Below are 55,635 nucleotides of genomic sequence, written 5' to 3' on the forward strand. Positions count from 1 at the left end.
AACTGAGCTATCGAGGCAACGGAGCGCTATTAAACGGGTTTTCGGCCTCGCCGTCAACTACTTTTTTAAGAAAAATGTCACAGCAATGACCACTTGCTCGCTTTTTGAACGTTGTGGCCATATGCGGCTATTCCTTTGTCATTACTTTAGATTTTCCCCTGGTTGAACTCTTTCTGGAACTTGGTCACCTTTTGCAGATAGCGTCTGGCTTCCGCTTTCGGGTGCTTGTTCGTCAGTGCCCAGTAAACCTGATTTGGCTGCAGGCGATTGATGTCATTCATTGCCCGTTTGCGATTACTGTCGAATGTCTTCAATACGCCGCCAGTGCCGCCGTTATAGGCCGAAATCATGCTGTAGTGAAGCGACTGCGGATTGCGGACTTCTTTCAGGTAACGGTTTCGTAATATGTAGAAGTAGGCGGTGCCGGTATCAATGTTTTTGGCTGGATCAAACAGGTATTGCGGTGACGGTTTACCGGATTTCTTCTTAACCAGCTTAAACACATCTGCGCCTGCGGTGTTCGGTACTACCTGCATCAGACCGTAGGCATTGGCGTGACTGACCGCATAAGGGTTAAAACTACTCTCGGTTTTGATTATCGCGTAGATCAGATCTTCCGGGATCCCGTAACGGCGGGAAGCATCACGAACAATGCTTGCGTATTTGTAACTACGCTTGTTGACGTGGTCTGCCACCATAGGGATTTCAACGTAATAGGCCTGTTGGTAACGGATCTTACGTTTTTTCAGCTTGTGGCTGATCAGGTAGTCGGCAAATTTATTGGCGCGCCATGACCATTCGACGGCTTTACCTTCCTGATCCAATACCTGACCGTACAGGAACGGTTTACCGTTCAGCTCAATTTCGGAATCCGAATACAAGTCGACCCCGGCCGGGTTATCCGGTGTTAGTAGGGTGGTGGCAATGGCTTTTTTGAGGTGGGTTTCCGGCTCTGTTGTAGCCACGGTTTCCACAATTACCAGACCGCGGACAAAGTCGACATGGGCCCGGCTCAGGTAGCCATCGGTGTATTTAACGTACTGGCGTTTACCTGCAATCAGGGAATCATGATCACCCCAGTGGCGTTTTACCTGCCCGCTGAAGCTGTTGATCAAACGGTCAAGGGCGGCGGCATCTTTAGTGAACTGCCCCGGTAATGGTGCAAGGTTTTTGGCAAAGCGGTTGGTCGTGGCATAGTCGACATCATAGAGTTTTTCGACAAACTCACGGCTGCATCCGCTGAGCAGAAGCAGTGACAGTAAAAGCGCGCGTTTTTTCATAATTCCCAGTAAAAAAAAGACATCACTTGTTGGTGGCAAATGATGTCAGTTTCTCTTTATCCGGGTAAAGATTATTACACCGGAAGATGAATAAATCGTGAAGTCAGGACGTTTACTCGCTCGGGGGAGTATAGCCGTCGATAACGACATCCTGACCTTCAAACAAGAATCTCACCATTTCTGTTTCCAGTAGCTTACGGTGCTCCGGATCCATCATGTTAAGTTTTTTCTCATTGATCAGCATGGTTTGCTTACCCTGCCACTCTGTCCAGGCTTCTTTGGAGATATTGTCAAAAATTCGTTTGCCTAGTTCACCCGGGTAAAGCTGGAAATCCAAACCTTCCGCTTCTTTTTTCAGACGAGCACAAAATACTGTACGGCTCATTGAGTGGCTCCTTCAATTTCAATCGTCATGAATACGTTGCTAGTTATACCAGAGTGCAGCGGCCGCTTCTAGATTTCACCGATGATGGTTAAAAGCGGCTTATCACTACCTGTTTTGCTTTAGCTCATAGTGCAGGCTGTCGAGGATCTGTTGCACCGGTGCGGCAAGACCTATTTTCGCCGGATTATTGAGGTTATACCATTGGCCTTTACCTGATTCCCTGATCATGTCCGGCATGTTATCCAGCCTGAATAACATTGGAACTATGTCGAGATGGTAATGGCTGAATGTATGGCGAAAGGCACCAAGTTGCTCTGGCTGATTGACTTCCACTTTTGTGCCAAGGCGCTGTTCGACAATACCGGACAGGTCGTGATGGTCATGTTGCGGGAAACACCAGAGGCCGCCCCAAATTCCGGCCGGTGGGCGCTGCTCCAGCCAGATTTCTTCGCCGCACTGGAAAATTGCGAACCAGGCCTGTTTCTCTGGCATGGTTTTCTTAGGCTTCTTGCCAGGAAAGTCGAGCTGGCGTTGCTGGGCTTTGGCCTGGCAGATGTCGGTAACCGGGCATAGGTCGCATTTGGGTTTACTTCGGGTGCAGATCATCGCCCCCATATCCATCATGGCCTGATTATAGCGTTCAACACCTTTTGCTGGAGTGTTGGTTTCAGCAATTTGCCACAGGGCATTTTCTACCGCCTTTTTCCCTGGCCAGCCTTCAATAGCATAACAGCGAGACAGGGTCCGTTTGACGTTACCGTCTAGGATCGGGTGGTGCTGCTTGAGCGACAGGGAAAGCACAGCTCCGGCAGTTGAACGGCCGATACCCGGCAGGGCCATCACCTGTTCGATATCGGTCGGAAATTCCCCACCATGTTCAGAGACAATCATCTGCGCGGCTTTGTGCAGGTTACGGGCGCGGGCGTAATAGCCTAGCCCTGTCCACAGGTGCAGGACTTCATCCTGCTCGGCTGCGGCGAGATCCCTGACGGTAGGGAAGCGTTCCATAAAACGCTCGAAATACGGGATCACGGTTGCAACCTGAGTTTGCTGCAACATGATTTCGGAAAGCCATACTTTGTACGGCGTTTTGTTAAGCTGCCATGGCAGCGTTTTACGACCAAATTTGTCGTACCACGCTAAAATGGCTTCAGAGAAGGTATTGGTCACAGAAATTAGCTCACTTTACTGACAAGCTTTAAAAGCGTGCCGTTATGATAATTTTTGTGCTGATTGCACCACAAACTGACGGCTGTCGCAAACGACAGACTTGCACTTGAGCCATAACTTTGGATAATGCCGATGCTCAGGTTCTGCTCATCTTTTGATGCTTCAAAGTTGAAAGATAAACAGACCCCAGTTTTTTTGATTTTCTAGTTTAGGTAATACGATGAGCGAAGTTTCAAAGACCTCAGGCGAAGTTACAATGTCTGAATTTACCGAAGACGGCAAACTGATACGTAAAGTTCGTAGCTTTGTTCGTCGTGAGGGCCGTTTAACTAAAGGCCAACAGGCGGCTTTAGATAATAACTGGTCGGCGATGGGTGTCGATTTTGCTCAGCAGATGCTGGACTGGAAAGAAGTCTTCAACCGTGAAGCGCCGGTAGTGCTGGAGATCGGCTTCGGTATGGGTGCCTCTCTGGTTGAGATGGCGAAGAACGCACCGGAGAAAAACTTCATCGGTATTGAAGTACACAGCCCGGGTGTTGGTGCTTGCCTGATGGGTGCTGAAGAAGCCGGCCTGACTAACTTGCGTGTAATGTGTCACGATGCGGTTGAAGTATTTGATTACATGATCCCGGACGGCAGCCTGGATACAGTTCAGCTGTTCTTCCCAGACCCATGGCACAAAGCCCGTCACCACAAGCGCCGTATCGTACAGCCAGAATTTGCTGAGATGGTACGTAAGAAGCTGAAAGTTGGCGGTATTTTCCACATGGCAACAGACTGGGAAAATTACGCGGAGCACATGGTGGAAGTTATGAATGCTGCACCGGGTTACCGAAATACAGCGACTGAAGGTGATTACATTCCTCGTCCTGAAGAGCGTCCGCTGACTAAATTTGAAGCGCGTGGTCACCGTCTGGGTCACGGCGTATGGGATATGAAGTTCGCACGAACTGAATAATTTTCCCTATGACACAGGCTTAGAACTGATTATTAAGCCCTGTAGCGTCACAATAATAAAAGAAGCCAACCTTGTGTTGGCTTTTTTAGCCTTGGAGAAAACAGAATGAAGCCAACAGAAGCGTTGCTAAATGAGATCCTGGATGAAGTCAGGCCTTTGATTGGTAAAGGTAAAGTTGCTGATTACATTCCTGCATTGGCAACAGTTCCGGCCAATAAGCTTGGTATTGCCGTGTGTTACAACGATGGTGAAATTATTCAGGCCGGCGATAGTGAAGAGCGTTTCTCTATCCAGTCTATTTCCAAGGTATTGAGCCTGACGTTGGCGATGACGTTGTATAAACCGGAAGAGATCTGGAAGCGTGTGGGTAAGGAGCCGTCGGGCCATGCTTTCAACTCGCTCATTCAGCTTGAGTTGGAAAACGGCATTCCGCGTAATCCGTTTATTAATGCCGGGGCGCTGATTGTGTCTGATCTGCTTCACAGCCGTCTGTCGGCACCTCAGTACCGGATGCTGGAGCTGGTGCGTGATTTGTCCGGTGATCAGCATATTGTTTACGATAAGGTTGTGGCGACATCTGAAATGCAGCACAGTGATCGTAATGCTTCCATTGCCTATCTGATGCGCTCGTTTGGCAATTTTGAGAACGAGGTAATGCCGGTTTTGACCAATTACTTCAGTTACTGCGCACTGAAAATGAGCTGTGTCGATTTGGCCAGGACATTCAGTTATCTGGCCAATAAAGGCCAGCCTCTAGGGGCAAAAGAGCCGATTATCAGCCAGACTCAGAGTAAGCAGATGAATGCCTTGTTGGCGACCTGTGGCTTGTATGACGGCGCCGGTGAGTTTGCTTACCGGGTCGGTATGCCGGGCAAATCCGGTGTTGGTGGCGGTATTATTGCCGTTGTTCCGGGCGAGATGACGATTGCGGTATGGTCGCCTGAGCTGGATCCGAGCGGTAACTCCCTGGCGGGGACGGCGGCTCTGGAATTACTGGCAGACAGGATTGGTCGTTCTATCTTCTGATTTTGCAGTTTGACGTTACTTTGACGCTGGCTCTCAATTTAATGAAAGGGGCGATGGTTATTGATAACCATCGCCCCTGATTTTATCTGTCTCTAGGCTTTTATTCTTCTTCAACAAAAGCGGCCAGCAGATCGTTGAGGAACAGCTTTCCGTGCTCGGTTATCTGCCACTCGTCCCCTGAATCTTCCAGGTAATTCTGACTTAATGCCCACTCGATAGGGGCTTGAATCGTACTCAGCGGAAGTCCGGTACGCTCGACAAAGTCCTGTTTCGGGCAGGACTCCAGCAGGCGGAAGCGGTTCATGAAGAACTCGAACGGGCGCTCATCACTGTCGACCTGAGTTTCCTGAACCAGATACGGTTTTTCAGGATTGAGATAACCGCGCGGGTGTTTTACCTTCACTGTGCGGGTGATGGTACCGTCAGCAAAACTGATTTTGCCGTGGGAGCCGCAGCCGATGCCCAGATAGTCACCAAAACGCCAGTAGTTCAGGTTATGTTGGCATTGTTTCCCGGGCTTGCTATAGCCGGAAATTTCATACTGCACATAACCGGCTTCTGTCAGCAACTGGTGGCCCTGTTCGAATATATCCCACAGGTCGTCATCATCCGGTAATGTTGGCGGTTTTGAGTAGAACAGGGTGTTCGGCTCAATCGTCAGCTGGTACCACGATAGGTGAGGCGGGTTCAGTGCAATCGCCTGTTTCAGGTCGGATAGGGCATCTTCGATCGATTGATCCGGCAGGCCGTGCATCAAATCAACATTGAAGCTGTTGAGTCCGGCTTCTTCTGCCAGCTGTGCCGCGCGGATAGCCTCGTTGCGGCCATGGATCCGTCCCAGGCGTTTGAGTTTCTCATCCTGGAAGCTCTGGATACCGATTGAGATCCGGTTGACGCCAACCTCACGGTAGGCGGTGAAGCGTCCGGCCTCGACCGTACCCGGGTTGGCTTCCATGGTGATCTCGATATCCGGGCTGAACGGAATCCGAGCTTCGATGGCCTGCAACAGGCGGCCGATCTCTTCCGGTGAAATCAGGCTTGGTGTACCACCACCAATAAAGATCGAATGCAGCGAACGGTGGCCGTCTTCCAATTGGTAAGCCTTCAGATCTGTTTCCAGATCGTCAATCAGCGCATCAATATAATCCAGCTCGGGAATATCTGTTTTAAGCGCATGAGAGTTGAAGTCACAGTACGGGCATTTCTGAACACACCACGGGATGTGGACATACAGGCTTAATGGTGGTGGAACTAGCATCAGGCGTCCTTCAGGGCAGCAAACAGTTTTTTCAGTGCTTTGCCTCGGTGAGACAGCTGCTTTTTGCGCGCGGGCTCTAGTTCGGCAGAGGCGCACTGATCTTCCGGTACCCAGAAAATCGGGTCGTAACCGAAGCCGTTCTCGCCGTGCGCTTCAGTCGAGATGCTGCCTTCCCAGGTGCCGTGACATACCAGCGGCGTTGGGTCATTTTCATGGCGCATCATCACCAGTACACAGTGGAAACGGGCGGTACGTTGTTCAGCCGGTACGTCTTCCATCTCTTTCAGCAGTTTTTCCAGATTTTGCTGATCTGAAGCATATTCACCGGCAAAGCGGGCCGAGTAGATACCCGGAGCACCTTTCAGGTAGTCCACTTCCAGGCCAGAGTCATCGGCAATTGCAGGCAGGCCGGTTTCTTTTGCTGCATGACGAGCTTTGATAATGGCGTTTTCAATGAAGGTGGTGCCGGTTTCAGCAACAGAAGAAACGTTGTAATCACTTTGTGCCACAACATCGAAACCAAAGTCTGCAAGCAGGCTTGCCATCTCTTTTACTTTGCCCTGGTTGCCAGTGGCCAGTACTAGTTTGCTCATCGTTGTTCCTCGGTGGGTCCGCAAAAGGACAGGTAATCAAAAGGACTGGTAATAACGGGCGCTATGATAATACCAATCTCAGGCTGTCACCAGTTTTGGGACACAGGAAGGGAATGTAAGGGCGGAGCCGTTTGACTCCACCGTAAAGAGAATGGCTAGTCGACGAAGAACGTCTGCTGGAAAGCGATTTGACCGTTGGTGCCGTTGCGATTGATATCAATGGTAAAACTGAAGCTTTCTTCGTTGGCATGGCCTAGTTCGGCAAGGTAGTAAATAGCATTACCTTCTCGGACTTCGCGGAATGTCAGGTTCTTGATGGTACCGAGCAGGTTTTTTGCTTTACCGGTCAGTACGGCAGTGACGGCCGGTTTTCCTTCCTGACTTTTATCCAGTACGGTGACATTGACGATCGCTGAGTAGCGGCTGCGCTGAATGCGGTAGGTACTGGCAATTTCAGGCGTCAGGAATGTTGATGGGAAGCTGGAGTAGTGAACTTCAAGGTTGCCGATGTCTTTCAGTTGCTCTGCATTTACAGGGAGTGCGGTAAAGAGTAGTGCCGATAATAAACATAAGATACGAGTCATGATTTTATCCTTCTTGGACACACACCGGTACCAATATGACCCTGATAATCCGGCGATTATTACATCCTTATAGTATAGCCAGTGGCTGTTGTTAATTGTTGCCTGTGATTTTGTGGTTGCTGACCATTAATAGTATCAGCCCGGCTATATGGCCGGGCTGTATCGTATGTTGCGGGTGTTAGGTTTACAGCAGTTCGGAAATGACCTGTGGGATTTCACGCGGGCTTTCAACCCTTACCTGCTTGTGGCGGCCAAGCTCGCCTTTTTCAATAACCACTTGTCCTTTGGCTACGCGAAACTGCTTGGCCAAGTATTTGCTCAGATGGGCATTGGCTTTGCCATCAACCGGTGGTGCGGTGATGGCAACTTTCAGTTCATCGCCATGCAGGCCGACAATTTTGTCACGGCTCGCTTTAGGCTGGATATACAGATGTATTACCAGATCGTCGCCGTTTTGGGTTACAGCTTGTTGGCTCATAACTGGAACCAGATAGGACCAATCAGATCACCCATCAGGATATTGGCAAACTGCAGGCCGATGAAAAGGACAATCACGCTCAGATCCAAGCCGCCCATAGCGGGTATAAAACGGCGGATTGGTGCTGTCATTGGTTCAGTCAGCTGGTGCATCACGTATTCAACCGGGCTGCGGCCCTGGCTTACCCAGCTCAGGATTGCACGAAGCAGCAGTACCCAGAAGATCAGGCTACCGGCTGCTTTAAGCAGAGACAGGCCACCGACCCAAAGGAAATCAGCGCTGAATGCCATATTGCCGCCGGTCAGTACCAGCTGGAGCAGGACAAACTTGGAAATGCTTAGCACGTAAGCGAAGATCAGGGTTGCTAAGTCCAGCGAACCGACTGACGGGATGATACGACGTAGCGGACCAACAATAGGCTGGGTTGCTCTTACAATGAACTGGGAGAACGGGTTATAGAAGTCTGCCCGGGCCCACTGGAGCCAGATGCGCAGCAGGACGACCATAATGTAGAGGTCGAACAGGGTACTGACTAAAAAACCAATTGAATTCATATCTAAACCTTAAAATAACTTTTCCATTTCTTCAGCGCGGGTAACTGCAGCACGCATTGCTTTAGCTACGGTATCACTAAGTTGGTGTTCGTTAAATGTTCTTATTGCTTCTGCGGTGGTTCCGCCTTTAGAGGTGACCTGTTCACGCAGGGTGGCCAGATTGGTCTCCGGGTTGGCAATCACCATTTCGGCTGCACCGGCGGCGGACTGTTGCACCAATTTGCGGGCGGTTGCCGGGTCAAAGCCCTGTTTAACCGCCTCTGCTTCCATTGCTTCCATAAACAGGAAGAAGTAAGCCGGCGCACTGCCAGCAGCGGCAATAATACCGTTAATTCCAGCTTCTTGCTCTACCCAGCAGACTTCACCGACAGCTGTCATTAAGTGTTCGGCAAAGGCTTTATCTTCAGTGCCCACTGAAGCCGGAGCGAACATGCCACTCATCCCTTTACCGATCAGAGATGGGGTATTTGGCATGACGCGGACCAGGTTTAGCTCAGTGTTGAGCATTTCGTTCAGGCGCTGGGCTGAGATGCCTGCGGCGATAGAAATAACCAGCTTGCCGCTGAAATCGAGTACCTGAAGTGGACGACAGACTTCTTCCATCAGTTGAGGCTTTACGGCCAGTACGATGACATCTGCCAGCTCAGCTGCATGCAGGTTATCGTCGCTGGTGTGAATGCCGTAATCTCGTGCCAGGGGCTCACGGCGGGCAGAGCTTGGTGCCGTTGCTGTGATCTTATCTGGTGTGTAACCACTGGAAACCAGGCCGGCGATGATTGAGCGGGCCATGTTACCGGCACCGATAAAAGCGATTGAACGTTGTTCCATGCTAAATCCTTGTGTAGAAAGCGCAAAGTTGGTCGGCATATTCCCTAAGTGAAGTCAGGAATAAATGCGCTGAGCATCCTTTATTGTTTGTTGCTGTAATCTCTGGCTCCGAAAATAGCGGTACCGATACGGACAATTGTGCTGCCAGCAGCGATAGCCGCCTCCATATCACCACTCATCCCCATGGACAGGGTATCTAGCTGCGGGTGTTTTGCCTGCAGTTTCTCTTTGGCATCGGCCAGTGATTTGAATGCTGCGTACTGGCTGTCATAGTCGTCCGCTCTTTCCGGTATCGACATCAGGCCACGCAGTACCAGATTTGGCATCGCGGCAATTTCGTCAGCCAGAGCTTCCAGGTCTTCAAAAGCAATGCCGGATTTACTGGCTTCGCTGCTGGTGTTGATTTGCAATAATACATTTAACGGCGGCATATCTGCCGGGCGCTGTTCGCTCAGGCGGCGGGCAATTTTGGCCCGGTCAATAGAATGAACCCAGTCGAAGTGCTCGGCAATAAGCCGGGTTTTATTCGACTGAATAGGCCCGATAAAGTGCCAGCTTAGTGAGTCAGCCTGTTGGTGGGATGAGAAATGCTGAACCTTTTCGACCCCTTCCTGGACATAGTTTTCACCGAATGCAAACTGTCCGGCAGCAATTGCTTCTTCGATCGCTGTAATCGGTTTTGTTTTGCTTACCGCCAGTAGTTGCACGGAATCGGCCTTCCGGCCGCATTTTTTACTTGCTGAGGTTATCTGAGAGATGACCTGTTCAATATTTTGTTTGATACTACTCATAATTGATTCTGTGGGGAAAATTTATGGATATCACCGAACTACTGGACTTTAGTGTAAAGCATAATGCCTCTGATCTGCACCTTTCTGCAGGTGTTCCGCCGATGATCAGGGTTGATGGTGATGTTAGGAAACTGAGCTTGCCTGCGTTGGAGCATGGCGAGGTACATCGGCTGGTGTTTGACATCATGAATGATGCCCAGCGTCGTGAGTATGAAGAAAAGCTGGAAGTGGACTTCTCCTTTGAACTGCCTCAGGTTGGCCGTTTCCGTGTTAATGCTTTCCATCAGTCACGCGGTGCAGCGGCGGTGTTCCGGACGATTCCGCTAAATATCCCGACCCTTGAGTCTCTGAATGTACCAGAGGTGTTTTATCAAATTGCTCAGAGCCAGCGTGGGTTGGTGCTGGTAACCGGAGCAACCGGTTCAGGTAAGTCGACCACTATTGCTGCATTGGTTGATTATATTAATGAGAATTTTAACCGTCACATCCTGACCATTGAGGATCCGGTGGAGTTTGTTCACGAAGGCAAACGCAGTTTGATCAATCAGCGAGAAGTACATCGTGATACTCATAGTTTCAATAATGCATTGCGCTCATCATTGCGTGAAGATCCGGATGTTATTGTGGTGGGGGAGCTGCGTGACAGGGAAACTATCAGCTTGGCGTTGACTGCGGCGGAAACAGGGCATTTGGTGCTTGGAACCTTGCATACCAGCTCGGCAGCCAAGACGGTTGACCGGATCATTGATGTGTTCCCGGGTAACGATAAGGCTATGGTACGCTCCATGTTGTCGGAGTCATTGCGGGCGGTGATCTCCCAGAGTTTGCTCAAGAGTATCAGTGGTGGGCGGATGGCTGCTCATGAAGTGATGATGGCCACCCCGGCGATCCGTAATTTGATCCGTGAGGATAAAGTGGCGCAGATGTACTCTATGATCCAGACCGGCTCGGCAATGGGGATGCAAACCATGGAGCAGAGTGTAAAAATGCTGGTGGCACAGGGGCAGGTTGAGGCTGAGGAAGGCCGTCGAATTGTGGACAGTGCCTTCACTCAGCTATAAGTGCACGGCAAACAAAGTAATTAAGGAACCGAGATGAATTTACAGCAGATCCTCGAAGAGATGGTGCGATGCAAGGCATCGGATCTGTACATTACCGTGGATGCCCCCTGTCTGCTTAGAGTTGACGGGAACCTGCATCAGCTGGGAGAGGCGCTGGATCGTCAGACGGTCGATCTTATGGTCGATGAGGCGATGGACAGTAAACTCCAGCAGGAATTTGTCTCAACCCGGGAAGCCAATTTTGCCCTGGTGCGCGGCGAATTGCGTTTCCGGGTCAGTGCCTTCTGGCAGCGAGAATTGCCGGGAATGGTGATCCGGCGGATTGAAACTGAGATCCCGGATATTTTTGATTTGAATCTGCCGATGGACATGCAGCGAATGGCATTGGCTAAGCGTGGTCTGGTCTTGGTGGTAGGGGCTACTGGTTCGGGTAAGTCAACCTCACTGGCTGCGATGACCGGATTTCGTAATGCTAACCGTAGCGGTCATATCCTGACGGTTGAAGATCCGATCGAGTTCGTCCATAAGCATGACCGCTGTATTGTCACCCAGCGCGAAGTGGGACTGGATACTGAGAGCTATGAAGTCGCACTGAAGAACTCACTGCGACAGGCACCGGATATGATCCTGATTGGTGAGGTCCGGACACGGGAAACCATGGAATATGCGATGAACTTCGCCGAAACCGGTCACCTCTGTATGGCGACATTGCACGCTAATAACGCCAACCAGGCGCTTGAACGTATTTTGCACTTGGTGCCGAAAGAGCGCCGCGATCAGTTCCTGTTTGATTTGTCTCTTAACCTGAAGTGTATTTTGGCCCAGCAATTAATTCCTGATGCTCATGGTGCCGGACGTCACGCATCATTTGAACTTCTGCTTAATACTCCTCGGGTTGCGGATTTGATTCGTCGCGGTGAACTGCATGAGATCAAAGAGGTGATGGCTAAATCCGGAGAGTCGGGAATGATGACTTTTGACCAGTCACTGTATGAGTTGTTCAGCGCAGGCAAGATCACTGAGCAGGATGCGCTGCACCATGCAGATTCTGCCAATGATTTACGTTTGATGATCAAGGTTGGTGATAAAAATCAGATCGGTAACAATACCCTGGACGGGGTAACGATCGATATGAATTAAGTTCTTTCTCTGGCTGTTGATTCAGTAATGAAGCTTTAGGGTTGTGATGATCCTAAAGCTTTTTTTATTGTTCATTATCTTTAACCGAATGAACTATAAGAATTATTTTTTCGGTATGAAAAAGGCGATCAACTTATGGAGCTTTTGGGTTCAAGGTGTCCAAAAGCTGTACAAGCTGATCATCCCTTATGCGAGGCGGGATCGCGCTGGTTGTTTGAGAACTACAATAAGTGGTGACAGCTTCAGGCTGAAAAATGGAAGAAAAGCTGTACAGCTTTACTTGGCGAGGTCGTGCTGCGTTTTGAAAGGTGGGTAAAACGCGAAAAAAAGCGAGAGTATTAGGACTCTCGCTTAAGTGTTTTTTGTGTTGTTGAACCTGAATTTATCCGTACTGCTGTTCGAACCAGCTTTCCAGGATCACAACGGCTGATTGGGAGTCGATATTGCCTTTGCTCAGGTTACGATAACCGCCGCGTTCAAACAGTTCGGCTCGGGCTTCAGCTGTGCTCAGGCGCTCGTCATGTAGTTCAACTTGATAGCCGAAACGACCGTGCAGGCGGTTGGCAAACTTTTTGGCGCGAGGCGTAATTGCTTCGAGTTCGCAGCCGTCCATATCCAGAGGAAGGCCAACGACAATCAGATCCGGTTGCCATTCTTTCAGTATTTTTTCGATTGCTTCCCAGCTTGGGATCCCGTCTTTAGCTTTCAAGGCAGCCAGTGGGTTGGCGGTGCCAGTCATTTCCTGGCCAATCGCGACACCAATACTTTTGGTGCCGTAGTCAAATGCTAATACGCTGCGTGAGTTACTCATGCATGTCCTTTATCAATTGATAGGTGGGCTGAACTGATGCCAAGCCGGGCAATAGCTTTATCCCAGCGCTCGCTGATCGGGGTGTTGAAGACAACATCCGGATCGGCTTCCATGGTCAGCCAGGTATTTTCAGCCATTTCCTGTTCCAGTTGGCCTGCGCCCCAGCCTGCGTACCCCAGGGCAACAAGAAATTTTTCCGGTGCTTCACTGGTTCCTAGCAGGGCCAGAATGTCTTTTGATGTGGTGATCGATAATTTTTCGGTGATATCGATACTGGAGCTGAAATCGTTGTGCTCCGGCTTCAGGTTCATATGAAGAACGAAGCCACGGTCTTCGGAGACTGGTCCGCCATTAAAAACCGGTTGCTCAAGGCTTGCCGGATCTTCCAGTGGCAGGTCGCGTTCGATGTCAATTTGCTCAAGCATGTTCCCAACGGAAATATCGATAGGCAGGTTGATAACTAAGCCCATAGCACCGTCTTCATTATGTTCGCAGATATAGACAACACTACCTTTAAAGTGCGGATCCTGCATGGAGGGCATGGCAACCAGAAAATGATTGGTTAAATTCATTTTGTCTACCTACAACATATCCTGTTACTTACAGTATGCCGATTATTCTTCAGAAATGGTATTAACGCATGGTTAAGAGGAACTTCTGTTACGGCCTCTGCTATAAAAAACGCAGCCCGGAGTAACCGGGCTGCGTCGATATCAGTGCCTGGAGAATTAAGCCTTAACGCGGCGCTCGATTGCATCCATCAGCTTACCAGTGATAGAAACATCAAAGGCAGCTTCAATTTCACGGATACAGGTCGGGCTGGTAACGTTAATTTCAGTCAGCTTGTCGCCGATTACATCCAGGCCAACAAAGATCAGACCTTTTTCTTTCAGTACCGGTGCGACGGTTTCTGCAATTTTACGGTCTGTTTCGCTGATTGGACGGGCTTCGCCACGACCACCTGCCGCTAGGTTACCGCGGGTTTCACCTTTAGCCGGGATACGTGCCAGGCAGTATGGGATCGGCTCGCCGTCAACAACCAGGATACGCTTGTCGCCGTTGCTGATATCAGGAACGAAAGTCTGAGTCATGCAGTAGTTATTACCGTGGTTGGTCAGTGTTTCGATGATCACTGATACATTCGGATCGCCGTCCATCACGCGGAAGATCGATGAGCCGCCCATGCCGTCAAGCGGCTTGAGGATCACGTCACCGTGCTCTTTATGGAAAGCCCGGATCTTGTCAGCGCTGCGGGTAACCAGGGTTGTCGGAGTCAGATCCGGGAACCAGGCGGTGAACAGTTTTTCGTTACAGTCACGCAGGCTGCGAGGTTCGTTGACGATCAGAGCACCTTCGTTTTCGGCGCGCTCCAGGATGTAAGTGGCATAGATATACTCGGTATCGAACGGTGGATCCTTACGCATCAGTACCGCATCAAGATCAGACAGGGCGATTTCCTGCTCACCGTGGAATTCGAACCAGCCGTTCGGATCTTCTTTCAGGCTGACAATACGGGTACGGGCAACAGCCTTACCCTGTTCCAGTGACAGGTCGTTCATTTCCATGTAGTGGATTTCCCAGCCACGGCGCTGAGCTTCCATCATCATGGCAAAGCTGGAATCTTTCTTGATGTTGATAGACTCAATCGGGTCCATCACGATACCCAGTTTGATCATTACTTTCTCCTAGGGTTATTAGCCTAAATCGCCGAAGCGAACTTGCAGAGCAGTGATTGCCGTCATCGCTGCCGTTTCAGTGCGCAGTACGCGTGGGCCAAGTAGGATTTCATCGAATTTATATTGTTCGGTCATGCCGATCTCTTCAGCTGACAGGCCACCTTCAGGGCCGATCAGCAGGCGAACCTTGTTCACCGGCTCTGGCAGGGTGTTGATCGAATAGCTGGCTCGCGGGTGCAGGTTTAGTTTCAGGCCGTCAAACTCTTCTTCACACCAGTCTTCCAGTTTCATGATCGGGCGGATAGTCGGTACGGTATTGCGGCCGCACTGCTCGCAGGCACTGATGGCGATCTTCTGCCATTGTGCAAGTTTCTTTTCGAAACGTTCTGCGTTGAGCTTTACACCGCAGCGTTCAGAGATCAGAGGGGTGATAGTATTTACGCCCAGCTCAACAGATTTCTGGATGGTAAATTCCATCTTTTCACCACGAGAAACCACCTGGCCGAGGTGGATATCCAGCGGGGATTCAACGCTGTTTTCCTCGCGTGACTGGATTTCTACTTCAACACTTTTTTTGCTGGCGTTGGTTATGACTGCCGGAAATTCGGCGTCGCTGCCATCAAACAGCATCAGCTCCTGGCCCGGCTGCATACGCATAACACGACCAACATGATTCGCGGCATCATCGCTGAGCATAACTTTTCCCTGAGCAGGCAGAGTTTCAGGGTGGTAAATTCGTGGGATTCTCATGGCTATCTCAATAACCTGGTTAGTTTTATCTCGCGGTAGTATATCAATTAATACTGTGCTGTTTGCTAATACATGGATGCGGGCGAGTAAAAAACCAAGTCCGGAAGGTGGATTTTACTGTGGCTAGATGGCCGTTACTGTGACTCCTGGCAGCAACGGCCGGATTGTAGCTGTTGTTTTTACTAGTTTTTACGCTGAGAACAGGCCTTCTCAACATATGGGTTATGGTTGCCCTGAATTTCTGCAATTTTCTCATTGCGGCGGCATTCCCAGTCGCTGACCGGGTATTGTCTGTCCCAGGCCTCCATGAGTTGGCGTTGCTGTCGGGAGAGGCGGAATGGGTATCTGTCGCTCATATACAGATAGGTTCTGGCGATAGCGCCACGAGCTGCCGGAGGCGGATCGGCACGGCGTTGCTTAAAGTCGACTTTCATTTCACATTGGCCGTAAAAGGCACCCTTGTCGTCGTTCCACGGACGGAAATTGAAGTTGGAGCGATCACCGTTCACCTCACCGATAGCTGGAGTCAGGTTGTGAAGATCCGCTTCCATATGGCGGAACCTGGCATCTTTACCGCAGTTCTTTCGACCGCCGTCCTGCCAGCACTGAAGCTGATGGCCAAACTGCCAGGCCGGCACCACGTGTTCCCACTCAATTCGGCTGGCACGACGCTTCTGTTTGCGAACTTCATAGCCGCAACTTTCCAGATCCGGGATGCCTTTTTTACCCTGCCACTTGATGTCACAGCCGCAATAGAAGCTGACCGGATGCTCTTGGTAGATATTGACGGCGATTTTCTTCGCTTTGCTGAATGAAGAGGGGTGGGCGGCCATCACGGTTGCCGGGAACAGTAAACCGATGGTGAGCCATTTTAAAGTGCGCTGCATGTGCGGCCTTATCATTGGAATCAGTTATGACAAGGTTATCACTGAATGTGGTTTTTAGAAGCAGTTCACTCTTTTTTATTTTGTAAATTACATAGTGTTACGTTTTGGGGACGGAGTTGTGGCGGTGGGCTGTCAGACGGCTTCAAGCGGTTGGTGGCACTTACGGCAGTGATAGACCGCTTGCTTTCGTATAACCTTGTTATGGCGTCGGATGGTCAGGTGGTGCTCACTACAGTGACAGCGGTAGAGGAAGGTGGTCCCCTGAACTGATGTGATATCAAAGCTGTGAGTGGTTCTGGCTGGTACGCCAAACACTTCAGTCATGATGATTTGCCATTCCCGGCCGTGAGGACGCACTTTGCCAAACAGTTTGAACGCAACCAGGTGAGCGACTTCGTGGGGAACTACTTCATCCAGGAAAGCTTGCGGATTTTCCTCCAGAAGAACCGGGTTGAAGCGTACTTCCCAGCCTTGCAGGCGGGCACTTCCTGCAATTTTACCCCGTTGGCGGAAGCTGACTGCTGGCATGGCAAAGTGTTTGTTGAGGCGGTGGTTGGCCTGGTCAATACAATGCCTGACTTTCTCATTAACCTGGTTTTGAAGGGATGTCATAGTCGGATCTGATTTTATAGCTGGAGCAGGGCAGTATAGGGAATTCGAATGAGAGTTCCCAGAAAACAAAAAAGGAAGCCGAAGCTTCCTTTTTCAATTTGTTTGCAGCAATGCTTACTTAAGCTTTGCGAAGTCGCGCAGCAGTTCAGCTTTGTCAGTTTTTTCCCAAGGGAATTCATCACGGCCAAAGTGACCGTAAGCTGCCGTCTTCTGGTAAATAGGCTGAAGAAGATCAAGCATTTCAAGCATACCGTAAGGGCGCAGGTCGAAGTGCTGTCGTACCGCTTCAACAATGATGTCGTGGGCTACTTTTTCGGTACCGAAAGTTTCAACCATGATTGATGTTGGATCAGCAACACCGATTGCGTAAGACAGCTGGATTTCACAGCGGTCCGCCATGCCAGCGGCAACAATGTTCTTAGCAACGTAACGTGCTGCGTAAGCTGCTGAACGGTCAACTTTTGATGGATCTTTACCAGAGAACGCACCACCACCGTGACGTGCAGCGCCACCGTAGGTATCAACGATGATCTTACGGCCTGTTAGACCACAGTCACCCATTGGACCACCGATTACGAAACGGCCTGTCGGGTTGATGAAGAACTTAGTGTCTTTGTTCAGCCACTCAGAAGGAAGAGTCGGTTTGATGATTTCTTCCATAACCGCTTCCTGTAGTACAGGTAGTTCAATGCTTTCACAGTGCTGAGTAGACAGAACGACAGCATCAATACCAACGATTTTACCCTGATCGTATGCAAAAGTTACCTGGCTTTTCGCATCAGGACGTAACCATGGCAGAGTGCCGTTCTTACGAACTTTAGCCTGACGTTCAACCAGACGGTGTGCGTAAGTGATTGGTGCTGGCATCAGTACGTCAGTTTCATTAGTCGCGTAACCGAACATGATACCCTGGTCACCGGCACCCATTTCACGAGGGTCTTCACGGTCAACACCTTGGTTGATATCCGGAGACTGCTTACCGATTGCACTCAGAACCGCACAAGAGTTCGCATCAAAACCCATGTCTGAGTTTACGTAGCCGATTTCGCGAACAGTGTTACGAGTCAGCTCTTCGATATCAACCCATGCTGAAGTCGTGATCTCACCACCCACCATTACCATACCGGTTTTTACATAGGTCTCACACGCAACACGTGCCTTAGGGTCTTGTTCCAGGATCGCATCCAATACAGCATCAGAAATCTGGTCTGCAATTTTATCCGGATGACCTTCTGATACCGACTCAGAAGTGAACAGGTGTTTTGACATGCGTGGTCTCACTTTTATGTTGATACGGATTGATATTGAGGAGCCCTGAAATCTGCAAAATTATTGATAAAACATATACGGATATACGTTTGAAAGTATAGAGCTACCTCCGTCTAGACGTCTATAATACTCTGGATCGGCAGAAAATCAACATTACGAATTGTAGGGTTATGCTGAAAACTTGAAGCAAACGTTTACGTCTGTGAGGCTGAGATTGGTATTTTTTTGTCAATTTCCGGTTAGCTTATTGATATCGGAATTATTTTATTGAGGGAAACGTTTGCAGTTTAGGGGGAGACTTTGCGACAATACACGCCCGCCGATTCCTGGTTTATTTGCCTTAGCTGTAATAAAGGCAAAAAATCGCAATAAAAAAGTCTACGAATTTTTGGAGCAGACATGTCTTCTCGTAACCATCTTTCAAACAAAGAGCTGGCTAATGCAATCCGTGCCCTGAGCATGGACGGTGTACAGCAGGCAAATTCTGGTCACCCGGGTGCCCCTATGGGTATGGCTGATATCGCTGAAGTACTATGGCGCAGCCACATGAACCACAACCCACAAAACCCACAGTGGGCTGATCGCGACCGTTTTATTTTGTCAAACGGCCACGGTTCTATGCTGATTTACTCTCTGCTGCACCTGACAGGTTATGAACTGTCTATCGATGACCTGAAGAATTTCCGTCAGCTTCACTCTAAAACGCCAGGCCACCCTGAATACGGTTACGCACCTGGCGTTGAAACGACTACTGGTCCTCTGGGTCAGGGTATCACTAACGCTGTTGGTATGGCGATTGCTGAAAAAGCAATGGCAGATCAGTTCAACCGCGACGGTCACGACATCGTTGACCACTTCACATACGCGTTTATGGGCGACGGTTGTATGATGGAAGGTATCTCGCACGAGGCATGTTCTCTGGCAGGTACTCTGGGTCTTGGCAAATTGATTGCTTTCTGGGATGACAATGGCATCTCTATCGACGGTGAAGTTGAAGGCTGGTTCACTGATGACACTGCTAAGCGTTTCGAAGCTTACGGTTGGCACGTAATCCCTGCTGTTGACGGTCACGACGCTGACGCTATCAACGCAGCTATTGAAGCGGCGAAAGCAGAAACTGGTAAACCAACTCTGATCTGCTGTAAGACGATCATCGGCTTCGGTTCTCCAAACAAAGCCGGTTCTCACGACTGTCACGGTGCTCCTCTGGGCGCTGAAGAAATCGCAGCGGCTCGTGAATTCCTTGGCTGGAGCCACGGTCCTTTCGAAGTTCCTGCAGACGTTTACGCTGAGTGGGATGCGAAAAAAGCGGGTGCGGCTAAAGAAGCAGCATGGGACGAGAAGTTTGCAGCATACGCAGCCGCTCACCCTGAACTGGCTGCTGAATTCAAGCGTCGTGTAAACAACGAGCTGCCAGAAAACTGGGAAGAAGCATCTAACGCTATCATTGCAGATCTTCAAGCAAACCCTGCGAACATCGCGTCTCGTAAAGCCTCTCAGAACTCACTGGAAGCATTCGGTAAGCTGCTGCCAGAATTCATGGGCGGCTCAGCTGACCTGGCACCATCGAACCTGACTATGTGGTCTGGCTCTAAGTCACTGACTGCTGATGATGCATCCGGTAACTACATCCACTACGGTGTACGTGAGTTCGGTATGACTGCAATCATCAACGGTATCGCACTACACGGCGGTTTCGTACCATATGGTGCAACCTTCCTGATGTTCATGGAATACGCACGTAACGCAATGCGTATGGCTGCGCTGATGAAAGTGCAGAACATCCAAGTTTACACTCACGACTCAATCGGTCTGGGTGAAGATGGCCCGACTCACCAGCCTGTCGAGCAGATCGCATCTCTGCGCCTGACGCCAAACATGAGCACATGGCGTCCATGTGACCAGGTTGAATCTGCTATAGCATGGAAATTTGCTATCGAGCGTAAAGACGGCCCTACTTCTCTTATCTTCTCTCGCCAGAACCTAGCGCAGCAGGAGCGTAGCGAAGCTCAGGTTGCTGACATCGCTAAAGGTGGTTACATCCTGAAAGACTGCGAAGGCAAGCCAGAGCTGATCCTTATCGCAACCGGTTCTGAAGTTGAGCTGGCAACAGAAGCATACGCACAGCTGACTGCTGAAGGCCGCAAGGTTCGCGTAGTTTCTATGCCTGCGACTGACGTATTCGACAAGCAGGATGCCGCATACCGTGAAGCGGTTCTGCCATCTGACGTGACTGCACGTGTTGCTGTTGAAGCGGGTATCGCTGACTTCTGGTACAAGTACGTTGGTTTCGACGGCCGTATCATCGGTATGACTACTTTCGGTGAATCTGCACCGGCAGGCGAGCTGTTCAAGATGTTCGGTTTCACAACTGAAAACGTAGTGAACACTGCAAAAGAGCTGCTGGCTTAATCGGGAATCAGACCCGTTATAACTATTACGATTTATTTCGATGTATGAAAAAAAGGCCTCAGCAAGAGGCCTTTTTTTGCTGAAAATGCGATGTACATCACCTTTTCTCCTCTAACCCTCCGCTGAAGTGAGTACCGGTTTTTGTATTTATCATATTGATTTGTAATTATTTTTAACAATCGGGTGATAGGGGTCACAATTAAGGTGATTCTCTGCTTGGCTTGGTATACACTAACGCGGCTTAGTAAATATGTAGCACGGATATGACACTAAAAGTCGCAATTAATGGATTCGGCCGTATCGGACGCAGTGTGCTTCGCGCGCTGTATGAAAGCGGCAAAAATCATCAAATCAACGTCGTGGCAGTCAACGAACTGGCTGAGCCTGAAGCAATGGCTCACCTGTTGCAGTACGATACCAGCCACGGGCGTTTCCAGAAGCCTGTCAGCCATGACCAGGAGCACCTTTTTATCGCTCATGGAAATGGTGACAAAGACTCTATCCGGATTCTGCATCAACCAGACCTTAGCCTTCTGCCGTGGAAAGACCTGGATGTCGACATTGTTCTCGACTGTACCGGTATTTACGGTTCAAGGGCCGACGGCGAAGCGCATATCAGCGCTGGTGCCGGAAAGGTTTTGTTTTCCCATCCGGGTGCCAATGATATCGACAACACCATTATCTATGGTGTGAACCATGAGTCGCTCAAGTCTGAGCACCGCATTGTCTCGAATGGTTCGTGTACTACCAACTGTATTGTTCCTGTTATTAAGGTTTTGGATGAGACCTTCGGTATCGAATCCGGCACTATCACTACAATTCACTCAGCAATGAATGACCAGCAGGTCATTGACGCCTACCACACTGATTTACGTCGCACCCGCGCAGCTAGCCAGTCAATTATTCCCGTTGATACTAAACTTCATCTTGGTATCGGTCGTATTTTTCCGAAATTTTCTGACAAATTTGAAGCTATTTCTGTGCGTGTTCCGACAATAAATGTCACAGCAATGGATTTAAGTGTCACAGTTAAAACAAATGTGAAAGTTAATGACATAAATCAATCACTGGCAGAGGCGTCTCGTTGTACATTAGCTGGCATAGTTGATTACACCGATGCACCACTTGTTTCAATCGACTTCAATCACGATCCCCATAGCGCGATTGTTGACGGCACCCAGACTCGGGTTAGTAATCAGCACCTGATCAAGATGTTGGTGTGGTGTGATAATGAATGGGGATTTGCCAACCGAATGTTAGATACGGCGTTGGCAATGCACAAAACCAGTGCAGAAGAACAGCTGTAAGAATTATGGGGCCGGGCAGTGAAGCCGGGCCGACAAAAGAACTTTGACTTTAAATTAATCAATGTTGAGAGGACAAACCATGTCTGTAATCAAGATGACTGATCTGGACCTTGCAGGTAAACGCGTATTTATCCGTGCTGACCTAAACGTGCCAGTAAAAGACGGTAAAGTAACTTCTGATGCACGTATCCTTGCATCTCTTCCAACTATCAAGCACTGCCTGGAAGCTGGTGCAAAAGTAATGGTTACTTCTCACCTGGGTCGTCCGACTGAAGGCGAGTACGCAGAAGAGTTCTCTCTACAGCCTGTTGTTAACTACCTGAACGATGCACTAGATTGCGAAGTTAAACTAGCTAAAGACTACCTTGACGGTATCGAACTGAACGCTGGTGAGCTGGTTGTTCTTGAAAACGTTCGCTTCAACAAAGGCGAGAAGAAGAACGAAGAAGAGCTGTCTAAGAAGTACGCTGCACTGTGTGACATCTTCGTAATGGATGCATTCGGTACGGCTCACCGTGCTCAGGCATCTACTCACGGTGTTGGTATGAACGCACCTGTAGCTTGTGCTGGTCCTCTGCTGGCTAACGAGCTGGACGCACTAGGTAAAGCAATGGACAAGCCTGCTCGTCCAATGGTTGCAATCGTTGGTGGTTCTAAAGTTTCTACTAAGCTGACTGTTCTTGAGTCTCTGTCTAAAGTTGCTGACCAGCTAGTAGTTGGCGGTGGTATTGCAAACACATTCATCGCAGCTGCAGGCCACAATGTTGGTAAATCTCTGTACGAAGCTGATCTGGTAGATACTGCTAAGAAGCTGATGGACGAGTGTGCAATCCCTGTTGCAACTGACGTAGCGTGTGCAAAAGCATTCGACGAAAACGCAGAAGCAGAAATCAAGCACGTTTCTGAAGTTCAGGACGACGACATGATCTTCGACCTGGGTCCTGAGTCAACTGAAGCTCTGGCTAAAATCCTGAAAGATGCGAAAACTATCCTTTGGAATGGTCCTGTAGGCGTATTCGAATTCAAGAACTTCGAAGCGGGTACAGCAGGTATCTCTAAAGCTATCGCAGAATCTGAAGGTTTCTCTGTTGCTGGTGGTGGTGACACTCTGGCTGCAATCGACAAGTTCGGTATCAAGGCTGACGTTTCTTACATCTCTACAGGTGGCGGTGCGTTCCTTGAGTTCGTTGAAGGCAAGGTTCTTCCTGCCGTTGCTATGCTTGAAGAGCGTGCAAAAGCTTAATTGATTGACAGTGCGGGAGCTTAGGCTCCCGTGCATTAATTGTTTGTTAAACAGATCAAGTTTTTATAGAATGCTTGGCCGAAAGCAAACGATTGCAAAAGATTTCATTTTACATACAGACTACAAGGCAAATAGGACTATTGTTATGTCTAAGATCTTCGATTTCGTAAAACCAGGCGTTATCTCTGGTGACGACGTACAGAAAGTATTTGAAGTTGCAAAAGAAAACAACTTCGCACTTCCTGCAGTTAACTGTGTAGGTACTGACTCTGTAAACGGTGTACTAGAAGCTGCTGCTAAAGTTAAAGCGCCAGTTATCGTTCAGTTCTCTAACGGTGGTGCTGCTTTCTTCGCTGGTAAAGGTCTAAAACTTGAAGGTCAGGAAGCTCAAATCCTAGGTGCTGTTGCAGGCGCTAAATACGTTCACGCTGTAGCTGAATCTTACGGTGTACCTGTTATCCTTCACACTGACCACGCTGCGAAGAAACTACTTCCATGGATCGACGGTCTGTTGGACGCTGGCGAGAAGTACTTCGCTGAAACTGGTAAGCCTCTGTTCTCTTCTCACATGATCGATCTGTCTGAAGAGTCTCTGGAAGAAAACATCGAAATCTCAGCTAAGTACCTTGAGCGTATGGCTAAGATGGGCATGACTCTGGAAATCGAACTGGGTTGTACTGGTGGTGAAGAAGATGGCGTAGACAACTCTGATATGGATCAGTCTGAGCTGTACACTTCTCCAGAAGACGTTGCTTACGCATACGAGAAACTAAACGCTGTTAGCCCACGTTTCACTATCGCTGCTTCTTTCGGTAACGTACACGGTGTATACAAGCCAGGTAACGTTGTACTGACTCCAACAATCCTACGTGACTCTCAGGCATACTGTGCAGAGAAGTTCGGTATTGCACCAAACGCTCTGAACTTCGTATTCCACGGTGGTTCTGGTTCAACTGAAGCAGAAATCCAAGAGTCTATTGGTTACGGTGTTATCAAAATGAACATCGATACTGATACTCAGTGGGCTACTTGGGACGGTATCCGTCAGTTCGAAGCTGACAACCACGATTACCTACAGGGTCAAATCGGTAACCCAACTGGTGAAGACGCGCCTAACAAGAAGTACTACGATCCACGCGTATGGCTACGTGCTGGTCAGGCTTCTATGGTTGCTCGTCTTGAGAAAGCATTCGCTGACCTTAACGCAATCGACGTACTGTAATTAGTTCGTTAACCGCGTAAGCGAAAACAGTTTGAAAAAGCCCGCTTTTGCGGGCTTTTTTTTTGCCTGTAGTTCACGGATGAAAGCATCAGCTTGCTAATTAATTGGTATCTGTATTAGCCAGAGGTATTATTTTACAGGTATAAATTGCGGCTGAAGGCGAGCATCGCTTGGCCAAACATAACAACAATGGAAAGAGAGAAAATAAAGTATGACTGAGAGTGTTGCGGAGACCGTGGTTGAAACCATTAAGGATAATGAGTTGACCACTGGCGTTCTGAATGCCGGAGAATGGGTTGCTGACAATCAGGAGTTGTTGATCCAGTATGGGGTGAATATCATTTCAGCCTTGCTGATCCTGTTTATCGGTAACTTAGTGGTTAAAGCCATTGCCAATGGCGTCGCGAAAGTGCTGCGTAAAAAGCAAATGGATGATGCCGTTGTCGAATTCCTGCATTCGCTGGTGCGTTACCTGCTGTTTGTTATCGTATTGATTGCAGCATTAGGGCGTGTCGGTGTGCAGACGGCTTCTGTGGTTGCCGTGATCGGTGCCGCCGGTTTGGCTGTCGGCCTGGCTTTACAGGGCTCACTGTCAAACTTTGCAGCCGGTGTTTTGATTGTGGGCTTTCGTCCGTTTAAATCCGGTGATTATGTCGAAATTGGCGGGGTGTCCGGTTCGGTGGAGTCAATTCAGGTATTCTCAACAATCCTGAATACCCCGGATAACAAAATGGTCGTGGTGCCTAATGCTGCTGTGATTGGCGGGCCTATTACTAACTACTCTCGTCATAAAACCCGTCGTATCGATTTGGTGATCGGGGTTTCTTATGATGCCGACCTGAAGCATACTAAGGAAGTGTTGACTCGAGTGATTGAAGCGGATGACCGTATTCTGAAAGATCCGGCCCCGACAGTTGGCGTGCTGGCTCTGGCTGATTCTTCTGTGAACTTTGCTGTGCGTCCTTGGGTAAAAACGTCTGACTACTGGGGTGTTTATTTTGATTTGATGCAGGCGATTAAAGAAGAGCTGGATAAAGAAAACATTGGCATTCCTTATCCGCAGATGGATGTGCATCTCAACAAAATCGACGGCTAACCAAGCTGATTGAACATAAAAGAAATGGAGCTATGCGGCTCCATTTTTTATCTGGTTTATCAGGAATGCTGAGGTTTATACCTGTTCGGCTTCTTTTTCCGGCAGCATGATAACGGTGTTTGGCATGGCTTCCAGTAGCGTCATCAGGGATGAAGATGCGAAAGCAAAAGTGAAATCTGGTTTACCCGGTGTGAACATCAGTTCCGGATAGCTGAAAACAATAGGATCAACCAAGACTTTAACTTCTTCCGGCAGGGCGAATGGACATACCGCACCAGGTTTGCAGCCAATTGCCTCGATCATTTCTTCATTACTGCACACTGAAACTCGTTTGCCTAGCAGCTGTTTGACCAGCTTGCTGTCAAGGCGGCTGTCACGATGGGTCAGCAGAAGGCAGTGTCCGCCTCCTTTGATTTTCATAAACAGGCTTTTGGTCGGCGCTGCTGTCCAGCCCAGCTCTTTAGCGATGCGGGCATCGGTCTCGAAGTCGAGAATAGGTTCATGTTGCCAGGACTGGTAGTCAACGCCGGTTTGGCTGAACAGCGTTAAATTTTGCTGATAGATAGCTTCTAAGGAAGCGGTGGATGCTTTAACCAAGGTGAGTCTCCCATAAACCGTGCGCCAAGTGGGCTGCAATAAAGAACATCATAGCGGCAACAAGACAATCAATCGTCCTTTTTACCCGAGGTTTTGATAGTGTTGGCCCCAGCTTGGCAGCACCAATCGATAGGCTGTAAAACCAGACAAATGATGCCATGATAGTGCCGACGGCAAATGCGATACGCTCGTGCCCCTCGAACTGGCCGCCGATAGAACCCAGTATAACCACAGTATCTAAGTACAAATGTGGGTTAAGTACTGTTACGGCAAGTGCGCCTAAAATGACCGCTCGTCGGCCCCGGGCCATGACTTCTTTCTGTTCTTCCTGGTGGCTTGCTGAGGCCAGGGCGCTTTTCAGTGACATGAACCCATAAATGCTGAGGAAGGCAATGCCACCAAGGGTGACGCATAGCAATAAGGTTTCGTTGCTGGACAGCAGAGCACCACCGCCAAAGATACCAAGGCTGATAAAGATAACATCGCAGATACTGCAGACGGTGGCTGTCGTTAGGTGATGGTGACGTTTAATCCCTTGATTCAGTACATAGGCATTTTGTGCACCGATCGGAATGATCATGCTGGCTCCAAGACCAAACCCTTGTAATAGCGGCCAAAGACTCATTGTTGCTGTGTTCCTTATTCTTGTTTTTACTTTAAAAAGTGTCTGATGGCATAAGCTTAGTTTTGACGGTAGGATTAAGTAAAACTAATAATTTTTATCTATCATAAGTTTGTCTAATAAAGCAGGGAGGCGGAATGCGAGGGCTGGATTATCGTTGGGTTGAGGCGTTAGATGCTGTGATCAGCCAGCGGGGGTTTGAACGGGCGGCTGAGTATTTGTGTATTACCCAATCAGCGGTTTCCCAGCGGATTAAACAGCTGGAAAAGCTGATGGCGCAACCTATGCTGGTTAGGGATCAGCCGCCAAGGCCAACACCTGCCGGCCAGAAAGTCTTGGGGCTATATCGCCGGGTCCGTTTGCTGGAGCAGGAATTGTTGCCGGAAGTGATCCCGGATGACTGTAGTCAGCCACTGTCTGTATCCCTGGCGATCAACGCTGACAGCCTTGCGACCTGGTTATTGCCAGCGATCAGTCCGCTGCTTAAATCACGACGTATAGAACTCAATTTGTTGGTTGAAGATGAGATTCGAACGCTGGATAAGCTGCGTAGCGGGGAAGCTGTTGGTGCGATCAGTATGGAGTCGGAACCGTTGCCGGGATGTGTCGCTGACTATCTGGGCCGGGTTGATTATTTGTGTGTTGCCAGCCCTGAATTTGCCCGGAAGTATTTTGCTGATGGGGTCAAGCGCGAGAGCCTGCTTGCTGCGCCGGGGGTTGCGTTCGATCAGCATGATGATATGCATGAACGTTTTGTTCATCAGCACTTTAATTTGCCGCCCGGCAGTGTAATGAAACATACGGTGAGATCATCAGAAGCTTTTGTCAGGGTGGCGGTGGAGGGGATTGCCTATTGTCTGATCCCAAGGGTACAGATCCAGGAGGAGCTTGCCAGCGGACAATTAGTTAACCTGATCCCTGAAGTTTTCCTGACCCGACGGATGTACTGGCACCACTGGGCGCTGGAAAGCGGGGTGCTAAGTGAATTGTCACAACTGTTGATCAGTCATGCCCAGGATGTATTGCCACAGTAAACTTTGTCTTTAGTAGATCCAGCTTTTATCTCAAGGGAGGAGAGGGCTGTTGATAGAAGATGAAATAAAACAATGTGCGATATATTTTTTCTCAACCGGGATATTTTGACGTTTGTTGTTGTCGAATGGGACATCAGGCTTTTTCGCCACTATAACCAAACAGGATAATCTTATGAAAAAACAGCTGTTAGCCGTGTTATTAGGATTTAGTACATTGGGATTTGCCGGAGCAGCATCGGCGCAGATGACAGTACCTCATTTGGAAACTGTCGGTAGTGGTGAGGTTTCGGCTCAGCCGGATATGGCTGAATTTTCGGTTGCCGTTGAAGAGAATCGGCCAACGGCCAAAGAGGCCAAGCAAGCTGTCGATAAGGCCGTAACGGCATTTGTTGAGCGCTTGCTGGCACAGGGTGTAGAACGTTCTGATATTCAGAGCGCCAATATCAGCCTGCAACCACAGTATCACTACCCTAAAGATAAGAAGCCGGAATTGGTTGGTTACCGTGCTAACCGTTATGTGACTGTTACCGTGAGGGATTTGGACAAGCTAAATACTTACCTGGATAACGCTTTGGGTGACGGGATCAACCGCATTAACAATATCAATCTGAAAGTCAGCAATGAAGATGAGTATATTGAGAAAGCCCGTCAGGCGGCGATTAAAGATGCGATAGCCAAGGCGGAATCACTGGCGAAAGGTTTTGGTGAAAAGCTTGATGGGGTATGGCGCATTACTTACCAGGTTGCCAGCCCACGTCCGGTGATGATGCGGATGGCAATGGATGCGGCTCCTGAGGTGTCTGCAACTTATCAGGATACTGAAATTACCATTCGAGACCGGGTAGAAGTGGTATTTAAATTACAGGACTAAAGGTTCCGTAATACTCTGTATCCAGTAAAAAGGAGAGCGAATGCTCTCCTTTTTTACATTATATGGTCTGCAGGAAGATCAGTGCAGCAGGCGGGCACGAATAGTGCCGTCAATGGCTTTGAGTTTGGTCAGTGCCTCTTCGGCACGCTCAGTTTCAACGTCAATGACCACATAACCGATCTCTGGTCCGGTTTGCAGGAACTGGGCGGCGATGTTGATGCCTTCCTCTGCAAAAATCGATGTTACCTGGTTTAGGATACCCGGGCGATTTTCGTGGATATGAAGCAGACGAGAACATTCACGCAGTTCAGGCAGTGATACTTCCGGGAAGCCGACGGCGGACAGGGTTGAACCATTGTCAGAGTATTTCACCAGCTTGCCGGCAACTTCGACACCGATGTTTTCCTGTGCTTCCTGAGTAGAGCCACCGATGTGCGGTGTCAGCAGGACATTATCAAATTTAGCCAGCGGTGATTCGAATGGGTCTTTGTTGGTTTTTGGTTCAACCGGGAATACGTCAATTGCCGCTCCGGCGATATGTTTGCTTTCCAGCGCGCTGCACAGTGAATCAATATCGACAACGGTACCACGCGCGGCGTTAATGAAGATGGCGCCGGGCTTCATACGGGCGAACTCTTCGGCCCCGATCATATTCTGGGTTTCCGGGGTTTCCGGTACGTGCAGGCTGATCACATCACACTTATTCAACAGCTCTGTCATCGAACGGACTTGAGTGGCATTACCCAGCGACAGTTTGTTCTCGATATCGTAGAAGTAGACTTTCATACCGAGGTTTTCAGCCAGGATACCCAGCTGGGTGCCGATGTGGCCGTAGCCGATAATACCGAGGCGTTTGCCACGGGCTTCGAAAGAGTGTTCAGCCGACTTCTGCCATTCACCGCGATGAGCTTTGGCGTTCTTTTCTGGAATGCCGCGCAACAGCAACAGGATTTCACCCAGAACCAGTTCGGCAACACTTCGGGTATTAGAGAACGGAGCGTTGAATACCGGGATACCGCGTTTGGCGGCTGCAGAGAGATCAACTTGGTTGGTGCCGATACAGAAACAACCAACAGCAATTAGTTTCTTGGCGGACTCAAAGACCTCTTCTGTTAGCTGGGTACGGGATCGGATACCGATGAAATGTGCATCTTTAGCGGCTTCAAGCAGTTCGTCGCCTGACAGAGAGCCTTTGTGGTATTCGATATTGGTGTAACCGGCTTGTTGAAGAACCTCAATTGAAGAAGGGTGGAGGCCTTCTAATAAGAGAATTTTGATCTTTTCTTTATCCAGTGAAACTTTAGCCATTGGTTCTCATCCTTAAAAACTTGAGACGGCGAACCATCGGAACAGCTGGTGTGGCAGGCAGGAATGGAGGTGCATGAAAGGATTCCTGGATGCCGCCCGACGGCGCTGACTCAAATGATTGCTACATGCTGAATATTAAAGTAACAAAAAAAAATGAGGTTGGGTAAGAAAATTACGAAACGGACAAGAAAAAACGGCATAAAATATGCCGTTTTGTAATCAAATAACAGAATTAAGTAAGCTTATAGAGCTAAGCTACTTATTTTTCGAACTTTTTAACGCCTTCAGAAGAGCCGACAAGCAGAACGTCAGCACCACGGTGAGCGAACAGACCCACGGTTACCACACCCGGAAGGGCATTGATTTTGTCTTCCATCGCTTTCGGGTCAGTGATTTCCATGCTGTGAACGTCCAGGATCACATTGCCGTTATCGGTTACCACACCTTCACGGTAAACAGGGTCACCACCCAGTTTTACCAGCTCGCGGCCGATGTATGAGCGAGCCATTGGGATTACTTCAACTGGCAGCGGGAACTGGCCCAGTACATCTACCTGTTTGGTGTCATCAACGATACAGATAAATTGCTTGGCAATGGCGGCAACAATCTTTTCACGAGTCAGGGCTGCACCGCCGCCTTTGATCATGTCATATTCAGCGTTGATTTCGTCAGCACCATCAACGTAAATGTCCAGGCTGGAAACTTCGTTGGCATCAAATACTGGGATACCGATTTTTTCCAGACGTTCAGTCGAGGCAATTGAGCTTGATACCGCTCCTTTGATTTCTGATTTACGAGTTTCCAGAGCGTCGATGAAGTGATTAACGGTTGAGCCAGTGCCCACACCCACGATGCTGCCTTTCTTCACGTATTCCAATGCAGCCCAGCCGGCAGCTTTCTTCATTTCATCTTGTGTCATGCCTTTCTCCTAGTGATGACAAACGTTGCGCGGAGCGCTGATTATAGCTAACTGGCTCCTTGCCCGTCAGGTCAATTATTTGATCGAGATCTCTGTTTTCAGTTTGGTAGTGGTTGTCGGGTAAGTAAATGTTGAAAACCGGGCAGAGGCGGCTGAGGTCGGGGGAGTTTGGCAAGTGTTGAACCTGGCCTTATACCGGCCAGGTGAAGTGGTATGACGGGGTAATGATTTCCGGCAGGGGAACATCCCAGGCTTCAAAGGGCAGGCTATCAACCTGCTGACAGTCATGGGCCAGCCCGAGAGGTTGCGGGCCAAGGCGCTCATTGTGCCAGCGGTTCAGGGTCCGGTCATAGTAGCCGCCGCCCATTCCCAATCGTTGGCCAGTATTGTCAAAAGCGACCAGCGGGGTGCAGACCAGATCGAGTTCATTCACCGGTTTAACCAGCCTGATATCCAGTATCGGCTCTCGAATCTGGTATTTGTTCAGCTTCATTCGGGTATTTGGGGTGTAGTGCAAAAACAGCAGATGGCCCTTGCTGAACGGGTGAAGTACCGGCTGGTAGACAGATTTACCTTGTTGCCACAACCAGTCAATCAGTGGTTGGGTATCAATTTCCCCGTCATTAGACAGGTAAAGGGCAATGTGATTGGCGTTAATCACGCAGGGTAGTTGCTGAAAGCGGATCAGGAGCTCTTCTGCATCATGCTTTTGTTGCTTCTGGCTCAGGGCACGACGGCGCTGGCGGATTTCCTGACGAATATGTTGGCGTGAAGCTAACGGGTGAACAGCTGATCTCATAAGTCATCCAGTGACAGAGGTTGTTCGGGAATATAAAAGATATATAAAGAAGCGAGTTTTTGACAGATAAGTTGCTGAATCCGGGGAACTCGATTCTTGTTACCAATCTAGCTTATCAGAGATAGGAGGTATGCCCCAAGGTGCCGTTGCGAATTGTGGCCCTTGAACCAGACGTTCAAGGTGGATCGGCAACATTAACCGTAGGCTTCTCAGTACGAGCTGAGCATGCTCAATAGCTAATAAAAGCCAACCCTTTGTATTTGCTTATCGGCTCGGGGACGTTAATTCACTGACGTACACCCCAGGGTCAATTCATTATCAACGCTTTGGTTGATTTTGCAATGCCTTATCCAAACTTTCTGCTAGTGCGTTGATTCGATTGGATAAATTTGAATCATTGCCTTGTTGTTCATGGCGTTGCTGATGCAACTCGTTACAAATATTCAGACCGGTGAACATCAGCAGTTGTTCAGCGTTGTTGATCTTTGTGCGTTCAGACAAGTCTTGAAGACGCTGGTCGAAATCTTTTGCTGCTTCACGCAGTGCGTCTTCCTGACCCGTTGGGCAATTTACCTTTAGGATGCGGCCCAATACTTGAATTTCAACAGCCTGAGTACTCATAAACTTATAATCTTGTTCCGTGCCAGATTGTTAGTTTGGCATTCCGCTTGCTATTCGCGACAGGTGGCTAAATATAGAAAAAGCCTTTTCAACATGCAAGCTCGCTAATCACGGTTTGCGGTGAATGCCTGCTGACTAATCAGATATTGACCGTTTTGCACCAAACATCGGCCCTGGATTTCAGCGAAGTTGCCATAGCTGTCGCACTCTTTGAGTAACAGATATTTCTGTTACGGATTCTCAGGCTATTAGCCTGTTTTCAACCTAAGTGATAGCATAACATAGTTAATCTGAGCACCAACGAAATTAAGGTTAAAAGCCCATGAGCGAAGTAAAATTACCTGCGTATGACGCTGTTGATGCAGCACTGAAAGAGCACGGTCTAGCGGTTTCTCCGTCAGAGCTTCACGGCCTGTTGAACGGCATGGTTTGTGGTGGACTGGCTGTTGATGGTGATAACTGGGTCGGCCCTGTATGTGATTACGCCAATGAAGGTGAGCCTTTAACGGATGGTGCCAAAGCCATGGTGCGTTCTGTTTTTGATGCTGTTGCCGGTGAGCTGGGCCTGCTGACGAATACCCTGTTCAATTCAACGGCTGCAGAATTGGCGGATGCTGAATTCAACGTTTCCCTGCTGCTGCCAACAGAAGGCGCAGATCTGATGTTGCGGGCTGAAGCACTGAGTGAGTGGACGACAAACTTTATCTCCGGCCTGGGCCTGATGGGACTAGAAAAGAACAAGATGTCGCCGGATTTGAGCGAAGCTGTCGCTGCACTGGAGGAGATCTCGCAGCTGGGTATCGATGAAGATGACGATATGGATGAACAGGCTGAACTGTTTGAAAACGTGCTGGCTTATGTACCTGAGTGTGTGCTGAGCTGTCTGGTAGAACTGAGCCAGCGTCCGGGCGCAGTGGAAGAGCCGGTTGTACCGGGGCTTGATTCGGTTAAGAAGCCGACTTTGCACTAATAACTACGTGCACTAATAACAATGGTAAGGGAGTGAATGTGAAGCAGTATGATGTTGTCATTGCCGGTGGTGCAATGGCGGGTGCGACACTGGCTATTGCCCTCAATAATCTCAGCGGCGGCCGATTAAAGATCGCCGTGGTAGAGGCGGTAGCACCGAAGCTGGATCAACACCCGGGGTATGATGCCCGGAGTATTGCCTTGTCTTTGGGATCTGCCAACTTGCTGCAACAAATAGGCATCTGGTCGAGTATGGACGATATTGCCACCCCAATTTCCCATATTCATGTTTCGGATCAGGGGCATGCAGGCATTGTTCACATTGATGCCTGCGAGCAGGGTGTCGATGCCTTGGGGTATGTGGTAGAGCTGGCTGATGTCGGTGCCTTGCTTCACAAACAGCTTAATGAACTAGAGGCTGTCGAGCTGCTTTGCCCGGCAGTGATCACGGATATTCAGCGTAGCCAGGAAGCGGTGACACTGGCCCTTGAGCAGGGTGAGACGATCAGTGCCAGATTGCTGGTGACGGCTGACGGTGCCTTGTCGTCTTGCTGTGACATGCTGGGAATCGGTCGCAGTGAATATGACTTTGACCAGGTGGCGGTAATAGCTAATGTGACAACAGCCGAAGCCCATCAGGGGCGGGCGTTTGAGCGCTTTACGCCTTACGGGCCGGTTGCCTTGTTGCCGATGTCAGAAGGACGAAGTTCACTGGTGTGGTGTATTAAACCGGAAGATCAGCAAAAAGTGCTGAACTGGAGTGATGAGCAGTTTCTGACCGAGTTGCAGCAGGCATTTGGCTGGCGCCTGGGGCAACTGGTGAAAGCCGGTTCCCGCTGCGCTTATCCGCTGCTTCTGCGTCAAGCTCAGCGCATCATTTCCCACCGGGTTGCCGTGGTCGGCAATGCCGCGCAGACACTTCATCCGATTGCCGGTCAGGGCTTTAACCTTGGTCTGCGTGATGTCATGTCACTGGCTGAAGAAGTGGTTCGTGGTTTTGATGAAGCTGGTGATCCGGGATCAGCACAGATCCTGAGCCGTTATCGTCAGCGTCGGACGCCGGATCGTGAGGCTACTGTAGGGATGACCTCTGGTTTGGTCGGAGTGTTTGCCAATAACAGCCTGCCACTGGTGGCTGGCCGCAATACCGGACTGTTGGCGATGAGCCTATTTGATACGATAAAAGCACCGCTGGTACGGCGGGCAATGGGACAGGTAGAAAGATAATAATGATGCAAAGTGTTGATGTTGCCATTATCGGCGGCGGTATGGTGGGGCTGACCCTGGCTGCTGCGCTTGCCGATACCGAGCTGCGTGTTGCTGTAATTGAAGGCAAACTGCCTGAGCAAGAACTGGCTCCGTTACCGGATTTGCGAGTGTCGGCACTCAGCCGCGCCAGTGAGCGAATTCTACGTCGGGTTGGTGCCTGGTCGGGTATTGAATCGCGACGTCTTAGCCCGTACGGAAAAATGCAGGTTTGGGAGCAGGACAGTTTTGCTAGTATTGAATTTGATGCAGCCCGACTGGCGCAGCCGAATCTCGGTCATATTGTCGAGAACCGGGTGATTCAACTGGCGTTACTGGAGCGGATAAAGCAATTGCCTAATGTGACTTTGCTGGCACCGGAACACTGCCAGAATATCGCTTTCGGCGAGAGTGAAGCCTGGCTGAATCTGGCTTCCGGCAAGAGCCTGACAGCCAAGTTGGTTGTCGGTGCTGACGGGGCAAATTCCTGGGTACGTAACCAGTTGGATATCCCGCTGACCCACTGGGATTACGGTCATAGTGCCATTGTTGCCAATATCCGCTGCAGTGAGGCTCATCAGCAGACTGCTCGTCAGGTTTTCCGCCCACAGGGGCCGCTGGCATTCCTGCCATTGGCGGATAAGGATTTGTGCTCAATTGTCTGGTCGGTACCGCCACTGAAGGCTGAGCTCCTGTGCGATATGAGTGACGAGGAATTCAACAAAGAACTGACAGCGGCTTTTGATAACCGTCTGGGTCTTTGTCAGGTTGAAGGTGAGCGTCAGGCTTTTCCGTTGAGAATGCGTTATGCCCGCGACTTTGTCCGGGATCGAGTGGTTCTGGTTGGGGACGCGGCCCATACCATTCATCCGCTGGCCGGGCAGGGCGTAAACCTTGGTTTGCTGGACGCTGCCAGCCTGGCTCAGGAGCTGAAGAGTCTGTGGCAGCAAGAGCAGGATATCGGCAAGAAGGCTAACCTGCGTCAGTATGAACGCTGGCGTAAGGCCGAGGCGGCGAAGATGATCACCGCGATGCAGGCTTTCCGTGATCTGTTTGACGGTAGCAATCCCGCGAAGAAACTGGTGCGTGATATTGGTTTGTTTATTGCGGACAAAGCGCCGGGCGTGAAAGATGAATTTATGCGCCGAGCTCTGGGCCTGACCGGTGACTTGCCTGATCTGGCTAAGCCATAAGCTCTTAGGAAAGTTACAACTTTTGCGGTAGAAACCGTCTCTTCGGAGGCGGTTTTTTTGTGCGCATGATTTTTATAGGGATTATTTGATCACACTTTGAATTTTTTCTCCTACAGTAAATAACAGGAAATTTAGTCCGTTGGACTAAAGCTTGATCGCAGCCATGTGAGTTTGAGGAGCTGTCACTGTGTTTTTTCTCTGCTTTCATCGCACTGTGTTGAGGCGATAGGCAGGCTTTCATAAGGAAGTTTCACCATGAGCTATATTCCCACTGAATTGAAATATACCAATACCCATGAGTGGGTACGTCCGGAAGGTGATGGGGTTTTTACCGTTGGTATTACCGATCATGCCCAGTCGTTACTGGGAGATATGGTTTTTGTTGAGTTGCCTGAGTTGGATGCGGCAACGGAGGCCGGCGAAGATTGCGCGGTTGCTGAGTCAGTAAAAGCCGCATCGGATGTTTATGCGCCTCTGACCGGTTTTGTAGTTGCTGTTAATGAAGATTTGGAAAATTCACCGGAGCTGGTAAACAGTGATCCCTATGGTGACGGTTGGCTGTTTCAGATCAAAGTAGAAGATGAAAGCGAGTTTGCCGATTTGCTGGACTCTGATAATTATCTCGACTTGGTTGATGAATCAGAAGAGTAGCTGAGAAGGCTCGGTCTATTGTCCTGCAAACCCTAATCGGTTTGTTGTGTTTAAATACAGCAAAGCCCACTATGTGGGCTTTTGCATAAACGGATTATTTTGACCGCTATTTTTAAAATTCTCTGAGGCGTTTTATTTCCCTGTTGATTTCGTTCACGGTCTGAAAATGCCGTTGCTGGGCTTTGACTGGCACAAGCAACATTCCTTTGTCGAATTCATAGCCTCCTCGGCCATCGATGTAGATCCTTCCACTGAATAAACGGCTTACATGCTTTGCAATTAACGTGGGCACGTAGCGTTTGAACATGCGCATATTTTGTCAGCCTCGTCTGATTTTCGAACAGGGGGGATTATAAGCCAGCCACTATGAAAGTTTTGTGACTGTAACAGCACAATCTCAACGCCAAATTTAACTGGGTGGTTTATTTATTTGTGAGCGTTATTTGGCGGAGTATAAAATTCTTTTATTTCATAATTAGAAATAAAAAATAAGAATTAGAAATTATTCGCATCAATGTCTTTGCCTCGAATTATTATTGGATAATTATGACGTTATCTGCATCTTTCCTGTAATGGCGCGGTTTGTTGTTGGGACGAAGTTCTCTTTTTTGTCGCCCTGTTATGAATTGAATTTTTTTGCTTTGTAGTCATTTCAGAATTTTGTGCTGAATTTCCTTTCTGGTCTGAGCTCTGAGACTTTTTCTCTTTTTTATCGGCCTATTTCAATTTTTCTGCGTTGGATCAAAAAAATGTTTCTGGCATATGCCAATAATAAGCCTGTTATTGGCATATGCCAGAAAAGAGGATGTAATGCCCAGACCTAAGAAAGAGCGCCGGATCGGTTGTCGTCCGGCCCATAGCTGCTTTAAGCCGAACGGTATCCCAATGTCACAGCTTGACAGTATTGCGCTGGCTCCTGATGAGCTTGAAGCAATCCGGCTGGTGGACTTGAACGGCCTGAACCAACAGGCTGCGGCCCAGGAGTTGGGCGTTTCCCGACAGACACTCGGCAATATTGTTGCCAGTGCAAGACATAAGGTTGCTCAGGCGTTAGTTAAGGGAATGGCCCTTGAGTTAAAGCCTGTATCGCAACAATCAATGACGGCCGGTGCCGGAACTGAATGTACACCGGCCTGTGAACAGGACAATTAATGATGTCTCTAGCAATTGCAATTACACCTCGTAACGAGGTTGCCGGTCACTTTGGTAAAGCGGCGGGCTTTTTGGTGTTTAATCAGGATGGACAGTTGATCCATCAGTTCGAAAACAGTGGTCGCCGTGAAATTGGCTGCAAGCACAAAAAAGTGCTTCAACGCCAGCTAACAGAACTGGGGGTGACAGAGATCATTCTGGGTAATGTCGGCCAGCGTTCATTGGCGAGACTGTTGAACAGTGGTTTTACGGTTAGCCGTGTGCCGTCTCGCAGCCCGGTTGCCATGGTCATGAGTGGTGAAATTCCCCGTGAAGCCCTGACTTCACCTGAGCAGGGCCGTCCTTGTAAACGAGAAAAGGGCGATTGTGGCTGCGGGTGTGGCAGTAAGAAAAAAGAGCGCCCGGCAAAAATCGGGATGAGAATGAATGGAAAAATGTCGATGTCAGGTCTTTCTAAGCTAGGAGGGGTCAAACTATGACATTGTTGCTCACGCTAATGATTTTCCTGCTGGTGATTACCGCAATGGCTATTGGTTGGATTATCAAGAAGAAAACTATTTCGGGCAGTTGTGGCGGCCTGGCGAACGTTGGCATTGAGAAAGAGTGCGATTGTGAGGAGGTCTGTGATACCCACAGACTTTACCAAATCCAGGAGCCACAGCAAAAAAACTGATAGCTGAAAGGCAAAAAAGATAAAAGCAGGGATTTTCCCTGCTTTTGCTTTTTATTCTGTAGTGATTAGAACTTGTTTACCTGAATCGGTTGATAGTCCGGCACTTATTGGTATCAACTATCGGGAGCTTGGCGAAGGGCGACGACTCGTTGAGTGATTGTGTCGCAGACAATTTGCTTCAACCACTCTATTCGTGGGTGAGAGGCATTTCGTTTCAGCCACAGCATATTGATATCAAAGTCGGGGATCTCCACCGGAGGCGGGCACCGGGTCAGGTTGTCCTGAAAGATATCGACTTTTGCCATTAGGGTTGAAACCACGCACAGCAGATTCCGCCCGGTCAACAGGTGGCGCACGGTCAGGAAGTTACCTGAGCCGACAGCTACATGGCGGGAAAATCCTTGTTGTTTTAGTTGGTCATCGATTTGTGAGGCCAGTTTGCCGTCCGGGGTGACCAGTGCCTGCGGTGTGGCAACATAACTGGCCATATCGACAGGGATACTTAGCCCGGTGGCTTTTTGATCAAACAGGCAGACATGATCTTCGGTATAAAGATGCTGGCTTTCGATTTCTTTTGGCAGTCCTTTCATCGAGCCGATCACCAGATCGATATTCTGGTTTTCGAATGCTGCCTGATAGTTGTTGCGATCCACATTGCAGAAGCTGAGCTGACAGTGCGGTGCCTGTTCTGATATTGCATCAAACAAGGCTGGAGCAAACAGCAGTTCGGCGTAGTCGGTCAGCCCTATCTTGAAATTTCCCCGGTAATCCGCCGGAATAAAGTCGCCGGGGCGCAGGATCTCGCTGGTCACCAGTCCGAGTATATGTTCGATAACCGGTGTCAGTTCAATAGCCCGATCTGTTGCTATCATCTGGTGGCCCTGGCGCTCGAATAACGGATCATTGAGCAGGGTACGCAGCCGCGACAGGTTGTGGCTCATGGCTGACTGGCCAATTGAGAGTTTAGCTGCCGCTTTAGTCACACTGCGGGTTTCCATCAGGGCGGAGAAGGCGATCAGCAGGTTAAGATCGACGCCTCGCCAGTTGATATCTTTCATTATCGGGCTTCGTCCTAGCGGCAAATGTCAGCGAACATCGGATCACAAAGCAATAGCAGATCGTCGGTATCCAGTTCGATACCGGCCATACGATCACCACTGCTGATATTGACCCGGGTATGCCGGGTAATGCTGTGATCGAAAATGACCGGCAGCGGGTGTTTCAGACCAATCGGAGCGACTGTTCCAATCACCAGCCCGGTAACTTTCTCCACGTCACGGGCATCAGCACAGGTCATCCGGCGACAGCCGAACATGGCCCGGACTTTTTTCGGATCAACCTGAGATGGGCCCGGAACACAAGCCAGAACATGGAAGCCGCCCATGTCACGCAACAGGATAGATTTCACCATTTGCTGCGGATCGACACCACGTTCCTGCGCCGCTTCTTCTATCGTTTTGGCCGGTTTGGTGTGGGGAAGGAGCCGGAAGTCGACGCCTTCTTTTTCCAGATGAATAATTACTGATGTTTGCATGGCTTAAGCATTGTCTTCCAGAGAGTAAGGCAGAGGTTGCTTTTGCCACAGGGCTTCCTGGTCTGCCAGGCGGAACTGAGTGTTATCTTCCAGATCATTCGGCAGGCAGACCAGAGCTGTTGCCTGACCATCTGCAAACTGATAACCCGCAATGACTGTGCCGCCTTTACGCCAGTTTTCACCGACACTGCGCTCAAGGGCATCACCCGCCTGAGGGCATGCTGTGGCCATCCCGCTGACAATGTACATAGCTCGCTTGTTGATACCGCGGTACTTGGCACGGGCAACGGTTTCCTGGCCTGTATAACAACCTTTGGTAAAGCTGATGCCGTCTACCGCCTGTAGGTTCAGAGCCTGAGGAATGAATTCCAGCTCGGTGGCTGCATCAACACGTGGGATTGCATTACGGATATCGTACAGATCCCAAAGTGTGCTGTCGGAGATTTCTGCGCCTTCTGCCAGACGGTTGGCCAGGACTTCAGCTTGTGACGGGTTAACGGCGATTAGCCAACGCTGTTCGTCAATTTTTACCGCTGTGCCACCATCGAACGGACGGACATGACCTTCACCGCCTAGTTCACGGTTGATAACGTCATTTGCTTGAGCACCAGTCAGGCCAAGCAGGATGTCATTACCTTGTTCAATATCCACTTTGGAGAATACGGCGTACTTTTTCAGTTCAGGTAGCTGAGTTGCCATTACGCTCTGGCGTTGCAGTAGGCCATAGCCGTCATTGTGGTGGAACAGACGGAAAACAGTGCGCATTTTACCTTTAGCGTCACAATGGCTACCCAAGGTGGAGGCATCTGTGCTCAGGCTGACCACATCACAGGTTACCTGTCCGTGCAGGTAGGATTTTTTGTCTTCACCGACCAGGGTAACCAGAGCCCAGTCAGCAAGATCAACCAGTGCCAGCGCCGGCAGGTCATCTTGCGTGTTCAGGGCAATTTTTTTGAAGTTCAGGGCGTTTGACCAGGTGCTCATAGGGATTCCATGATTTGCTGGTAACTTGCCGGAGTATCCTGAATCAGGAACTGAAGAACGGGGCGCGGCAAGCTACGGATTAGGGTTAAAGTTATTGTGCTTGCTATGTTAAAACGCTGGCTGGCATTTGTCAGCCCAAATACCTGATAAGTGAGACTGGTTATTTTTGATCTTAGGTCTCATCTTAGCGCTTTGCTTGTTCTTGCGCATGGTCGGTCAGATATCTGACTGCTAGTATTGGACAAATTGGATAAACGACCATGTTGAACGTTGAGGTTGTATATGTTGAGTGCCGACGAAAAAGCACGAGTAAAGTGGGCATGCCGCCGCGGTATGCTGGAATTGGATGTCATCATCATGCCGTTCTTTGAAGAGTGCTTTGATGAGCTGTCTGAGCAGGAGCAGCAGGATTTTATCGCTATGCTGGGCTGTGATGATCCGGACCTGTTTACCTGGGTAATGCAGCATGGTCGCAGTGAAGATCCGGCTATTGCCGCGATGGTGGATAAGATCGTTGCCCACAACAATAGCAAGCTTCGTTGATTCTGAGCTGATACCTTCCCGACTTTCTGTTGCCGCGCTGGTGGTTCTTTATTCCGGTGCGGCACTGTTACTCTTCTTTCTTTGGCTTCGTGCCGACATTCCTTTTGTCATTGTACTGTTCTGCTTCGACCTGTTGCTGCATGAGAATTTGGCTTTGCTGACTTATTGTTATGCTCAGCAGGGCCGGTTGGTGATTAGTCGTGGCGGTGAAATTCGCTGGCAGATGCAAAAGTGGCATATTAAGCAGGTTAAAATCCGGAACCGTTTTTTCCTTTTATTGCGAATATCCAACCTGGCTGACAGTCGTTGGCTGCTGATAGGTAGAGACAGTTGTGATGAGGCAACGTATCGGGCTTTATCACTGTTATGTTTCAATTCTGTGACTTTTCTTCCGCCGAAAGAATAAAAATATAAAATTTTATCGTGAGTCAAAAGTGACTCAAATATATGTATTCTCAATACATTATTCTGATATTATCGCGCGCCCTTTAGTTAAACCTCGCTGGTCGGACTTAAAGCAATAGCCTTGCAGGTCGATATAAGAGATCAGCGATACACGGTACCACTGTGGTACAGCTTTTTGACCCTCGCTTTGGGTTGTTGTTGGGCAGGATAATAGTAGTAATGAAAATTAAACATAAACTTATGGGACTGACCGCCTTGGCGGTGTCAGCCCTGTTGGTTGTTCTCGGTATGAGCTGGTTTGCTAATGAGCGGGCCATCAGAATTGAAAATGCTTCTGCCGCAGTCAGTCATCTGGAAGTGACTTTACTTAACTTGCGTCGTAATGAGAAAGATTTCTTGATGCGGATGGATTTGAAGTATCAGGGGAAATTCCAGAAAAACTACGATAGTTTCCAGTCACAGTTAAGTACGCTGAAATCAGAGCTGGATTCGTTGTCGATTGCGATTCCAAGCCTGGATGCCCTGCCGGGAGCAATGCACAACTACCACAAAGGAATGATGGCGTTAATTCAAGGCTACCAGACTTTAGGCCTGACGCCAGAGCAGGGGCTGAAGCGTGAATTCATTACCCGAGCTGAAGCGTTGGCGGAATCTGCCAGTGAACAGCGTTTGGATATCCTGGCTGCATCAAGCCTGATCCAGGCGGCTAAGCTGTTTATGGTGACCGGTAACGAAGACTTCCTGAAAGGGTTCCGTAATACAGCTGAATATTATGGACCGACGTTGCAACAGGACTTTGGCTCGATTTATACCAATTTCAGCAGCACTGCCGAGCAGATTATCCGCCAGTACCAAACAGTAGGCCTGAACCATAAACAGGGGCTTCGCGGTGATATCCGTAGTCAGTCGCACTCAGTGGAAAAAGTGTTCTCTGAAGTGGTTGAACAGCTTGAAGCAAAAGTTGAAGCTGAGCGTAGCATGACAGCCAAAGCGATTTCATTTGCTGTTGTGGTTGTAATGGCGATGCTTATTGGGTTGTCATGGCTGATCAGTCAGTCTATTCAGCGTCGTGTGGCTGGCCTGAGTAACCTGATGGCGACGATTGCTCGCAATAATGACCTGACTCAGCGGGCAGATGAGCAGGGCAGTGATGAACTGGCGGATATGGCTCGTAATTTTAATGGTTTGCTTTCAAGCCTGCGCGGTCTGGTTGGCAATGTCCAGGAAGCGGTGACTGAGCTTGGCGCGGCATCTGAGCAATTGCAGCGACGTAGTCATGAGTCAGAAGAGGCCATGGGCAAGCAGCAGGCAGAAACTGATTCTGTCGCAACCGCAATCACCGAGATGGGGGTGACTATCCGTGAGATCGCATCTAATACCGAAAATGCCGCCGCTAACGCTGACCGCAGCCACAACGGTGCGCAGGAAGGACTGGGTGAAGTGACGGCAACGAAAGAGCGTATCCGTTCGTTGTCTGATGAACTGTCGGAAACCAGCGAAGAGGTGGCTAGCCTGTCGACACTGTCCGGTAATATAGGTTCTGTACTGGATGTTATTAAGGATATTGCTGAGCAGACCAACCTGTTGGCACTGAATGCTGCGATTGAAGCTGCACGCGCTGGTGAGCAGGGACGAGGCTTTGCAGTGGTTGCTGATGAAGTGCGTTCTTTGGCGATGCGTACCCGCCAGTCAACGGAAGAGATTACAACTATTATCGCTTCACTACAGGAGCAGACAGATCAGGTTGTTGTTCATATCAGTCGTTGCCGTGAGCAGGGGGAGATGAGTGTTTCTCAAGCTGACAGTGCGGAAGATAAAATCAACCAGATCATGGCAGATATGCAGACAATTATGGATACCAGTACTCAGATCGCGGCTGCTGTTGAGCAGCAGAGCCTGGTGTCTGAAGAGATTGGCCAGAATGTTACGTCTATTCGTGACATTACTAATCTGAACTCAACGGTTGCCCATGAAAATGCCCAGGCTGCCAATGCTGTTGCCAATCAGGCAAGCTCGTTGGATCAGGCGATCGCTGAATATCGGGTATAAGCCAGAGCACCGGGTATAGGGTAACTGTGCTAAGTATCGCGTAACGTGGGTGCCAGAACCTGATAAAAAGTGACCATAGTAAAAAGCGAGAGGTTTACACCTCTCGCTTTTTTGTCTTATCTGTTTGTATTAGAGCTGAAATGCTGATGCTTTAAATCAGCATGGCTGATCCGGTGTCAGAATTGTTGGCTGGGAACCATCCTGTTGTTCCGGGTAATCCAGGGTGTAATGGAGGCCGCGGCTTTCCTTACGCTCCATGGCACAACGAACCATCAGCTCAGCAACTTCCAGTAGGTTACGAAGCTCAAGCAGGTTGTTTGATACCCTAAAGTTGCTGTAGTACTCGTTGATTTCATCTTTGAGTAGTCGGATCCGGCGCATCGCACGCTCAAGACGTTTGGTGGTGCGGACAATGCCTACATAGTCCCACATAAACAGGCGCAACTCGTGCCAGTTGTGTTGGATCACGACTTCTTCGTCAGAGCAGGTTACCTGGCTTTCATCCCATGCCGGTAGGCTGGCCGGGATATCGACCTGATTTAGATTGCCGATGATGTCTTCAGCGGCCGACCAGGCATAAACCACACATTCCAGCAGCGAGTTAGAAGCCATACGGTTCGCTCCGTGCAGGCCGGTATAGCTGACTTCACCAATAGCATATAAGCCATCCAGATCGGTACGTCCCTGTTGATCAACCAGTACACCGCCGCAGGTATAGTGGGCGGCCGGTACAATAGGGATCGGTTCTTTGGTGATGTCGATGCCATAACCCATCAGCTTTTCATAAATCGTCGGGAAATGCTTCTGAACGAAATCTGCCGGTTTGTGGCTGATATCCAGATACATGCAGTCGGCACCCAGACGCTTCATTTCAAAGTCGATTGCACGGGCAACGACATCACGCGGAGCCAGCTCTGCACGTTCATCAAAGTCCGGCATAAAGCGGCTGCCATCAGGACGACGCAGGTAAGCTCCTTCACCCCGCAGGGCTTCAGTCAGCAGGAAGTTGCGAGCCTCCGGATGGAACAGGCAGGTCGGGTGGAACTGGTTGAACTCTAGGTTCGCGACTCGACAACCAGCGCGCCAGGCCATGGCGATACCGTCGCCGGATGATACGTCCGGGTTCGAAGTGTACTGGTAAACTTTAGAAGCGCCGCCGGTAGCCAGTACCACGAATTTAGCGCGGACGGTTTCGACGTGTTCTTCGTCACGGTTCCAGATGTAGGCACCTAAAACACGGTTTGGCTGGTCGGTCTGACCTAGTTTCTGGTTGGTGATCAAATCCAGCGCGTTATGGCGCTCAAGTACTTCAATATTCGGATGGTTGTGAACATTATCCTGGAGCGATGTCTGAACGGCCATGCCGGTTGCATCGGCTGCATGAAGAATGCGGCGATGGCTGTGACCGCCTTCGCGGGTCAGATGATAGCGGGGCTTGTCACTGTTATCTTGGTCGCCTTCTTCGCGGTCAAACGGTACGCCGCCGTCAATCAGCCACTGGACGCAATGCTTAGCGTTTTCAGCAATAAAGCGTACCACGTCCTGATCACATAAATGGGCACCTGCGATCAGGGTGTCCTGGACATGGGAGTCAACACTGTCCGACTCATCAAATACGGCTGCGATACCGCCCTGGGCATAGTAGGTAGCCCCTTCGCTGCGCGGCCCTTTGCTCAGTACCATCACTTTTCCCAATGGAGCGAGCTGTAAGGCAAGAGACAAACCGGCAGCGCCACTACCGATAACTAATACATCGCATGTATGTTCACGATTCTCGTTCATATCGATTTCATATCCCTGTGGTAATCGAACTATGTTATCAAATTACGTCTCAATTGTTCATTTTTGACTGTTGATTAACAACTTACCGCAATGACACGGTATAATGTCCAATGAATCGAGATGATATACTGCGATATTGCGGGGAAAAAAGCGCGCACTATTAATGAGAAATTATTTCTTTAATGAACGGGAACTTTGCATTTTAGCCCGAGTCTTAGATAGTGCTCATGCTCATAATTTTCGTACCTCTCTGTTTTGGGTGAGCTTTACATGACAGAGCTGTCTGAGCACTGCGGACTGATAATGTCCGTTCAAGCAGAAGGGAGTGCCGGTAAGGCGGGTATGAAATCACGAGTGCAAGACAGACATAGGAGTACACGCTCGAATGAGCGAGCAGCAAACTGATCAGGTATTAATAGAGCGGGTACAGCGGGGAGATAAGCAGGCATTTAACTTGCTGGTGGTTAAGTACCAGAACAAGGTATGTAACCTGGTGGCGCGTTATGTCGGTAATTCCGGTGATGTACCGGATGTCGCTCAGGAAGCGTTTATTAAAGCATACCGTGCTTTACCTACCTTTCGAGGGGAGAGTGCTTTCTATACATGGCTGTACCGAATTGCCGTTAATACAGCAAAAAATTATCTGGTAGCTCAGGGGCGACGTCCGCCAGCTAAGGATGTTGATGCTGAAGAGGCGGAATACTACGAAAGTGGCAATGCCTTGAAAGAAATATCGAACCCTGAGAACCAAATGTTGTCTGATGAATTGAAGCGGGTTGTCTTCAGTACCATCGAAGCATTACCGGATGATCTCAAGACCGCAATTACCCTACGAGAGCTGGATGGTTTGAGCTACGAGGAGATTGCTGAAGTTATGGGGTGCCCGGTAGGTACGGTAAGATCACGAATTTTCCGAGCTCGGGAGGCGGTTGAAAAACGTATCCGTCCTCTTATGCAGCGTTAAGTGTTTAGCCAAACGGTGAACAAAAATGGCTGATAAAGAAAAAATTTCGGCGTTATTAGATGGCGAAGAGCTGGATCAGAGCATTATTAATGCGCTGGCTGTTGATGATGATAGTCAGCAATCATGGCAGAACTTCAATCTGATCGGTGATGTGATGCGAGGTGAAGCCCCGCAAAACAAAGATTGGGATATTGCAGCAAGTGTTGCTATGGCGCTGGAAAATGAACCTGCGCATACAGGTATTGTTGAGACAGAGCCTGCGCCTGTCGTTCAGTTGCAAACGGTACGTGAAACGATTGAATCACAGCCGACACCGCAACTGGCCAAACGCACAATGCCAACCTGGCTGACCCAGTTTGGGCAGGTAGCGATGGCCGCCTGTGTGTCGCTGGCGGTGATTGTTGGTGTGCAGCAATATAATGGTGGCGATGACAGCGTGGTAAATTCCCCGGCTGATTCTCAACTTCCGGTTCTTCAGACCATTCCTTTTTCCGGCTCTGCCGAACCTGTTAGTCTGACCCGGGATTCTGTTCGTACCAATAATCATAATGGACCTAGTGAGGCTCAGGTGATGGAGCAGCGCCGCCGTATTAACGCGATGCTTCAGGATTATGAATTGCAGCTGCGTTTGAATGCTGAAGATGGCAGTATTGATAAATCGTTGCTTGAAACAAACTGAACTGGCGGATAAATGAGAAAAATTCTGGTCGGTGTGATGACACTGGTCAGCCTGATGGTGCCATTGCAAGCCTCTGCTGAAGAAGCGGTTTCTTCGGCCGAGGCTTTGTTGCATCAAATGGACAAGGCTAGCCGGGAGCTCAGCTATGAGCTGTCCTACATCCTCATAAAGAAAAACAGTATTGAACCCCTACGTTATCGTCATGCCGTTCAGGATGGCGAAGTCTATGCTCACCTGATTTATCTCAGCGGACCGCCGCGTGAGGTGATTCAGCGGGGTGATGAGGTCAGTTACTTCGAGCCCGGGCTTGACCCTTTTACTATTAATAGCAATAAGATGGTGGCGCCGTTGCCGCCGATTATGCGGTCGGACATTGATGCGTTGACCGGGTATTATGATTTTATCCCGATGGGGCGGGCCCGTGAGGTCGGGGTAGCCTGTGATGTGGTACGTATTGCTCCGAAAGACGGTGCGCGCTATTCCTACCTGCTCTGGATTGATACTCGCAGCAAGTTGGTGATGCGTGCTGATTTGCTTGACCGTGACGGTGAACCGTTGGAGCAATACCGTGCGGTGTCTTATGTTGTTAACCCTAAGGTCGCTGAAGTGCTGCAAAGTCTTGAAGGTATTGAGCTGCCGGCAGTGGTTCAGCTACCTCCGCAACCTCAGGCGGAACTGGGATGGAAGGTTAACTGGTTGCCTCAGGGCTTCGAGTCTGTTTCTCACAACCGCCATCGACTGATACTGACTGAACGCCCGGTTGAGAGTAAAATGTTTACAGATGGTCTGTTCAGTTTTTCAATCTATGTCTCGGCCGCGGACAGCTTCACTGTTCGTGAACAGCTGGTTCGCCAGGGGCGCAGAACATTGCACAGCCATCTGTTGAAAGGTAAAGAAGTTACAGTGGTCGGAGATATTCCACCGGCTACAGCGCGACGGGTTGCTGAATCTGTTGCGTTTACCGCCGGTGCAGTCAGTCCGGCAGGAGAAAACACACCATGATGCGTTCACTTGCAACAGTGGTGGCAGTCGAACCGGGCGCTATTACGGTCAGCTGTCAGCAGCAAACAAGCTGTGGCCACTGTGCATCCCGTGACAGTTGCGGAACCGGTATTGTTAGTAAAGCCGTACCGGGCCGCAGTCATTTAGTCAAAATTCCTACTCGGGAAAAAGTCTCTGAAGGCCAGTTGGTGGAAATCGGGTTGCCTGAAAAAAGCATGCTGCATTCCGCTTTGCTGGTATACATGCTGCCTCTGCTATTCTTGATACTTGGAGCTGCATTTGGTCAGTGGTTTTTTGTCGATTTGGCTGGTAGCGGGGAATTGGGAGTTATCCTGGTTGCCGCCGTCAGTGCCGCTGTAGGTATGTTGCTGGCCCGTCATCTGGCTAAACGTGTTGAAGGGCTGTCAGCTTACAAACCGGACCTGATTCGGGTACTGGGCAACCCTGTTCATGAAGATAGGGTGATAAATGCCGCATCGAAAGATAGCGACTAGCGGTGAAATTCGGTAGAATCGGCCAACTTGAACTGTAGATCTTATTCTTTTTTAATCACGAGTTAGTCACGCCAATTCATGAAGCACATTCGTAACTTTTCGATTATTGCACATATCGACCATGGTAAGTCGACCTTATCTGACCGTCTGATCCAAGTTTGCGGCGGCCTTTCCGATCGTGAAATGGAAGCGCAGGTTCTGGATTCCATGGATCTTGAACGCGAACGCGGTATCACCATCAAAGCCCAGAGCGTGACGCTCGATTACAAGGCGAAAGATGGTGAAACTTATCAACTTAACTTTATCGACACCCCGGGACACGTTGACTTCTCATACGAAGTATCCCGCTCGCTGGCTGCCTGTGAAGGTGCCCTGCTGGTTGTCGATGCAGGCCAGGGCGTAGAAGCGCAGACACTGGCAAACTGCTACACAGCTATTGAAATGGATCTGGAAGTGGTGCCGATTTTGAACAAAATCGACTTGCCGGCGGCCGATCCTGAGCGTGTATCTGAAGAAATTGAAGAAATCGTTGGTATCGACGCGTTGGAAGCTACGCGTTGTTCTGCGAAAACCGGTTTGGGTGTTGATGATGTTCTGGAAAACATCGTAACCGCAATCCCGGCTCCGGAAGGTGATCCTGAAGCGCCATTGCAGGCTTTGATCATCGATTCCTGGTTCGACAACTACCTTGGTGTTGTTTCTCTGGTTCGTATTAAGAACGGCGAGCTGAAGAAAAACGACAAGATCAAAGTGATGAGCACCGGCCAGGTATGGGGTGTGGATCGCATCGGTATCTTTACGCCTAAGCAGGTTGACACTGATATCCTGCGTACTGGTGAAGTAGGCTGGGTTGTTTGTGGTATCAAGGACATCCTTGGTGCACCGGTAGGTGATACCCTGACTCACGCTAAAAATGGCAGTGAAGAAGCACTTCCTGGTTTCCAGAAAGTGAAACCTCAGGTATACGCGGGTCTGTTCCCTGTATCGTCTGACGATTATGAGAACTTCCGTGACGCACTGGGCAAACTTAGCCTTAACGATGCATCACTGTTCTACGAGCCAGAAAACTCAGCCGCGCTGGGCTTTGGTTTCCGCTGTGGTTTCCTTGGCATGTTGCACATGGAAATCATTCAGGAGCGTCTGGAGCGTGAATACAACCTTGATCTGATCACCACGGCACCGACAGTAGTCTACGAGGTGAAAAAGACCAGCGGCGAACAGATTTATGTCGACAGCCCGGCCAAGCTGCCTGCGGTAAATGACATTGATGTGATTGGTGAGCCAATCGCACGCTGTAATATCCTAGTGCCGAGTGAATACCTGGGTAACGTTATTACCCTGTGTATCGAAAAGCGTGGTGTTCAGGTTGACATGGTTTACCACGGTAACCAGGTTGCGCTGACTTACGACATTCCGATGTCGGAAGTGGTTTTGGACTTCTTCGACCGTCTGAAGTCAACATCCCGTGGCTACGCGTCTCTTGATTATAACTTCCAGCGTTATGAAGAGTCTGACATGGTACGTGTCGACATTCTGCTTAACGGTGACCGTGTTGATGCGCTGGCTATTATCACTCACAAAGATAATGCCCAGTACCGCGGCCGTGAGCTGGTAGAGAAAATGAAGGAATTCATTCCTCGCCAGATGTTCGATATCGCTATTCAGGCGGCGATCGGTAACCACATCATTGCGCGTTCTACGGTGAAGCAGCTGCGTAAAAACGTAATCGCAAAATGTTACGGTGGTGACGTAAGCCGTAAGAAGAAACTGCTGCAGAAGCAGAAAGAAGGTAAGAAACGTATGAAGCAGATCGGTAACGTCGAACTGCCTCAGGAAGCGTTCCTGGCTATTCTGCATGTCGGCAAAGACAAGTAAGTAACTACTTAACTCATTGTCGTTGCCTCAGTATGTATATCTGTTGCCGGAGTCGGTTCCGGCAGGCTGAAGCAATTGATAATGAGCAGTGCAGCAAGGTAACTTGCTGCACTGTTACATTTATTAGGGATTAAAATGGCAAATACTTTTTCGCTAATTCTGGTACTGGCAACGCTGGTCACCGGGATCATTTGGGCTCTGGATAAGTTTCTCTGGGCGCCGAAACGTCAATTGAAAATTGAAGCAGCGGCTGCAAATGCCGGCGATCAAGTTGATGCCAAAACCCTACAAGCCGTAGCACCGCAACCGAGCTGGGTGGAATCAGCCAGTTCAATGTTTCCGGTGATTGCGTTAATAATGGTATTTCGCTCATTTATTTATGAGCCGTTCCAGATCCCATCCGGCTCTATGATGCCGACGTTACTCGTGGGAGACTTCATCCTGGTTGAGAAATACGCTTACGGTCTGCGTGATCCTATTTTCCGCCACAAGCTGGTTGAAACTGGTGAGCCGGAGCGTGGTGATATCGTGGTCTTTAAGTTCCCGCCTCAGCCGCAGATTGACTACATTAAGCGTGTTGTGGGTATGCCGGGCGACACTGTTCGTTATACGGCCCACAAGCAAATCTGTATTGCACAGAAAGGCTCTGCTGATTGTACACCGGTACCACTGACGGAGATGACCGACAGTGATTTCAGCCAGGGCATGACACGTCTGGTGCAGTTTACTGAAAAACTGGGCGAGCAGGAGCACCAAATCCTTGTGCATCCGCTTAAGCGTGACCGTACTCTGGCTTACCAGCCGCGTCCGGGCGTGAGTGAGTGGGTAGTTCCTGAAGGCCAGTATTTCGTTATGGGTGATAACCGGGATAACAGTGCAGACAGCCGTTACTGGGGCTTTGTGCCTGAAGCCAACTTGGTTGGTAAGGCGGTCGGGATCTGGATCAGCTTTGAGTTTGAACGGGGTGCTGATAGCGTTCTTCCATCTTGGATTCCTACCGGTGTGCGTTTCAGTCGCATCGGTGGCATAAACTGATCGGGATAAAATGACATCTCCTGCAAACAGGCTTCAGCGTAAGCTGGGCTACCAATTTAACAATATTGATTTAATGACATTGGCACTGACTCACCGTAGTGCCAATGGTACGCATAACGAGCGTCTGGAATTTCTGGGTGACTCTATTCTGAGCTTCGTGATCGCTGATGATCTCTACCACCGTTTCCCGGCGGTAGACGAAGGTGACATGAGCCGTATGCGTGCAACATTGGTTCGCGGTAAGACTCTGGCTGAACTGGGCCGTGAATTCGACTTGGGTGATCACCTGCTGCTTGGTCCGGGCGAGCTGAAGAGCGGCGGTTTCCGTCGTGACTCGATCCTGGCTGACTGTGTTGAAGCAATCATCGGTGCGATTTACCTTGATAGCGATATCGAGACAGTACGTAAGATCGTACTGGGCTGGTATCAGACTCGCCTGGAAACGATCAAGCCTGGTATTAACCAGAAAGATCCGAAGACACGTCTGCAGGAGTGCCTGCAGGGACGTCGCTTGCCGCTTCCGGCATATACTGTAACTAAAGTGCAGGGTGAAGCTCACAATCAGGAGTTTACCGTGCAGTGTGAAGTGGCAGGCCTGGATAAGCCTGTTATCGGTAAAGGCGGCAGTCGGCGCAAGGCAGAGCAGGCAGCAGCAGAAGTTGCGCTTAAGCAGTTGGAATCATGACAGATAAGACACATTGCGGCTTTATTGCCATCGTAGGTCGACCGAATGTAGGTAAATCGACGCTCCTGAACCGTTTGGTTGGACAGAAGCTGTCTATTACTTCCCGTAAGCCACAGACAACCCGTCACCGCATCATGGGTGTAGATACCCGTGACGGTTACCAGGCTGTTTATGTGGATACCCCGGGGCTGCATATTGAAGAAAAACGTACCATTAACCGCCTGATGAACCGAGCTGCGAGCAGCTCGCTGACCGATGTTGAGCTGGTACTGTTTTTGGTCGATGGCACCATGTGGACCAAAGATGACGAGATGGTACTGAACAAGCTGGCTAAAGCTCAGCTGCCGACTGTCCTTTTGGTTAACAAGGTCGACAACGTCAAGGATAAGCACGAGCTTTTCCCGCATTTGCAAGAGCTATCAAGCAAGATGGAGTTTGTCGATGTGGTTCCGGTTTCTGCAAAGCACGGCACCAACATTGATGCGGTTGAAAAGATTGTTCGCGACCATTTGCCTGAAGGTGAATACTACTTCCCTGAAGAGTATGTGACGGACCGTTCTCAGCGCTTTATGGCCTCGGAAATCATCCGTGAAAAGCTGATGCGCTTCACCGGTGATGAACTACCTTACTCAATTACTGTTGAAATTGAGCGCTTTGACTACAACCCGGATACCGATGGCTTTGATATCAACGGCCTGATCCTGGTTGAACGTAAAGGCCAGAAGAAGATGGTGATCGGTAAGGGGGGGGACAAGATCAAGACCATCGGCCGTGAAGCCCGTCTTGATATGGAAGAGCTGTTCGAGCGCAAGGTTTACCTTGAGCTGTGGGTTAAGGTGAAATCTGGCTGGGCTGATGACGAACGTGCACTGCGTAGCCTGGGTTATATCGACGACCTGTAAGGGGCACCATGGAGGGGCTTCAACGCTGTTTTGTCCTTCATTCTCGCCCCTATAGCGAGACGAGCCTGATCCTTGATGTTTTCAGTGAGGACTCAGGCCGTATTACGCTTTTATCGAAAGGAGCGCGCCGTAAGCGCTCCAACCTCAAAGGGGCGCTCCAGCCCTTCACCCCGCTGTTTATGAAATGGTCAGGCCGTGGTTCAATGCCAGTGCTGACCCATGCCGAACCTATCAGTATCAGCCTGCCGATGCGCAGCTATATTTTGTATTCCGCGATGTATGTCAACGAACTGCTGGCGCGGGTATTGGAGAATGACACTCCCTATCCAATGCTGTTTCTGGACTACCTCAATGTATTGCGTGAGCTGGCGCAGGCTGAGAACCCGGAACCGGCATTGCGTCGTTTTGAGCTGGCACTGTTACAGCACCTTGGCTATGGTATTGATTTTCTTCACTGTGCAGGCAGTGGCTTACCGGTCGAAGACAGTATGACCTACAACTACCGCGATCAAAAAGGTTTCATTGCATCAATGGTCGTCGGCCAGTTGTCGTTTACCGGCAATGAACTGAAAGCCATTGCTGCCCGGCGTTTTGAAACTCCGGAACAACTTCGTGCCGCAAAACGCTTTACACGTATAGCCTTGAAGCCGTATCTTGGCGGCAAACCATTAAAAAGCAGGGAATTATTTATCCCTAGAGGAAGGAGTACCGGAAAATGAACAACATCTTACTCGGCGTGAATATCGATCATATTGCAACATTGCGTAACGCCCGAGGTACTCGTTACCCTGATCCGGTTCATGCGGCAGAGGTGGCAGAGCGTGCAGGCGCTGACGGTATTACCGTTCACCTGCGTGAAGACCGCCGTCATATCAAAGACCGTGATGTCCGTATTTTGCGCGAAACCATCCAGACCCGAATGAACCTGGAAATGGCTGTGACTGATGAGATGGTCAAGATTGCCCTGGAAACCAAGCCGGATTTCGTGTGCCTGGTACCGGAAAAGCGTGAAGAGCTGACAACAGAAGGTGGCTTGGATGTGGCTGGTCAGCTGGAAAAAGTGAAAGCAGCGACAGAAAAACTGAGTGCTGCGGGTATTAAAGTATCTCTGTTTATCGATGCTGACCGTGAGCAGATTGATGCAGCGGTTGCTTGTGGTGCACCGTATATCGAACTGCACACCGGCCATTATGCTGATGCCGAAACTGAAGAAGCTCAGCAGGATGAGCTGAAGAAAATTGCGGCAGCAGCAAGTTACGCCAATGATCAGGGCATCAAAGTGAATGCCGGTCATGGCCTGACTTACCACAACGTGAAGCCGATTGCGGCACTGCCGGAAGTGTATGAGCTGAACATCGGTCACTCGATTATCGGTCGGGCAGCATTTGACGGCTTGCAGCAAGCTGTTGCTGATATGAAAGCAATTATGCTGGAAGCCCGTCGTTAATGGCGATTGTCGGGCTGGGTACAGATATTGCCGATATCGAACGGGTCGAGAAAGCCTATGCCCGTTCCGGTGATGCTTTTGCCGAGCGTATATTGTCGCCATCCGAGTTCGATATCTTCAATGGCTTGAAACCGAAAGGCCGTTACCTGGCCAAGCGTTTTGCTGTAAAAGAAGCGGCATCTAAGGCTATCGGTACCGGTATTGCCTGTGGGGTCAGTTTTCAGGATTTTACCGTTAGTAACAATGAGCTGGGTAAGCCCATTTTGACGTTATCCGGTAAGGCGGCTGAATTGGCGGAAGGCATGGGTGTTCAGCATGTTCACCTGACAATTGCTGATGAGAAGAAATACGCGGTTGCGACCGTTATTTTAGAAAGTTAGTGATTGAACCCTGAATAAAAAAGGCGAGCTTTTATGCTCGCCTTTTTTATTTTCGGTGTCCCTTTAGAGGCGGGGACATTAAGGCCGGTATGCCTTCGATGCCTTCACCACATTGTTCATCTCGTCGATCAATTCAAATAGCTCCGGCTCGATATCTTCGACGTTGGCATTCGCCTTGAGCTCGGTTTCAATGGTGTTACACAAGTTTTTCAGGCGCGGAACACCACTGTAGGCACAGCTGCCGTGCAGTTTGTGAATTGGCGGCCACAGCTCTATGTCTTTGCCGTCCAGCGCCTCGTTGACCAGCATCTCTACTTCGGGCATGAAATCAAGCAGCATTTGCAGCATATCTCTGGCCAGTTCTTCTTTTCCGGCCGCTTGTTTCAAAGCCAGATCCCAGTCCCAGCTGACGTTATTATCAACCGTTGGCACAGCGGAGTCTGTTACAGTTTCATTTACCGCCTGCTGAGCCGCTTCTGCGTCATTCGGGTGCGTCCATTTGGCCAGAATCTGTTGCAGAATGTGTTCTTCAATCGGTTTGGTCAGATAGTCATCCATACCTGCATCTAGCAGTCGTTCTCGCTCGCCTACCATCGCATGGGCTGTTACCGCAATCACTGGAGTGTGTTGGTTCAACTCAGTTTTGTGGATCTCCTGACTGGCCGTCACCCCGTCCATTTCCGGCATCTGGATATCCATAAAGATCAGGTCAAATGCTTTCTGGCTGGCATACTCAACGGCCCTACGTCCGCCGGTAGCCGTGATCACTGTTTCTACCCGCTCGCTGAGCAGTGCGGAAATCAGTTTCAGGTTGGCCGGGTTGTCGTCTA

At 49.6% G+C, this 55,635-nt stretch carries 61 protein-coding genes and 1 other RNA gene (1 of these 62 only partly in view); 32 read left to right on the forward strand and 30 right to left on the reverse strand.

Annotation, left to right across the window (positions count from 1 at the left end; all coding sequences use genetic code 11):
* Positions 1 to 146: 146 nt before the first annotated feature.
* From mltC to mutY, 3 genes are all read right to left on the reverse strand, one after another.
* A complete protein-coding gene (mltC, locus tag C942_RS12495; protein ID WP_007466299.1) occupies positions 147 to 1,280 on the reverse strand; it encodes a membrane-bound lytic murein transglycosylase MltC in 1,134 nt (377 codons plus the stop codon).
* 112 nt (positions 1,281 to 1,392) lie between these two features.
* Complete coding sequence (locus tag C942_RS12500) at positions 1,393 to 1,665, reverse strand: oxidative damage protection protein (protein ID WP_007466301.1); 273 nt, start codon at positions 1,663 to 1,665, stop codon at positions 1,393 to 1,395.
* A gap of 105 nt (positions 1,666 to 1,770) precedes the next feature.
* Complete coding sequence (gene mutY, locus C942_RS12505; protein ID WP_007466303.1) at positions 1,771 to 2,835, reverse strand: A/G-specific adenine glycosylase; 1,065 nt, start codon at positions 2,833 to 2,835, stop codon at positions 1,771 to 1,773.
* 220 nt (positions 2,836 to 3,055) lie between these two features.
* On the opposite strand from mutY, the gene trmB reads away from it, so the two are divergent.
* Entirely contained in the window at positions 3,056 to 3,793 is a 738-nt protein-coding gene (trmB, locus tag C942_RS12510; RefSeq protein ID WP_036800036.1) for a tRNA (guanosine(46)-N7)-methyltransferase TrmB, read from the forward strand.
* Positions 3,794 to 3,898: 105 nt separating this feature from the next.
* Entirely contained in the window at positions 3,899 to 4,819 is a 921-nt protein-coding gene (glsB, locus tag C942_RS12515) for a glutaminase B (RefSeq protein WP_007466308.1), read from the forward strand.
* A gap of 100 nt (positions 4,820 to 4,919) precedes the next feature.
* Here the strand turns inward: glsB and hemW are convergent, their stop codons facing one another.
* The 7 genes from hemW to C942_RS12550 form a co-directional block, all read right to left on the reverse strand.
* Positions 4,920 to 6,077: a radical SAM family heme chaperone HemW gene (hemW, locus tag C942_RS12520; RefSeq protein WP_007466310.1), complete on the reverse strand. Its 1,158-nt coding sequence runs from the start codon at positions 6,075 to 6,077 to the stop codon at positions 4,920 to 4,922.
* Positions 6,077 to 6,670, reverse strand: coding sequence for an XTP/dITP diphosphatase (locus C942_RS12525; protein WP_007466312.1), 594 nt, complete (start codon positions 6,668 to 6,670; stop codon positions 6,077 to 6,079). The genes hemW and C942_RS12525 overlap by 1 nt, the downstream gene beginning before the upstream one ends.
* Before the next feature lie 155 nt (positions 6,671 to 6,825).
* Positions 6,826 to 7,254, reverse strand: a complete 429-nt coding sequence (locus tag C942_RS12530) for a DUF4426 domain-containing protein (RefSeq protein WP_007466315.1) — start codon at positions 7,252 to 7,254, stop codon at positions 6,826 to 6,828.
* A 184-nt stretch (positions 7,255 to 7,438) separates the two neighbouring features.
* Positions 7,439 to 7,732 (reverse strand): DUF167 family protein YggU, encoded by a 294-nt coding sequence (gene yggU, locus C942_RS12535; RefSeq protein ID WP_007466316.1) that lies wholly within the window; start codon positions 7,730 to 7,732, stop codon positions 7,439 to 7,441.
* Complete coding sequence (locus C942_RS12540; protein WP_007466318.1) at positions 7,729 to 8,286, reverse strand: YggT family protein; 558 nt, start codon at positions 8,284 to 8,286, stop codon at positions 7,729 to 7,731. Before C942_RS12540 ends, yggU begins: the two co-directional genes overlap by 4 nt.
* 9 nt (positions 8,287 to 8,295) lie before the next feature.
* Positions 8,296 to 9,114: a pyrroline-5-carboxylate reductase gene (gene proC, locus C942_RS12545; RefSeq protein ID WP_007466320.1), complete on the reverse strand. Its 819-nt coding sequence runs from the start codon at positions 9,112 to 9,114 to the stop codon at positions 8,296 to 8,298.
* Between the two features lie 80 nt (positions 9,115 to 9,194).
* Positions 9,195 to 9,905: a YggS family pyridoxal phosphate-dependent enzyme gene (locus C942_RS12550; RefSeq protein ID WP_036800039.1), complete on the reverse strand. Its 711-nt coding sequence runs from the start codon at positions 9,903 to 9,905 to the stop codon at positions 9,195 to 9,197.
* Between the two features lie 23 nt (positions 9,906 to 9,928).
* Between C942_RS12550 and C942_RS12555 the strand changes: the two genes are divergently transcribed.
* On the forward strand, positions 9,929 to 10,966 hold the full coding sequence (locus tag C942_RS12555) for a type IV pilus twitching motility protein PilT (protein WP_007466324.1): 1,038 nt from the start codon (positions 9,929 to 9,931) through the stop codon (positions 10,964 to 10,966).
* Positions 10,967 to 10,999: 33 nt separating this feature from the next.
* Positions 11,000 to 12,106 (forward strand): PilT/PilU family type 4a pilus ATPase, encoded by a 1,107-nt coding sequence (locus C942_RS12560; RefSeq protein ID WP_007466326.1) that lies wholly within the window; start codon positions 11,000 to 11,002, stop codon positions 12,104 to 12,106.
* 382 nt (positions 12,107 to 12,488) lie between these two features.
* Here C942_RS12560 and ruvX read toward each other — a convergent pair whose 3' ends face one another.
* The 7 genes from ruvX to metK all read right to left on the reverse strand — a co-directional run bounded on the left by ruvX (position 12,489) and on the right by metK (position 18,111).
* Positions 12,489 to 12,917: a Holliday junction resolvase RuvX gene (ruvX, locus tag C942_RS12570; RefSeq protein ID WP_007466328.1), complete on the reverse strand. Its 429-nt coding sequence runs from the start codon at positions 12,915 to 12,917 to the stop codon at positions 12,489 to 12,491.
* The gene (locus C942_RS12575; protein WP_007466330.1) at positions 12,914 to 13,489 is read right to left on the reverse strand and encodes a YqgE/AlgH family protein; all 576 of its coding nucleotides are present in this window, start codon (positions 13,487 to 13,489) and stop codon (positions 12,914 to 12,916) included. Before C942_RS12575 ends, ruvX begins: the two co-directional genes overlap by 4 nt.
* Positions 13,490 to 13,645: 156 nt before the next feature.
* A complete protein-coding gene (gene gshB, locus C942_RS12580) occupies positions 13,646 to 14,593 on the reverse strand; it encodes a glutathione synthase (protein WP_007466331.1) in 948 nt (315 codons plus the stop codon).
* Between the two features lie 18 nt (positions 14,594 to 14,611).
* Positions 14,612 to 15,343 (reverse strand): 16S rRNA (uracil(1498)-N(3))-methyltransferase, encoded by a 732-nt coding sequence (gene rsmE / locus C942_RS12585; protein ID WP_036800045.1) that lies wholly within the window; start codon positions 15,341 to 15,343, stop codon positions 14,612 to 14,614.
* A gap of 182 nt (positions 15,344 to 15,525) precedes the next feature.
* Positions 15,526 to 16,230, reverse strand: a complete 705-nt coding sequence (gene endA / locus C942_RS12590; RefSeq protein ID WP_007466335.1) for a deoxyribonuclease I — start codon at positions 16,228 to 16,230, stop codon at positions 15,526 to 15,528.
* A gap of 132 nt (positions 16,231 to 16,362) precedes the next feature.
* A complete protein-coding gene (locus C942_RS12595; protein ID WP_007466337.1) occupies positions 16,363 to 16,842 on the reverse strand; it encodes a SprT family zinc-dependent metalloprotease in 480 nt (159 codons plus the stop codon).
* A gap of 114 nt (positions 16,843 to 16,956) precedes the next feature.
* Positions 16,957 to 18,111 (reverse strand): methionine adenosyltransferase, encoded by a 1,155-nt coding sequence (gene metK / locus C942_RS12600; RefSeq protein WP_007466339.1) that lies wholly within the window; start codon positions 18,109 to 18,111, stop codon positions 16,957 to 16,959.
* A 399-nt stretch (positions 18,112 to 18,510) separates the two neighbouring features.
* Here metK and tkt point away from each other — a divergent pair, with 399 nt between their 5' ends.
* The 5 genes from tkt to mscS all read left to right on the forward strand — a co-directional run bounded on the left by tkt (position 18,511) and on the right by mscS (position 25,391).
* Positions 18,511 to 20,523 (forward strand): transketolase, encoded by a 2,013-nt coding sequence (gene tkt, locus C942_RS12605; RefSeq protein ID WP_007466341.1) that lies wholly within the window; start codon positions 18,511 to 18,513, stop codon positions 20,521 to 20,523.
* A gap of 263 nt (positions 20,524 to 20,786) precedes the next feature.
* Complete coding sequence (gene epd / locus C942_RS12610; RefSeq protein ID WP_007466343.1) at positions 20,787 to 21,830, forward strand: erythrose-4-phosphate dehydrogenase; 1,044 nt, start codon at positions 20,787 to 20,789, stop codon at positions 21,828 to 21,830.
* 79 nt (positions 21,831 to 21,909) lie between these two features.
* A complete protein-coding gene (locus C942_RS12615; protein WP_007466345.1) occupies positions 21,910 to 23,073 on the forward strand; it encodes a phosphoglycerate kinase in 1,164 nt (387 codons plus the stop codon).
* A gap of 145 nt (positions 23,074 to 23,218) precedes the next feature.
* The gene (gene fbaA / locus C942_RS12620; protein ID WP_007466347.1) at positions 23,219 to 24,295 is read left to right on the forward strand and encodes a class II fructose-bisphosphate aldolase; all 1,077 of its coding nucleotides are present in this window, start codon (positions 23,219 to 23,221) and stop codon (positions 24,293 to 24,295) included.
* 211 nt (positions 24,296 to 24,506) lie between these two features.
* Positions 24,507 to 25,391, forward strand: coding sequence for a small-conductance mechanosensitive channel MscS (gene mscS, locus C942_RS12625; protein ID WP_007466349.1), 885 nt, complete (start codon positions 24,507 to 24,509; stop codon positions 25,389 to 25,391).
* A gap of 75 nt (positions 25,392 to 25,466) precedes the next feature.
* Here mscS and C942_RS12630 read toward each other — a convergent pair whose 3' ends face one another.
* Together C942_RS12630 and C942_RS12635 are read right to left on the reverse strand one after the other, a co-directional pair.
* On the reverse strand, positions 25,467 to 25,988 hold the full coding sequence (locus tag C942_RS12630) for a YbaK/EbsC family protein (RefSeq protein WP_007466350.1): 522 nt from the start codon (positions 25,986 to 25,988) through the stop codon (positions 25,467 to 25,469).
* A complete protein-coding gene (locus C942_RS12635) occupies positions 25,981 to 26,613 on the reverse strand; it encodes a LysE/ArgO family amino acid transporter (protein WP_007466351.1) in 633 nt (210 codons plus the stop codon). Before C942_RS12635 ends, C942_RS12630 begins: the two co-directional genes overlap by 8 nt.
* Before the next feature lie 134 nt (positions 26,614 to 26,747).
* Here C942_RS12635 and C942_RS12640 point away from each other — a divergent pair, with 134 nt between their 5' ends.
* Together C942_RS12640 and C942_RS12645 are read left to right on the forward strand one after the other, a co-directional pair.
* Complete coding sequence (locus C942_RS12640; protein ID WP_007466352.1) at positions 26,748 to 27,644, forward strand: LysR family transcriptional regulator ArgP; 897 nt, start codon at positions 26,748 to 26,750, stop codon at positions 27,642 to 27,644.
* A 172-nt stretch (positions 27,645 to 27,816) separates the two neighbouring features.
* Entirely contained in the window at positions 27,817 to 28,515 is a 699-nt protein-coding gene (locus C942_RS12645; RefSeq protein ID WP_007466354.1) for an oxidative stress defense protein, read from the forward strand.
* 78 nt (positions 28,516 to 28,593) lie between these two features.
* On the opposite strand, the gene serA is transcribed toward C942_RS12645, so the two are convergent.
* The 5 genes from serA to zapA all read right to left on the reverse strand — a co-directional run bounded on the left by serA (position 28,594) and on the right by zapA (position 32,162).
* Positions 28,594 to 29,823, reverse strand: a complete 1,230-nt coding sequence (serA, locus tag C942_RS12650) for a phosphoglycerate dehydrogenase (protein ID WP_007466355.1) — start codon at positions 29,821 to 29,823, stop codon at positions 28,594 to 28,596.
* 259 nt (positions 29,824 to 30,082) lie between these two features.
* Positions 30,083 to 30,742, reverse strand: a complete 660-nt coding sequence (gene rpiA, locus C942_RS12655; protein ID WP_007466356.1) for a ribose-5-phosphate isomerase RpiA — start codon at positions 30,740 to 30,742, stop codon at positions 30,083 to 30,085.
* Positions 30,743 to 30,932: 190 nt separating this feature from the next.
* Positions 30,933 to 31,541 carry a 5-formyltetrahydrofolate cyclo-ligase gene (locus tag C942_RS12660; protein WP_007466357.1) on the reverse strand — a complete coding sequence of 203 codons (609 nt, stop codon included), beginning with the start codon at positions 31,539 to 31,541 and terminating at the stop codon, positions 30,933 to 30,935.
* Between the two features lie 128 nt (positions 31,542 to 31,669).
* Positions 31,670 to 31,852: non-coding RNA, 6S RNA (gene ssrS / locus C942_RS24690), on the reverse strand.
* A 7-nt stretch (positions 31,853 to 31,859) separates the two neighbouring features.
* Entirely contained in the window at positions 31,860 to 32,162 is a 303-nt protein-coding gene (gene zapA / locus C942_RS12665; protein WP_007466358.1) for a cell division protein ZapA, read from the reverse strand.
* Between the two features lie 322 nt (positions 32,163 to 32,484).
* Here zapA and C942_RS12670 point away from each other — a divergent pair, with 322 nt between their 5' ends.
* From C942_RS12670 to gcvH, 4 genes are all read left to right on the forward strand, one after another.
* Positions 32,485 to 33,132: a UPF0149 family protein gene (locus C942_RS12670; RefSeq protein ID WP_007466359.1), complete on the forward strand. Its 648-nt coding sequence runs from the start codon at positions 32,485 to 32,487 to the stop codon at positions 33,130 to 33,132.
* A gap of 38 nt (positions 33,133 to 33,170) precedes the next feature.
* Entirely contained in the window at positions 33,171 to 34,358 is a 1,188-nt protein-coding gene (gene ubiH, locus C942_RS12675; protein ID WP_007466360.1) for a 2-octaprenyl-6-methoxyphenyl hydroxylase, read from the forward strand.
* Between the two features lie 2 nt (positions 34,359 to 34,360).
* Positions 34,361 to 35,569 (forward strand): FAD-dependent 2-octaprenylphenol hydroxylase, encoded by a 1,209-nt coding sequence (locus tag C942_RS12680; RefSeq protein ID WP_007466361.1) that lies wholly within the window; start codon positions 34,361 to 34,363, stop codon positions 35,567 to 35,569.
* 264 nt (positions 35,570 to 35,833) lie between these two features.
* On the forward strand, positions 35,834 to 36,220 hold the full coding sequence (gene gcvH / locus C942_RS12685) for a glycine cleavage system protein GcvH (protein ID WP_332308700.1): 387 nt from the start codon (positions 35,834 to 35,836) through the stop codon (positions 36,218 to 36,220).
* Positions 36,221 to 36,332: 112 nt separating this feature from the next.
* On the opposite strand, the gene C942_RS12690 is transcribed toward gcvH, so the two are convergent.
* Entirely contained in the window at positions 36,333 to 36,533 is a 201-nt protein-coding gene (locus tag C942_RS12690) for a DUF1107 domain-containing protein (protein ID WP_036800051.1), read from the reverse strand.
* Positions 36,534 to 37,030: 497 nt separating this feature from the next.
* Between C942_RS12690 and C942_RS12695 the strand changes: the two genes are divergently transcribed.
* The 3 genes from C942_RS12695 to nqrM are packed head-to-tail and all read left to right on the forward strand — an operon-like array spanning position 37,031 to position 38,045.
* On the forward strand, positions 37,031 to 37,372 hold the full coding sequence (locus C942_RS12695) for a DUF134 domain-containing protein (RefSeq protein WP_051035818.1): 342 nt from the start codon (positions 37,031 to 37,033) through the stop codon (positions 37,370 to 37,372).
* Positions 37,372 to 37,851 (forward strand): NifB/NifX family molybdenum-iron cluster-binding protein, encoded by a 480-nt coding sequence (locus tag C942_RS12700; protein ID WP_007466364.1) that lies wholly within the window; start codon positions 37,372 to 37,374, stop codon positions 37,849 to 37,851. The genes C942_RS12695 and C942_RS12700 overlap by 1 nt, the downstream gene beginning before the upstream one ends.
* The gene (gene nqrM, locus C942_RS12705; RefSeq protein ID WP_007466365.1) at positions 37,848 to 38,045 is read left to right on the forward strand and encodes a (Na+)-NQR maturation NqrM; all 198 of its coding nucleotides are present in this window, start codon (positions 37,848 to 37,850) and stop codon (positions 38,043 to 38,045) included. The genes C942_RS12700 and nqrM overlap by 4 nt, the downstream gene beginning before the upstream one ends.
* 113 nt (positions 38,046 to 38,158) lie before the next feature.
* Here nqrM and C942_RS12710 read toward each other — a convergent pair whose 3' ends face one another.
* From C942_RS12710 to ygfZ, 3 genes are read right to left on the reverse strand one after another with little or no spacing between them, the layout of a single operon-like run.
* A complete protein-coding gene (locus C942_RS12710; protein ID WP_007466366.1) occupies positions 38,159 to 39,103 on the reverse strand; it encodes a LysR substrate-binding domain-containing protein in 945 nt (314 codons plus the stop codon).
* A 14-nt stretch (positions 39,104 to 39,117) separates the two neighbouring features.
* On the reverse strand, positions 39,118 to 39,579 hold the full coding sequence (locus tag C942_RS25360) for an aminoacyl-tRNA deacylase (RefSeq protein ID WP_036800054.1): 462 nt from the start codon (positions 39,577 to 39,579) through the stop codon (positions 39,118 to 39,120).
* A gap of 3 nt (positions 39,580 to 39,582) precedes the next feature.
* The gene (ygfZ, locus tag C942_RS12720; RefSeq protein WP_007466367.1) at positions 39,583 to 40,563 is read right to left on the reverse strand and encodes a tRNA-modifying protein YgfZ; all 981 of its coding nucleotides are present in this window, start codon (positions 40,561 to 40,563) and stop codon (positions 39,583 to 39,585) included.
* Between the two features lie 282 nt (positions 40,564 to 40,845).
* Here ygfZ and C942_RS12725 point away from each other — a divergent pair, with 282 nt between their 5' ends.
* The 3 genes from C942_RS12725 (at position 40,846) to C942_RS25635 (ending at position 43,560) form a co-directional block, all read left to right on the forward strand.
* Positions 40,846 to 41,106 carry an FAD assembly factor SdhE gene (locus tag C942_RS12725; protein ID WP_007466368.1) on the forward strand — a complete coding sequence of 87 codons (261 nt, stop codon included), beginning with the start codon at positions 40,846 to 40,848 and terminating at the stop codon, positions 41,104 to 41,106.
* Complete coding sequence (locus C942_RS12730) at positions 41,078 to 41,512, forward strand: protein YgfX (protein WP_007466369.1); 435 nt, start codon at positions 41,078 to 41,080, stop codon at positions 41,510 to 41,512. The genes C942_RS12725 and C942_RS12730 overlap by 29 nt, the downstream gene beginning before the upstream one ends.
* A 218-nt stretch (positions 41,513 to 41,730) precedes the next feature.
* Complete coding sequence (locus C942_RS25635) at positions 41,731 to 43,560, forward strand: methyl-accepting chemotaxis protein (RefSeq protein ID WP_007466370.1); 1,830 nt, start codon at positions 41,731 to 41,733, stop codon at positions 43,558 to 43,560.
* A 156-nt stretch (positions 43,561 to 43,716) separates the two neighbouring features.
* On the opposite strand, the gene nadB is transcribed toward C942_RS25635, so the two are convergent.
* On the reverse strand, positions 43,717 to 45,342 hold the full coding sequence (gene nadB / locus C942_RS12740) for an L-aspartate oxidase (protein WP_007466371.1): 1,626 nt from the start codon (positions 45,340 to 45,342) through the stop codon (positions 43,717 to 43,719).
* A gap of 385 nt (positions 45,343 to 45,727) precedes the next feature.
* Between nadB and rpoE the strand changes: the two genes are divergently transcribed.
* The 11 genes from rpoE (at position 45,728) to acpS (ending at position 54,805) form a co-directional block, all read left to right on the forward strand.
* Positions 45,728 to 46,306: an RNA polymerase sigma factor RpoE gene (gene rpoE, locus C942_RS12745; protein WP_007466372.1), complete on the forward strand. Its 579-nt coding sequence runs from the start codon at positions 45,728 to 45,730 to the stop codon at positions 46,304 to 46,306.
* 25 nt (positions 46,307 to 46,331) lie between these two features.
* Positions 46,332 to 46,985 carry an RseA family anti-sigma factor gene (locus tag C942_RS12750; protein ID WP_007466373.1) on the forward strand — a complete coding sequence of 218 codons (654 nt, stop codon included), beginning with the start codon at positions 46,332 to 46,334 and terminating at the stop codon, positions 46,983 to 46,985.
* 12 nt (positions 46,986 to 46,997) lie between these two features.
* Positions 46,998 to 47,987 carry a sigma-E factor regulatory protein RseB gene (gene rseB / locus C942_RS12755; RefSeq protein WP_007466374.1) on the forward strand — a complete coding sequence of 330 codons (990 nt, stop codon included), beginning with the start codon at positions 46,998 to 47,000 and terminating at the stop codon, positions 47,985 to 47,987.
* Positions 47,984 to 48,481, forward strand: a complete 498-nt coding sequence (locus C942_RS12760; protein ID WP_007466375.1) for a SoxR reducing system RseC family protein — start codon at positions 47,984 to 47,986, stop codon at positions 48,479 to 48,481. The genes rseB and C942_RS12760 overlap by 4 nt, the downstream gene beginning before the upstream one ends.
* A 78-nt stretch (positions 48,482 to 48,559) precedes the next feature.
* Positions 48,560 to 50,356 carry a translation elongation factor 4 gene (gene lepA, locus C942_RS12765; RefSeq protein ID WP_007466376.1) on the forward strand — a complete coding sequence of 599 codons (1,797 nt, stop codon included), beginning with the start codon at positions 48,560 to 48,562 and terminating at the stop codon, positions 50,354 to 50,356.
* Positions 50,357 to 50,491: 135 nt separating this feature from the next.
* The gene (lepB, locus tag C942_RS12770; protein WP_007466377.1) at positions 50,492 to 51,391 is read left to right on the forward strand and encodes a signal peptidase I; all 900 of its coding nucleotides are present in this window, start codon (positions 50,492 to 50,494) and stop codon (positions 51,389 to 51,391) included.
* A gap of 10 nt (positions 51,392 to 51,401) precedes the next feature.
* Positions 51,402 to 52,076 (forward strand): ribonuclease III, encoded by a 675-nt coding sequence (gene rnc, locus C942_RS12775; protein ID WP_007466378.1) that lies wholly within the window; start codon positions 51,402 to 51,404, stop codon positions 52,074 to 52,076.
* A complete protein-coding gene (gene era / locus C942_RS12780) occupies positions 52,073 to 52,978 on the forward strand; it encodes a GTPase Era (protein ID WP_007466379.1) in 906 nt (301 codons plus the stop codon). Before rnc ends, era begins: the two co-directional genes overlap by 4 nt.
* Before the next feature lie 8 nt (positions 52,979 to 52,986).
* Positions 52,987 to 53,697: a DNA repair protein RecO gene (gene recO, locus C942_RS12785; RefSeq protein ID WP_007466380.1), complete on the forward strand. Its 711-nt coding sequence runs from the start codon at positions 52,987 to 52,989 to the stop codon at positions 53,695 to 53,697.
* Positions 53,694 to 54,425 (forward strand): pyridoxine 5'-phosphate synthase, encoded by a 732-nt coding sequence (pdxJ, locus tag C942_RS12790; protein WP_007466381.1) that lies wholly within the window; start codon positions 53,694 to 53,696, stop codon positions 54,423 to 54,425. Before recO ends, pdxJ begins: the two co-directional genes overlap by 4 nt.
* Complete coding sequence (gene acpS / locus C942_RS12795; protein ID WP_007466382.1) at positions 54,425 to 54,805, forward strand: holo-ACP synthase; 381 nt, start codon at positions 54,425 to 54,427, stop codon at positions 54,803 to 54,805. The genes pdxJ and acpS overlap by 1 nt, the downstream gene beginning before the upstream one ends.
* A gap of 78 nt (positions 54,806 to 54,883) precedes the next feature.
* On the opposite strand, the gene barA is transcribed toward acpS, so the two are convergent.
* Positions 54,884 to 55,635 carry the end of a two-component sensor histidine kinase BarA gene (barA, locus tag C942_RS12800; protein ID WP_007466383.1) on the reverse strand. Its footprint extends 2,011 nt past the window's final position, so the window shows 752 of its 2,763 coding nt (coding positions 2,012-2,763); its start codon lies off the right edge, out of view — the gene reads right to left on this strand; it ends in the stop codon at positions 54,884 to 54,886.

This window comes from Photobacterium marinum, from assembly GCF_000331515.1.
Classification (GTDB): domain Bacteria; phylum Pseudomonadota; class Gammaproteobacteria; order Enterobacterales; family Vibrionaceae; genus Photobacterium; species Photobacterium marinum.

Bases quoted from the DNA above. Each gene is read 5' to 3' on its own strand.
- C942_RS12690 (WP_036800051.1), bottom strand. From the start codon at position 36,533: ATGCGCATGTTCAAACGCTACGTGCCCACGTTAATTGCAAAGCATGTA.
- C942_RS12550 (WP_036800039.1), bottom strand. From the start codon at position 9,905: ATGAGTAGTATCAAACAAAATATTGAACAGGTCATCTCTCAGATAACC.
- rnc (WP_007466378.1), top strand. From the start codon at position 51,402: ATGACATCTCCTGCAAACAGGCTTCAGCGTAAGCTGGGCTACCAATTT.
- nqrM (WP_007466365.1), top strand. From the start codon at position 37,848: ATGACATTGTTGCTCACGCTAATGATTTTCCTGCTGGTGATTACCGCA.
- mscS (WP_007466349.1), top strand. From the start codon at position 24,507: ATGACTGAGAGTGTTGCGGAGACCGTGGTTGAAACCATTAAGGATAAT.
- C942_RS12615 (WP_007466345.1), top strand. From the start codon at position 21,910: ATGTCTGTAATCAAGATGACTGATCTGGACCTTGCAGGTAAACGCGTA.
- C942_RS12575 (WP_007466330.1), bottom strand. From the start codon at position 13,489: ATGAATTTAACCAATCATTTTCTGGTTGCCATGCCCTCCATGCAGGAT.
- epd (WP_007466343.1), top strand. From the start codon at position 20,787: ATGACACTAAAAGTCGCAATTAATGGATTCGGCCGTATCGGACGCAGT.
- C942_RS25635 (WP_007466370.1), top strand. From the start codon at position 41,731: ATGAAAATTAAACATAAACTTATGGGACTGACCGCCTTGGCGGTGTCA.
- lepB (WP_007466377.1), top strand. From the start codon at position 50,492: ATGGCAAATACTTTTTCGCTAATTCTGGTACTGGCAACGCTGGTCACC.
- lepA (WP_007466376.1), top strand. From the start codon at position 48,560: ATGAAGCACATTCGTAACTTTTCGATTATTGCACATATCGACCATGGT.
- C942_RS12660 (WP_007466357.1), bottom strand. From the start codon at position 31,541: ATGAGATCAGCTGTTCACCCGTTAGCTTCACGCCAACATATTCGTCAG.
- C942_RS25360 (WP_036800054.1), bottom strand. From the start codon at position 39,579: ATGCAAACATCAGTAATTATTCATCTGGAAAAAGAAGGCGTCGACTTC.
- C942_RS12725 (WP_007466368.1), top strand. From the start codon at position 40,846: ATGTTGAGTGCCGACGAAAAAGCACGAGTAAAGTGGGCATGCCGCCGC.
- C942_RS12670 (WP_007466359.1), top strand. From the start codon at position 32,485: ATGAGCGAAGTAAAATTACCTGCGTATGACGCTGTTGATGCAGCACTG.
- rsmE (WP_036800045.1), bottom strand. From the start codon at position 15,343: ATGAGAATCCCACGAATTTACCACCCTGAAACTCTGCCTGCTCAGGGA.
- ruvX (WP_007466328.1), bottom strand. From the start codon at position 12,917: ATGAGTAACTCACGCAGCGTATTAGCATTTGACTACGGCACCAAAAGT.
- metK (WP_007466339.1), bottom strand. From the start codon at position 18,111: ATGTCAAAACACCTGTTCACTTCTGAGTCGGTATCAGAAGGTCATCCG.
- era (WP_007466379.1), top strand. From the start codon at position 52,073: ATGACAGATAAGACACATTGCGGCTTTATTGCCATCGTAGGTCGACCG.
- rseB (WP_007466374.1), top strand. From the start codon at position 46,998: ATGAGAAAAATTCTGGTCGGTGTGATGACACTGGTCAGCCTGATGGTG.
- C942_RS12540 (WP_007466318.1), bottom strand. From the start codon at position 8,286: ATGAATTCAATTGGTTTTTTAGTCAGTACCCTGTTCGACCTCTACATT.
- recO (WP_007466380.1), top strand. From the start codon at position 52,987: ATGGAGGGGCTTCAACGCTGTTTTGTCCTTCATTCTCGCCCCTATAGC.
- proC (WP_007466320.1), bottom strand. From the start codon at position 9,114: ATGGAACAACGTTCAATCGCTTTTATCGGTGCCGGTAACATGGCCCGC.
- C942_RS12595 (WP_007466337.1), bottom strand. From the start codon at position 16,842: ATGACATCCCTTCAAAACCAGGTTAATGAGAAAGTCAGGCATTGTATT.
- glsB (WP_007466308.1), top strand. From the start codon at position 3,899: ATGAAGCCAACAGAAGCGTTGCTAAATGAGATCCTGGATGAAGTCAGG.
- C942_RS12695 (WP_051035818.1), top strand. From the start codon at position 37,031: ATGCCCAGACCTAAGAAAGAGCGCCGGATCGGTTGTCGTCCGGCCCAT.
- C942_RS12645 (WP_007466354.1), top strand. From the start codon at position 27,817: ATGAAAAAACAGCTGTTAGCCGTGTTATTAGGATTTAGTACATTGGGA.
- rpoE (WP_007466372.1), top strand. From the start codon at position 45,728: ATGAGCGAGCAGCAAACTGATCAGGTATTAATAGAGCGGGTACAGCGG.
- fbaA (WP_007466347.1), top strand. From the start codon at position 23,219: ATGTCTAAGATCTTCGATTTCGTAAAACCAGGCGTTATCTCTGGTGAC.
- pdxJ (WP_007466381.1), top strand. From the start codon at position 53,694: ATGAACAACATCTTACTCGGCGTGAATATCGATCATATTGCAACATTG.
- ygfZ (WP_007466367.1), bottom strand. From the start codon at position 40,563: ATGAGCACCTGGTCAAACGCCCTGAACTTCAAAAAAATTGCCCTGAAC.
- C942_RS12530 (WP_007466315.1), bottom strand. From the start codon at position 7,254: ATGACTCGTATCTTATGTTTATTATCGGCACTACTCTTTACCGCACTC.
- endA (WP_007466335.1), bottom strand. From the start codon at position 16,230: ATGCAGCGCACTTTAAAATGGCTCACCATCGGTTTACTGTTCCCGGCA.
- tkt (WP_007466341.1), top strand. From the start codon at position 18,511: ATGTCTTCTCGTAACCATCTTTCAAACAAAGAGCTGGCTAATGCAATC.
- hemW (WP_007466310.1), bottom strand. From the start codon at position 6,077: ATGCTAGTTCCACCACCATTAAGCCTGTATGTCCACATCCCGTGGTGT.
- C942_RS12640 (WP_007466352.1), top strand. From the start codon at position 26,748: ATGCGAGGGCTGGATTATCGTTGGGTTGAGGCGTTAGATGCTGTGATC.
- mltC (WP_007466299.1), bottom strand. From the start codon at position 1,280: ATGAAAAAACGCGCGCTTTTACTGTCACTGCTTCTGCTCAGCGGATGC.
- acpS (WP_007466382.1), top strand. From the start codon at position 54,425: ATGGCGATTGTCGGGCTGGGTACAGATATTGCCGATATCGAACGGGTC.
- C942_RS12760 (WP_007466375.1), top strand. From the start codon at position 47,984: ATGATGCGTTCACTTGCAACAGTGGTGGCAGTCGAACCGGGCGCTATT.
- trmB (WP_036800036.1), top strand. From the start codon at position 3,056: ATGAGCGAAGTTTCAAAGACCTCAGGCGAAGTTACAATGTCTGAATTT.
- C942_RS12500 (WP_007466301.1), bottom strand. From the start codon at position 1,665: ATGAGCCGTACAGTATTTTGTGCTCGTCTGAAAAAAGAAGCGGAAGGT.
- C942_RS12635 (WP_007466351.1), bottom strand. From the start codon at position 26,613: ATGAGTCTTTGGCCGCTATTACAAGGGTTTGGTCTTGGAGCCAGCATG.
- C942_RS12750 (WP_007466373.1), top strand. From the start codon at position 46,332: ATGGCTGATAAAGAAAAAATTTCGGCGTTATTAGATGGCGAAGAGCTG.
- nadB (WP_007466371.1), bottom strand. From the start codon at position 45,342: ATGAACGAGAATCGTGAACATACATGCGATGTATTAGTTATCGGTAGT.
- C942_RS12555 (WP_007466324.1), top strand. From the start codon at position 9,929: ATGGATATCACCGAACTACTGGACTTTAGTGTAAAGCATAATGCCTCT.
- C942_RS12680 (WP_007466361.1), top strand. From the start codon at position 34,361: ATGATGCAAAGTGTTGATGTTGCCATTATCGGCGGCGGTATGGTGGGG.
- yggU (WP_007466316.1), bottom strand. From the start codon at position 7,732: ATGAGCCAACAAGCTGTAACCCAAAACGGCGACGATCTGGTAATACAT.
- zapA (WP_007466358.1), bottom strand. From the start codon at position 32,162: ATGAGTACTCAGGCTGTTGAAATTCAAGTATTGGGCCGCATCCTAAAG.
- C942_RS12560 (WP_007466326.1), top strand. From the start codon at position 11,000: ATGAATTTACAGCAGATCCTCGAAGAGATGGTGCGATGCAAGGCATCG.
- C942_RS12525 (WP_007466312.1), bottom strand. From the start codon at position 6,670: ATGAGCAAACTAGTACTGGCCACTGGCAACCAGGGCAAAGTAAAAGAG.
- serA (WP_007466355.1), bottom strand. From the start codon at position 29,823: ATGGCTAAAGTTTCACTGGATAAAGAAAAGATCAAAATTCTCTTATTA.
- gshB (WP_007466331.1), bottom strand. From the start codon at position 14,593: ATGATCAAACTGGGTATCGTGATGGACCCGATTGAGTCTATCAACATC.
- C942_RS12710 (WP_007466366.1), bottom strand. From the start codon at position 39,103: ATGAAAGATATCAACTGGCGAGGCGTCGATCTTAACCTGCTGATCGCC.
- C942_RS12700 (WP_007466364.1), top strand. From the start codon at position 37,372: ATGATGTCTCTAGCAATTGCAATTACACCTCGTAACGAGGTTGCCGGT.
- rpiA (WP_007466356.1), bottom strand. From the start codon at position 30,742: ATGACACAAGATGAAATGAAGAAAGCTGCCGGCTGGGCTGCATTGGAA.